Annotated in this window: 55 protein-coding genes and 1 pseudogene (2 of these 56 cut by a window edge); 6 read left to right on the forward strand and 50 right to left on the reverse strand. The window is 40.3% G+C overall.

The annotated features are described in order from the left end of the window. The 7 genes and pseudogenes from WKT03_RS11480 to WKT03_RS11510 all read right to left on the reverse strand — a co-directional run. Positions 1-596: pseudogene (locus WKT03_RS11480) on the reverse strand (phage tail tape measure protein); its annotated part reaches 112 nt to the left of the window's first position; the annotation flags it as partial. A gap of 98 nt (positions 597-694) precedes the next feature. Beyond that, positions 695-1,126: a hypothetical protein gene (locus WKT03_RS11485; RefSeq protein WP_117785760.1), complete on the reverse strand. Its 432-nt coding sequence runs from the start codon at positions 1,124-1,126 to the stop codon at positions 695-697. Positions 1,127-1,471: 345 nt separating this feature from the next. Next, positions 1,472-2,044, reverse strand: coding sequence for a CDP-alcohol phosphatidyltransferase family protein (locus tag WKT03_RS11490; RefSeq protein WP_005335451.1), 573 nt, complete (start codon positions 2,042-2,044; stop codon positions 1,472-1,474). After that, complete coding sequence (locus tag WKT03_RS11495; protein WP_117785758.1) at positions 2,034-3,098, reverse strand: FUSC family protein; 1,065 nt, start codon at positions 3,096-3,098, stop codon at positions 2,034-2,036. Before WKT03_RS11495 ends, WKT03_RS11490 begins: the two co-directional genes overlap by 11 nt. A 33-nt stretch (positions 3,099-3,131) precedes the next feature. Next, positions 3,132-4,175 (reverse strand): HAMP domain-containing sensor histidine kinase, encoded by a 1,044-nt coding sequence (locus WKT03_RS11500; protein WP_173784056.1) that lies wholly within the window; start codon positions 4,173-4,175, stop codon positions 3,132-3,134. After that, entirely contained in the window at positions 4,175-4,885 is a 711-nt protein-coding gene (locus WKT03_RS11505) for a response regulator transcription factor (RefSeq protein WP_173784057.1), read from the reverse strand. The genes WKT03_RS11500 and WKT03_RS11505 overlap by 1 nt, the downstream gene beginning before the upstream one ends. Then, a complete protein-coding gene (locus WKT03_RS11510; protein WP_173784058.1) occupies positions 4,864-6,297 on the reverse strand; it encodes a phospholipase D family protein in 1,434 nt (477 codons plus the stop codon). Before WKT03_RS11510 ends, WKT03_RS11505 begins: the two co-directional genes overlap by 22 nt. Positions 6,298-6,555: 258 nt before the next feature. Here WKT03_RS11510 and WKT03_RS11515 point away from each other — a divergent pair, with 258 nt between their 5' ends. Continuing rightward, positions 6,556-6,876: a hypothetical protein gene (locus tag WKT03_RS11515; RefSeq protein ID WP_340392157.1), complete on the forward strand. Its 321-nt coding sequence runs from the start codon at positions 6,556-6,558 to the stop codon at positions 6,874-6,876. Positions 6,877-6,900: 24 nt separating this feature from the next. Here the strand turns inward: WKT03_RS11515 and WKT03_RS11520 are convergent, their stop codons facing one another. The 6 genes from WKT03_RS11520 to WKT03_RS11545 all read right to left on the reverse strand — a co-directional run bounded on the left by WKT03_RS11520 (position 6,901) and on the right by WKT03_RS11545 (position 13,193). Continuing rightward, a complete protein-coding gene (locus WKT03_RS11520; protein ID WP_117822252.1) occupies positions 6,901-7,602 on the reverse strand; it encodes a response regulator in 702 nt (233 codons plus the stop codon). Further along, entirely contained in the window at positions 7,595-10,288 is a 2,694-nt protein-coding gene (locus WKT03_RS11525) for a sensor histidine kinase (protein ID WP_173784060.1), read from the reverse strand. Before WKT03_RS11525 ends, WKT03_RS11520 begins: the two co-directional genes overlap by 8 nt. 328 nt (positions 10,289-10,616) lie before the next feature. Then, positions 10,617-11,264 (reverse strand): potassium channel family protein, encoded by a 648-nt coding sequence (locus WKT03_RS11530; protein WP_117785753.1) that lies wholly within the window; start codon positions 11,262-11,264, stop codon positions 10,617-10,619. A 10-nt stretch (positions 11,265-11,274) separates the two neighbouring features. After that, entirely contained in the window at positions 11,275-12,606 is a 1,332-nt protein-coding gene (locus tag WKT03_RS11535; protein WP_173784061.1) for a TrkH family potassium uptake protein, read from the reverse strand. Positions 12,607-12,718: 112 nt separating this feature from the next. Beyond that, positions 12,719-12,931, reverse strand: a complete 213-nt coding sequence (locus WKT03_RS11540) for a CBS domain-containing protein (protein WP_173784062.1) — start codon at positions 12,929-12,931, stop codon at positions 12,719-12,721. 16 nt (positions 12,932-12,947) lie between these two features. Next, complete coding sequence (locus WKT03_RS11545) at positions 12,948-13,193, reverse strand: hypothetical protein (protein WP_044998373.1); 246 nt, start codon at positions 13,191-13,193, stop codon at positions 12,948-12,950. A gap of 137 nt (positions 13,194-13,330) precedes the next feature. On the opposite strand from WKT03_RS11545, the gene WKT03_RS11550 reads away from it, so the two are divergent. Both WKT03_RS11550 and WKT03_RS11555 read left to right on the forward strand, forming a co-directional pair. Further along, positions 13,331-14,068 carry a hypothetical protein gene (locus WKT03_RS11550; RefSeq protein WP_226801108.1) on the forward strand — a complete coding sequence of 246 codons (738 nt, stop codon included), beginning with the start codon at positions 13,331-13,333 and terminating at the stop codon, positions 14,066-14,068. Between the two features lie 25 nt (positions 14,069-14,093). Further along, positions 14,094-15,368: a recombinase family protein gene (locus tag WKT03_RS11555; protein ID WP_173784063.1), complete on the forward strand. Its 1,275-nt coding sequence runs from the start codon at positions 14,094-14,096 to the stop codon at positions 15,366-15,368. 61 nt (positions 15,369-15,429) lie between these two features. Here WKT03_RS11555 and WKT03_RS11560 read toward each other — a convergent pair whose 3' ends face one another. From WKT03_RS11560 to eno, 10 genes are all read right to left on the reverse strand, one after another. Next, complete coding sequence (locus WKT03_RS11560) at positions 15,430-17,028, reverse strand: hypothetical protein (protein ID WP_173784064.1); 1,599 nt, start codon at positions 17,026-17,028, stop codon at positions 15,430-15,432. Positions 17,029-17,307: 279 nt separating this feature from the next. After that, positions 17,308-18,681, reverse strand: a complete 1,374-nt coding sequence (rlmD, locus tag WKT03_RS11565; protein ID WP_173784065.1) for a 23S rRNA (uracil(1939)-C(5))-methyltransferase RlmD — start codon at positions 18,679-18,681, stop codon at positions 17,308-17,310. 30 nt (positions 18,682-18,711) lie between these two features. Further along, positions 18,712-19,245, reverse strand: a complete 534-nt coding sequence (locus tag WKT03_RS11570) for a metallophosphoesterase family protein (protein WP_340392168.1) — start codon at positions 19,243-19,245, stop codon at positions 18,712-18,714. Further along, positions 19,226-19,825 (reverse strand): XTP/dITP diphosphatase, encoded by a 600-nt coding sequence (locus WKT03_RS11575; RefSeq protein ID WP_173784066.1) that lies wholly within the window; start codon positions 19,823-19,825, stop codon positions 19,226-19,228. The genes WKT03_RS11570 and WKT03_RS11575 overlap by 20 nt, the downstream gene beginning before the upstream one ends. 16 nt (positions 19,826-19,841) lie before the next feature. Beyond that, complete coding sequence (locus WKT03_RS11580; protein ID WP_340392171.1) at positions 19,842-21,545, reverse strand: lectin like domain-containing protein; 1,704 nt, start codon at positions 21,543-21,545, stop codon at positions 19,842-19,844. Between the two features lie 7 nt (positions 21,546-21,552). After that, positions 21,553-22,698 carry a THUMP domain-containing class I SAM-dependent RNA methyltransferase gene (locus tag WKT03_RS11585; RefSeq protein WP_118615342.1) on the reverse strand — a complete coding sequence of 382 codons (1,146 nt, stop codon included), beginning with the start codon at positions 22,696-22,698 and terminating at the stop codon, positions 21,553-21,555. Positions 22,699-22,784: 86 nt separating this feature from the next. Beyond that, positions 22,785-24,383 (reverse strand): hypothetical protein, encoded by a 1,599-nt coding sequence (locus WKT03_RS11590; RefSeq protein ID WP_340392174.1) that lies wholly within the window; start codon positions 24,381-24,383, stop codon positions 22,785-22,787. Between the two features lie 240 nt (positions 24,384-24,623). After that, complete coding sequence (locus WKT03_RS11595) at positions 24,624-24,932, reverse strand: rhodanese-like domain-containing protein (protein WP_021943660.1); 309 nt, start codon at positions 24,930-24,932, stop codon at positions 24,624-24,626. 110 nt (positions 24,933-25,042) lie between these two features. Further along, the gene (locus tag WKT03_RS11600; protein WP_340392175.1) at positions 25,043-26,173 is read right to left on the reverse strand and encodes a PrsW family glutamic-type intramembrane protease; all 1,131 of its coding nucleotides are present in this window, start codon (positions 26,171-26,173) and stop codon (positions 25,043-25,045) included. Positions 26,174-26,378: 205 nt separating this feature from the next. Next, entirely contained in the window at positions 26,379-27,674 is a 1,296-nt protein-coding gene (gene eno / locus WKT03_RS11605; RefSeq protein WP_117808345.1) for a phosphopyruvate hydratase, read from the reverse strand. 439 nt (positions 27,675-28,113) lie between these two features. Between eno and WKT03_RS11610 the strand changes: the two genes are divergently transcribed. Both WKT03_RS11610 and WKT03_RS11615 read left to right on the forward strand, forming a co-directional pair. Next, on the forward strand, positions 28,114-28,665 hold the full coding sequence (locus WKT03_RS11610) for a DUF3793 family protein (protein ID WP_340392177.1): 552 nt from the start codon (positions 28,114-28,116) through the stop codon (positions 28,663-28,665). Positions 28,666-28,814: 149 nt separating this feature from the next. Next, positions 28,815-29,237 (forward strand): flavodoxin, encoded by a 423-nt coding sequence (locus WKT03_RS11615; protein ID WP_021943657.1) that lies wholly within the window; start codon positions 28,815-28,817, stop codon positions 29,235-29,237. 214 nt (positions 29,238-29,451) lie between these two features. On the opposite strand, the gene WKT03_RS11620 is transcribed toward WKT03_RS11615, so the two are convergent. From WKT03_RS11620 to WKT03_RS11740, 25 genes are all read right to left on the reverse strand, one after another. Beyond that, positions 29,452-30,423: a hypothetical protein gene (locus tag WKT03_RS11620; RefSeq protein ID WP_340392180.1), complete on the reverse strand. Its 972-nt coding sequence runs from the start codon at positions 30,421-30,423 to the stop codon at positions 29,452-29,454. Between the two features lie 179 nt (positions 30,424-30,602). After that, positions 30,603-32,378 carry an oleate hydratase gene (locus WKT03_RS11625; RefSeq protein WP_118615352.1) on the reverse strand — a complete coding sequence of 592 codons (1,776 nt, stop codon included), beginning with the start codon at positions 32,376-32,378 and terminating at the stop codon, positions 30,603-30,605. 222 nt (positions 32,379-32,600) lie between these two features. Further along, a complete protein-coding gene (locus WKT03_RS11630; RefSeq protein ID WP_161117189.1) occupies positions 32,601-33,182 on the reverse strand; it encodes a TetR-like C-terminal domain-containing protein in 582 nt (193 codons plus the stop codon). Positions 33,183-33,493: 311 nt separating this feature from the next. Then, a complete protein-coding gene (locus WKT03_RS11635; protein ID WP_340392183.1) occupies positions 33,494-33,769 on the reverse strand; it encodes a hypothetical protein in 276 nt (91 codons plus the stop codon). A 171-nt stretch (positions 33,770-33,940) separates the two neighbouring features. Continuing rightward, positions 33,941-34,441 (reverse strand): DNA-deoxyinosine glycosylase, encoded by a 501-nt coding sequence (locus tag WKT03_RS11640; RefSeq protein ID WP_340392184.1) that lies wholly within the window; start codon positions 34,439-34,441, stop codon positions 33,941-33,943. Positions 34,442-34,622: 181 nt separating this feature from the next. Continuing rightward, the gene (locus WKT03_RS11645; protein WP_008402063.1) at positions 34,623-35,267 is read right to left on the reverse strand and encodes a methylated-DNA--[protein]-cysteine S-methyltransferase; all 645 of its coding nucleotides are present in this window, start codon (positions 35,265-35,267) and stop codon (positions 34,623-34,625) included. Further along, positions 35,268-35,840, reverse strand: a complete 573-nt coding sequence (locus tag WKT03_RS11650) for a cytidylate kinase-like family protein (RefSeq protein WP_340392185.1) — start codon at positions 35,838-35,840, stop codon at positions 35,268-35,270. 38 nt (positions 35,841-35,878) lie between these two features. Beyond that, on the reverse strand, positions 35,879-36,562 hold the full coding sequence (locus tag WKT03_RS11655) for a FadR/GntR family transcriptional regulator (RefSeq protein ID WP_340392186.1): 684 nt from the start codon (positions 36,560-36,562) through the stop codon (positions 35,879-35,881). Between the two features lie 159 nt (positions 36,563-36,721). Continuing rightward, a complete protein-coding gene (locus WKT03_RS11660) occupies positions 36,722-37,414 on the reverse strand; it encodes an LrgB family protein (RefSeq protein WP_008402059.1) in 693 nt (230 codons plus the stop codon). Further along, entirely contained in the window at positions 37,407-37,778 is a 372-nt protein-coding gene (locus WKT03_RS11665) for a CidA/LrgA family protein (RefSeq protein WP_008402058.1), read from the reverse strand. The genes WKT03_RS11660 and WKT03_RS11665 overlap by 8 nt, the downstream gene beginning before the upstream one ends. 301 nt (positions 37,779-38,079) lie before the next feature. Further along, positions 38,080-38,910, reverse strand: coding sequence for a TrmH family RNA methyltransferase (locus tag WKT03_RS11670; RefSeq protein WP_340392188.1), 831 nt, complete (start codon positions 38,908-38,910; stop codon positions 38,080-38,082). Positions 38,911-38,962: 52 nt separating this feature from the next. Next, the gene (locus tag WKT03_RS11675) at positions 38,963-39,865 is read right to left on the reverse strand and encodes an NAD-dependent epimerase/dehydratase family protein (RefSeq protein WP_340392189.1); all 903 of its coding nucleotides are present in this window, start codon (positions 39,863-39,865) and stop codon (positions 38,963-38,965) included. 494 nt (positions 39,866-40,359) lie between these two features. After that, positions 40,360-41,442, reverse strand: a complete 1,083-nt coding sequence (locus WKT03_RS11680; RefSeq protein WP_340392190.1) for a PDDEXK nuclease domain-containing protein — start codon at positions 41,440-41,442, stop codon at positions 40,360-40,362. Positions 41,443-41,671: 229 nt separating this feature from the next. Further along, on the reverse strand, positions 41,672-41,980 hold the full coding sequence (locus tag WKT03_RS11685; protein ID WP_340392192.1) for a hypothetical protein: 309 nt from the start codon (positions 41,978-41,980) through the stop codon (positions 41,672-41,674). An 87-nt stretch (positions 41,981-42,067) separates the two neighbouring features. Beyond that, positions 42,068-43,066, reverse strand: coding sequence for a hypothetical protein (locus tag WKT03_RS11690; RefSeq protein WP_340392194.1), 999 nt, complete (start codon positions 43,064-43,066; stop codon positions 42,068-42,070). A 32-nt stretch (positions 43,067-43,098) separates the two neighbouring features. Further along, positions 43,099-43,566 carry a hypothetical protein gene (locus WKT03_RS11695; RefSeq protein ID WP_340392195.1) on the reverse strand — a complete coding sequence of 156 codons (468 nt, stop codon included), beginning with the start codon at positions 43,564-43,566 and terminating at the stop codon, positions 43,099-43,101. Positions 43,567-43,585: 19 nt separating this feature from the next. Then, the gene (locus tag WKT03_RS11700) at positions 43,586-44,194 is read right to left on the reverse strand and encodes a hypothetical protein (protein WP_340392197.1); all 609 of its coding nucleotides are present in this window, start codon (positions 44,192-44,194) and stop codon (positions 43,586-43,588) included. A 46-nt stretch (positions 44,195-44,240) separates the two neighbouring features. Then, positions 44,241-44,972 (reverse strand): M48 family metallopeptidase, encoded by a 732-nt coding sequence (locus WKT03_RS11705; protein WP_340392199.1) that lies wholly within the window; start codon positions 44,970-44,972, stop codon positions 44,241-44,243. Further along, the gene (locus tag WKT03_RS11710) at positions 44,972-48,184 is read right to left on the reverse strand and encodes a type I restriction endonuclease subunit R (protein WP_340392200.1); all 3,213 of its coding nucleotides are present in this window, start codon (positions 48,182-48,184) and stop codon (positions 44,972-44,974) included. The genes WKT03_RS11705 and WKT03_RS11710 overlap by 1 nt, the downstream gene beginning before the upstream one ends. Beyond that, complete coding sequence (locus WKT03_RS11715; protein ID WP_340392201.1) at positions 48,177-49,460, reverse strand: restriction endonuclease subunit S; 1,284 nt, start codon at positions 49,458-49,460, stop codon at positions 48,177-48,179. The genes WKT03_RS11710 and WKT03_RS11715 overlap by 8 nt, the downstream gene beginning before the upstream one ends. Before the next feature lie 15 nt (positions 49,461-49,475). Continuing rightward, positions 49,476-50,225 (reverse strand): DUF6414 family protein, encoded by a 750-nt coding sequence (locus WKT03_RS11720; RefSeq protein ID WP_340392202.1) that lies wholly within the window; start codon positions 50,223-50,225, stop codon positions 49,476-49,478. A 27-nt stretch (positions 50,226-50,252) separates the two neighbouring features. Further along, the gene (locus tag WKT03_RS11725; protein WP_340392203.1) at positions 50,253-51,782 is read right to left on the reverse strand and encodes a type I restriction-modification system subunit M; all 1,530 of its coding nucleotides are present in this window, start codon (positions 51,780-51,782) and stop codon (positions 50,253-50,255) included. Continuing rightward, positions 51,782-52,369, reverse strand: coding sequence for a hypothetical protein (locus WKT03_RS11730; RefSeq protein ID WP_340392204.1), 588 nt, complete (start codon positions 52,367-52,369; stop codon positions 51,782-51,784). Before WKT03_RS11730 ends, WKT03_RS11725 begins: the two co-directional genes overlap by 1 nt. A gap of 79 nt (positions 52,370-52,448) precedes the next feature. Further along, positions 52,449-53,069, reverse strand: a complete 621-nt coding sequence (locus WKT03_RS11735; RefSeq protein WP_340392205.1) for a hypothetical protein — start codon at positions 53,067-53,069, stop codon at positions 52,449-52,451. A 64-nt stretch (positions 53,070-53,133) separates the two neighbouring features. After that, positions 53,134-53,271, reverse strand: coding sequence for a hypothetical protein (locus tag WKT03_RS11740; RefSeq protein ID WP_340392207.1), 138 nt, complete (start codon positions 53,269-53,271; stop codon positions 53,134-53,136). Positions 53,272-53,949: 678 nt separating this feature from the next. Here WKT03_RS11740 and WKT03_RS12660 point away from each other — a divergent pair. After that, on the forward strand, positions 53,950-54,273 hold the full coding sequence (locus WKT03_RS12660; protein ID WP_445293054.1) for a helix-turn-helix domain-containing protein: 324 nt from the start codon (positions 53,950-53,952) through the stop codon (positions 54,271-54,273). Positions 54,274-54,556: 283 nt separating this feature from the next. Here the strand turns inward: WKT03_RS12660 and tuf are convergent, their stop codons facing one another. Then, the gene (gene tuf, locus WKT03_RS11745) at positions 54,557-55,744 is read right to left on the reverse strand and encodes an elongation factor Tu (protein ID WP_008402040.1); all 1,188 of its coding nucleotides are present in this window, start codon (positions 55,742-55,744) and stop codon (positions 54,557-54,559) included. Positions 55,745-55,953: 209 nt separating this feature from the next. Further along, a protein-coding gene (fusA, locus tag WKT03_RS11750) for an elongation factor G (RefSeq protein WP_084770701.1) crosses the window boundary here: on the reverse strand, positions 55,954-57,671 show its 3' portion. It continues 400 nt past the right edge of the window; only the last 1,718 of its 2,118 coding nucleotides appear in the window; its start codon lies off the right edge, out of view — the gene reads right to left on this strand; the stop codon is at positions 55,954-55,956.

Consider the following 57,671-nt stretch of genomic DNA (forward strand, 5'->3'; position numbering starts at 1 on the left):
TCCATTGTATTCACTGACTGACCGTTTACCTTTGGCATAGAATCTTTTGTGATTCCCATTGTTGCCTGTACCTGTGACATGGAAGATTCAAAATTGGCAGCCGTAGTAACCGATGCTGTTCCAAGAGCAGTCACCCCTGCTGTAACGGGTAATAGTTTCTGTCCGGCAGAGGAAATGTTATCTCCTGTGGTCTTTAACTTTTCTCCGGCTGTGGCTATCTTCTGGACTGCCGTAGCTGACTGATTTGCCTGTGTTTCAAGGTTCTTCAAATCCTGCTCCGTCTCTACGATTTCCCTTTGAAGGGCATCATACTGTTCCTGTGAGATTTCTCCATTGGCAAGTGCTGTATTTGCCTGTTCTGCTGCCGTCTTTAAGGTTGCCAGTTTTTCTTTCGTTTCACCAACGGCCTCTGCAAGCAGTTTATGTTTTTGTGCCAGAAGTTCCGTATTGCCCGGATCCAGTTTCAGCAGTTTGTTAACATCCTTCAGCTTCGACTGGGTGAACTTGATCTGTCCATTCACACCTTTAAGGGCATTCTGTAATTTGGTTGTATCACCACCAATTTCTACGATAATTCCTTGTATACGGCTTGCCATGAATTCTCACCTCCTCTCTCCTAAATTTTGACATAAAAATGCTCGGATTTCTCCGAGCAAGAAAAAGCACCAACCCACTTAAGGATTGATGCTCTCAACTAAATATCAATATTCTTTTCCTTCAAACTTGATCTTACTTTATCTGCATTTGCATAGCCAAAAAACTGATTCGCATAATCTAGTAACAATGAATTCAAAAAGATAACATCTCTTTTTACTAACTGTTTAATTTTATATTGATACACCATCGCACCAGATTTTAAAAATTTATTTGTAGGTGGTTCTATCGTATCTTCACTCCCAAATCCCAAACACGCAGATAAAGTTGGGGCATGTGGCGGATATATTATCCTTGTACCTGAACCCTTTAAGTGCTGTTTATATGCAGGACTCATTGTAATTATTGCCATATTTCTTGATAAAGGAAATATACCATAATCTTGCGGTGATACCATTTGAAGCAACATAGCATCTTCAATCCGACCACTTTGCATTAGTGCGTTCATCTTTCTTACACCAATAGGCCCCATATATGCAGCCCATCCTCTATCAGTAATAATTAAATCCTCTTTACTATTGTTTGTTCTTACAAATCGACAGCATATCAAGATCTGCCATCGATAAGCCTAACTGCACACATCGAAGCAGAAACAATGGGGTTGTCATTTCACGCTCAGTTGGGCGAACTTTTTTTAGATTCAACATCCGTTTTTACATTCAGTCCCCAGAGTTCAATCAGCTGTGGAAGAACCTGGTAAATAGAGAATCTAAAATTTTATTAAACCGACTAAAGACTCCATAGTTTGTGTGTTTGACTTATTGTTTATATCTATCTTCTCCTAAATATTTTTCTAGTCATTGCAATATAAAATTGCTTATACAGTCTCTCCCTTAAGAGTCCTGGTATTCTGGATAATATACAGAGCGACCGATATGACCATCATTATAGCGCACAAACCAATCAATAGATCTGATACCATCGGTGTAATGTGGAACCATATAATATGCACCGCTGCAGTTCCATATAATAAAAAGGTTACTATCTTTCCATGCCAGTCTGCACCATGTACTTTTCCTGTCTTTCGTATCACAAGACATCCACTGACTACCATATACAACTCTTTACCTGCCATTATTACGATTAAAAGAAGCACATGCGGAAAACGAGTAAACAGACAGATTAACATCGCTGCCTGTGTCAGCTTATCAGCCACCGGATCAAGTATTTTTCCTAAATTACTAATCCTATGGAATCTTCTTGCGATATATCCATCAGCAAGATCCGTAAGACCAGACAGCAATAAGATTTCACCAGCTAACAGAGGATTTTTCTTTACACAATAACTCCATATAATTACCGGAATCAGACAAAGCCGAAAAAAAGAAAGAAGATTAGGAACCGTAATAATTCTATTCAAATTTTCTTCCTGATTCACTTCACTCTGCATGTACGGTCACCTCACTTTCCTTTTTTTTAGACATAAACCAATAAAATATAACACAAAATGCTAAAGCAAACACAACACCAAAAACATTTTGAATCACTCTAAGACTAACCGCTCCTTGTAGTCCATAAGTCTCTGCAGCAATGGCTAAAGCACCAAATGTGTTAAATACTGCCTGCCAGCCATATTGTGCTGAAAATCCTACACCGATTCCACCAAGAATTCCTATATATGCATAGATTGACGAAGGAAGCAGAAAATATAATACTGTAAAACATATAACACCTGCAATATTTCCGACAATCCTTTTACGGACTCTATAGTGCATATCTTCCATAAACGGCAAAATCACGGACATGGCCGCAATACCAGCCCACATTGCACGTGGCATATTACAAAGTTCTGCAATGCAAAGGACAATCGGTACGCATAAAATCTGACATATCTGCCATTTTGTTCTGGAAGAAGTGATATCAAATTCTTGTATCAGATCTTTCAGATTTCTTTTATAAGTTCTGTTTTTATGATTTCGATAAAATACGAAGCAGGTAAGTGCTGCACCTAAAGCCATTCCGACTAATCGCATCTGATAACTTTTTCCCGTAACATCATAACCATATAGCAGCAGATACCCAAGAACCAATGTAGATTGATTAAACATGAGTGGATTATGGCATCCGAACAGAATCAACACAGCCAGTGCCGCAATATTTAACAGCATTCCCAATACCGGTGAAAACTGATTTGCTAAATGCGGACATACAGTCATAATTACAAAGAACAAAGCCAAAAGCATCGTAGATTGTCCGGTGTGGATCCCCAAATCCGCATTTCTAAACACCATGAGACATAATAAGACTACTACACCTACAATGCTGTTCTCATTTCCAAATAGGGTGCTGAAAATACTAACAAAGAAAAAACAAAATGCCATTGTAACAGCTATCTTCACCAGATATACCCACATATGATATAATTTTTCTTTTAGTGTTTCACTCTTTTTCAACAGTTTTTTAGAACCTGCCTGATTTAACTGCAACTCCTGATAAAATGTCATATAAATCCTCCTATCTTCTAATTTATCTTAAAACTATATAATCTCATCTTTCTGCTTTGGCAGCTCTATAACAAATCTGCATCCACCATATTCACGATTTTCTGCTTTGATTGTTCCTCCGGCACTATCTACAATCCGTTTTACAAGTGCGAGACCTAGGCCATTTCCTTCTGCTTTATGAGATCCATCTACCTGATAGAACTTGTCAAATATTCTGGATTTTACATCATCCTCTATTCCTGGTCCTTCATCTTCCAGAATGAACTTAACAGAATCCTGTTCTTGTTTCAGAAACATCGTAATTGTCCCCTTTGAAGGGCTGAACTTAATCGCATTATCTAAAAGATTTATCCAGATATGCATAAAAAGTCCTTCATTCCCAATATATTTAACTTCCTCCAATTCTACCTGAAAACCAATTTCTTTTTCTGTCCATTTTGTTTCCAATGTAAGAAATGCCTGGCGGATCTGTTCATCCAGACGATATTCTGTTTTTTTCATTGGTATATTCTGATTCTCTAACTTGGATAACAGCAAAATATTACCAACCAATCCGGAAAGCCTTTGGGTGTTAAATAAGATTTTTTCTACATATTCCTCTTGATCCGGAGACAGTTCTTCTCCCTGAAGCAGCATTGTATATCCTTCAATGGCATTAATCGGGGTCTTAAACTCATGAGAAACATTAGATACAAAATCCATCTGCAGCACCTCTGTTGCACGAAGTTCTTTTGTCATAACGTTAAAACTTTGATAAGATTCTCCAACTTCTGCTATACGGCTGTTCGTTTCCAAATGCTGTTCAAAATCTCCCTGAGAAACTTCCTTCATTGCCTTACTAAGTCTGGTAATTGGTTCCAGTAACTTTGCATTGATAAAGGAAGTGATCAGCCCTGCAATCAATGTATTGAAAATCAAAAGCCAGCCAAGCACAGGTATGCTGCCCGGCAGATTAAAAAAATGATTCAAAAAAGCAAATAATAAAGCAGATATGACTGTTGAAAATACAAGTGCCAGCCAGATTGCACCAGTCAGACAGGATCGGATCCGCAATCCTTTTTTTTTCTTTTGTTCCATTATTTTTTCACCACCTTGTATCCAATTCCACGCATTGTTACGATTTCAAAATCCGGGTTATCTTTAAAACGCTCTCTGAGTCTTCCTATATGTACCTCTATTGTATGTGGGTCTGCCTCCGTCTCGTACCCCCATACTTCATCCATCAACTGTTGTTTTGTAAATGTTCTGCCTGGCGAAGCTGCAAGCTTATATAAAAGCAGGAATTGTTTTTTAGGTAAAACAAGACTCACCTTATCAGTTGTAACCGTCATTGCATCATAATCAAACTCTGTTGAACCGATCACAATTTTGTGTTCATTCAATATCTGTGCACGGCGAAGCAGTGCTCCGACTCTTAAAACCATTTCATTCACATTTACCGGTTTTACCATATAATCATCACTTCCCGAAAAAAATCCCTGACGCATATCATCAAAGGAACCTTTCGCAGTGATCATAAGCACTGGTATCTGATATCCTGCTGAACGAAGTTCTGACACCAGTTCATAGCCATCCATAACCGGCATCATAATATCAGAAATGATCAGATCAATATATTCCTTATCCAATACTTCTAATGCCTGTGCTCCATCCGATGCACTTTTGACTTGATATCCATTCTTCTCAAGCACTTTTTGGAATAGCTGGCTTAATTCTTTATCATCTTCTACAATCAATATTTGAAACACGTTTTCCTTCCTCCTTATTAAAACAGATACCTTGCCCATCCAAGCAGATGCTGTACCAAAAATATTTTTCTCTGACGTTTCTTTGTTAATTCGATTGGCTCTACATGATATGGATCATTATAAGTTCCGCCTTCTAATATCTGGCGGGACACTTTTTCATATTCCATCATGCCCTCTTCCAACTGTTTATTAATATCTTTACTGCGTATTACAAGCATCAGTTCCGTATCCAGATATACACTTCTCATGTCCATATTAAAGGAACCGATTACAGACAGATCATCGTCAATCAGAATACTTTTTCCGTGGTATGAATAACCGCCTTCATATTCCCAGATATTAATTCCTGTACTTAAGATTCTATTTCTGTTTTTCGCATAATCGGCAGACCCAAATGGATTCCTATTATTCGCAACTGAATTTGTCATGATAGAAAAATCTGAAACGTTCTCTGCAATCTCCTCCCATGTATTATACATCATATCATTACAGATAATATATGGCGTGTGGATCTTCACACGATTTTTTGCATTTTTCATCAATTCTCCCAACTGATACCACACTACCGGTTCTTTGGAACCTGTGTGAATAGGATTTGACACTAATGTAATCTTTTCTGTCTCAAAAGTTTCGTCCGTATAATCGGTCTCGCAGATTCTTTCCTTATTCTCCTCAAAATATTTCTGATAACTGTTCTGCAGCTCTAAAACTGCGTTCTTTACAGATTTTCTATTTGCCAGTTTTTTATTGTTATGAAAATAACCACTGTCTTCCTGATTCCATATGGTTTCAAAATACTCTGACAACTGGTTAACTGAATTTTCTTTCTCAGGTTCATCGCAAACCACTAACACGTCTCTGTCATAGTTCTTATGTCCCGGAAAATCACCCAGGAAATAATTGTGTATATTTCTTCCCCCAAGAATATATCTCTTTCCATCTGCAATCAAATATTTATCATGCATTCTACCCATCATTTTCCACGGTTTCAACGGATTGGCCTTATTATACAGTTTAATTTCAACATTCTCATGGGAAGATAATCCATAGAAATACGGATTTCCTTCCATATCAATCCAGCTCTCCATTCCATCTACTAACAGACGAATATGTACACCTCTGTCTGCCGCATCATGCAGTGCTCCTAAAATCAATTTTCCACTTTCATCGGATTGAAATGCAAAAGTAGAAAGAATAATTTCCTTTTTTGCATTTTTGATCAAACGCACTCTTTGTAAAAGCGCTTCTGGATTCTTTTCTATGATTACTGCCCGTTCTGTATTTTCACTGCATTCGTTCCATGACCCATTTTTTGTTTCTTTTTTGGTTATATTGGACACTTCCGGCTGCTTTTTATATGCAACGCAGATTCCGAGCAATTCATAAAAAGCCACACATAAAAAAATTGCCAGTATAACAAGAAGGATTTTACATATTTTATGCTTTATCATTGTACATCACCTGATTCCTTTTTATTTCATACTTATACAATACAAAGTCAATCTCAATTTAACCTCAACAAAATTTATTTTTCATCTGTTATGATTAGATATGGAGTCATAAACCAACAATATTTTTCAGCTTTATTTATCATACTGATATAAACTTCTTCTCCTACTTGTATAAACATCAGGATAAAGTTCCCGAAGGTTAATTTTCTTCATTATGTACCTCCATTTCGATTCACGGGTGATTGACGGGTGAATCGAATGGAGGCGGAGACCGACACCGGCAGGCAACCGGGTCACCTCCGAAAAAATGGCAACAAAAAACGCCAGATTTCCGTGAGGGAAAACTGGCGCGCCAAGAACAGCCATTATTATACTGAAATACATGGAACGATAATGCCGATGCAATGTTATACTTGCCCGGAGGAGGAGGGCGGCAGAAATGTTTGGTTTCAACCGCCGCGACATCTCAAGCGCAAATCATCGCTGTTAAATAGCAACGGTTTTGTGTTTGGAGTGCTTATTCCTAAAAATCAAAAAATGATTAGGGCAATCCGAAACTCAATCGTCTATTTTTCATAGAGAACACTGGCCGTCCTCATAGCGTTATTCTATTTTCATCATGCGATAGCCCACACCAATATGTGTTTGAATATATTGTGGAGACTCCTCTGTTGGCTCCAGTTTTTTTCGCAATGTTGCCATAAATACCCGCAGCGAAGCCACATCGTTATCCCAACTGCGGCCCCAGATATTTTGTGTGATAAAGGTATGGGTCAGTACCTTGCCGACATTCTTGGACAGCAGGCACAACAGCTTATACTCAATGGGTGTCAGGTGAAGTTCGTTTTCATCCAGATAAGCGCATCCACCGGCATAATCCACTTTCAACTTACCATTCACAAATACAGAACTGGCAGTAAACATCTCTGCCGTCATCAGAGAGAGTCTTCGCTGCGTCACCCGAAGTCGTGCCAGCAGTTCTTCTACCGAAAAGGGCTTTGTCAAATAATCGTCCGCTCCGGCATCCAGCGCCTTGATTTTATCGTTATCCTCGCTTCGGGCGCTGATTACAATAATCGGAACATTGGACCAAGAGCGAACCGTTTGAATGACTTGAACGCCATCCATATCCGGCAAGCCCAAATCCAGTAAGATGATTTCAGGATTGTGCGATGTGGTCTCCATAATGGCTGCCGAGCCATTAGGTGCTACCACATAACGATAATCATTTGTTTTTAAAGTGGTCGTAATGAGATTTCGTACAGACGGGTCATCCTCAACCACTAATATCAAAGGTTTATTCATGAAGTTCTACCTCCTCTGCAGGTAATGTAAATTTAAAAGCAGTGCCATTTGGCTGATTGTCTGATACGGAAATCGTGCCGCCGTGGGCGGTCACAATGGACTTACAGAGGGACAGCCCCAATCCAAGGCTTCTGCGGCTGTCGACCACTTTATTGGCCCCACTATAAAACATATCGAAAATACGGGGTTTCTGCTCATCGGGAATCCCAGGGCCGTTGTCGGAAACGGAAACCGTGACCCATTGCTCTTTTTGATCGGTGTGTATTTCAATTACTGAACCGACAGGGGTATATTTGATGGCGTTGTCAACCAAATTGATAATCACCTGAACGATCAGCTTCGCGTCAATGTGGGCAAGGATAAAGTCTTTACCGCTGGTCACACGAATGGTGTGTTCTTTACTTTTTCTGTTGATGTGCTTCAACGCTTCAGAAACGACCTCATCCATGAGTTCGATACTCCAAGTTAGATTGACCTGTCCGCCCTCAATTCGTGTGACTGCTAACAAATTTTCAACCAGATTGATTAGCCACATGGAATCGTCATAAATATCAGTAAAGGTCTGCTCCCGTAGTGCATCGTCCATTTTTTTATAATTTGCAAGCAAATTGTCTGCGCTGCCGGAAATCGCTGTCAAAGGCGTCCGAAGATCATGGGAGATTGCCCGCAGCAGGTTGGCACGAAGTTGTTCATTTTGTGCCAGGACAGCCGCTTCCTCCTTCTCCTTGGCATTTTTGATGTTTTCCAGCGCCAACGCGCACTCGCCAAGAATGGAAAGAAGCACGCTATTTTCAAAAGAGTCCAATGGAGTACCGTTCACAGCAATACCAGCTACTCCATATACATTCTGGTTAACCCGAATCGCAAGGTATAAACACTTTGCACTGGATAATGTATCTGTTGTGGCACCGGCGTGTTTATTGTTTCGGAAGGCCCAATCGGCGACTGCTTTCTCGTTCTCAGAAATTAAATCTTCCTGAATGCTATTAACAGCACGAAAAACGTTAGGGGTGGCAAGTTCTTTACCATCAGACAGGTAGACGACAATATCTTTTTTCAGCAGCTTCATGAGCTGCCCTGCCGTAGCGGTGATTACCGCATTCTCATCCTGCTCTTTTTGCAGAAGCTGGTTGGTTTCAAAAAGAATCTTTGTACGGTAAGCTGTATGGGCAGATTGTTTCGCATTTTCTTTCAGCCGGGTAGCGAGAGATCCGGAAAGCAGTGTTACTATAAACATAATGGTAAAGGTAACAATATAGTTCGGATCGTCAAAATGGAATGTCAGTCTCGGAGTGGTAAAAAAAAAATTGAAAACCAGCACACTGACAACCGAGGTCAGAATCCCGCACAGTCGGTTGGTTGTGATTACAGCGGTCACAAGTACGCCTAATATATAAACTGCGATAATATTACTCTCCGTGAACCCAAGAGCGTCAAAGCCACAGCCAATCAGTGTAGCTACCAGCAATACGACTATACTCTTCAGAACATCACGCAGGGGCATCGCATCTACCTGCGCCTTACTCTTTTTTTCCTGATAGCTGGTTCCCGTGCTGGCATCCGGTATCACATGAATATCCAGATTAGGTACGCTGGAAATCAGGCGTTCCGTCAAGGTGGGCTTGCTGAAAATATTCTTTCGTGCAATGGTACTTCGTCCAATTACGATTTTTGAGATGCCTGAAAGACGGGCAAATTCCGCAATCTGATAAGGCACGTCATCGCCATAACTTGTCTCAATCGCAGCGCCAAGTTGCTGGGCCAGACGCTTATTATCCTGCAAACGCTTTTTATCATCGTCACTCATCGCCGCTGTATTTGACGTTTCCACATAAAGAGCGGTAAATGTTCCCCGAAAGGCTCTTGCCATCCTTGCAGCAGTCCGAATGATTTTTGCGTTGGATGGCGACGAGGAAAGACATGCCAGAATGCGCTCGTCTGTATGGTAATCGCCTCGGCTCTGTACTCTGGCGCTTTCCGTCAGCAAGTTCACCCGGTCAGCGCACCGACGGAGGGCGATTTCCCGCAATGCGGTGAGATTTTCCAGCGTGAAAAAATTAACTGTTGCCCGCTGCGCCTGATCTTCCCGGTACACATTTCCACTTGCCAGTCGTTCCAGCAACTCCGCAGGCTCAATATCCACCAGTTCTACCTGATCTGCTTGATCAAAGGTGGAATCCGGAATGCGCTCCCGCACAAGAATTCCGGTGATAGAGGCTACTGTATCGTTGAGACTCTCAATATGTTGGACATTTACAGTCGTATAGACATCAATTCCAGTATTTAGCAGTTCCTGAACATCCTGATACCGCTTCGTGTGCCGACTGCTTTCGGCGTTGGTATGGGCCAACTCATCCACCAGTATGAGCTGGGGATTTCGCTTGAGCGCAGCATCAATATCAAATTCACGAAGGGTCATTCCTTCGTAAGCAACTTGTTTCACCGGAAGCTGCTCCAAGCCGTCCAGAAGTGTCATCGTCTGGGGTCGGGCATGGGGTTCTATGTATCCAGCAACCACATCGATGCCACGCTCCTTAGTCTGATGAGCCGCCTGAAGCATGGCATAGGTCTTTCCGACACCTGCGGCATAACCGAAAAAGATTTTGAGTTTTCCGCTTTTCTTAGTGGATGCATCGTTACGGATCGCACGAAGAAGCTGATCCGGATCTTGTCTTGGCAGTTCCATTTTAACCCTCCTATCTGTCACTCAAGTAAAAGCGATTTCCTTTTTCAATATTATAACACACAACGTCAAAACCTACATCTGCGACTGATCCACGGCAAATTTGTTCAGGCATCCAATGAAAAAATCGACGACAGGTGATTTTTGGGAATCCCTCCATAGTGCTATTTGTGTGATTTGATTCTGGGTAATCGGCTCAAAATTGTTTTCCAGAAAAACATCCAGTTTATTCATCAGAAAATACCCAAAAATAAATATGGCTGATGTACTTACAAGTAAAATAACATCCTGCATGGATTCACCCCCCCAATTTCTTTAATTTTTCTTAAAATCAAGTATGAAAGCACTTTTGCAAATTTCTGTTACTTCCCAACGCCAACATGGTATCTCCTGCTTTCAGCACTGTGTCTGAAGAAATAGATAACTCCAGCTTGCCGCTTTTCTTGATTCCCATAATGTTAATATTGAATTTTTTACGAATATCCAGCTCTCCAATCGAATGGTCCGCCCAATCTTTGGGAATGGGGATCTCAAACATGGCATGATTTTCATCCAGTTCTATGTAATCGAGAATGTGATCCGCACTGTAACGGATTGCTGTCCACTTTGCGAGCTGTTTTTCCGGGTAGACTACTTCATTTGCACCGTTACGCAGCAAAAATTTTTCCTGAACATCAGTTGCAGCTCTGGAAACTACAAACCTCGCTCCCAATTCACTGAGCAGAGAAGTTGTTTCCAATGAACTTTGAAAGTTGTTGCCGATGGCCACAATGCATACATCATAGTTGCGAACACCGAGAGATTCCAAGAAATCGGCATTCGTACTGTCTCCAATCTGTGCATTGGTAACAAGGGGCAGAACAGCCTCTACACGTTCCTCCGAAGTATCTACCGCCATCACTTGATGACCCAAATGATTTAAGTGCAGGGCAATATGCTTTCCAAATCGCCCCAGACCAATTAGAAGAATTGATTTCATAATGTCTCCTTTATCCTACTGTTATTTTTTCCTTTGGTAGTTTTGAAACTTTCTTTTGTGCACTGGACAAGGCCGCAAAAATTAATGTAAGGCCACCGACTCGTCCAAAAAACATCAGCAGAATCAAAACACTCCGTGAGAGCAGATTCAGTTCCGGCGTAATTCCCAGGGACAGGCCGACTGTGCCAACAGCTGAGGCAGTTTCAAAAAGGCAGGTAAGCATGGGAAGTCCTTCGGAAACGCTGATGATAAGGCCACCGGTACAACATAGCGTGATATACATAAGCGAAATTGTCGCTGCATTTTTTACGACATCATCATCAATGCGACGTCCAAAGAGGTTGGCATTTTCTCTGCGCCGAAAGGTAGAAATCGCAGTAGTAAGCAAAACAGCAATGGTTGTTGTTTTCAAACCGCCTGCGGTAGACCCGGGACTACCGCCAATCAGCATCAGCGCAATGGTGATAAATTGTCCCGCCTCACTCAAATCAGTTAAATCCACCGTATTAAAACCCGCCGTTCGTGGTGTCACAGTTTGAAAAAGAGAAGACAAAAGCCGTTCCTTTCGCGTGAGATCAGCAAATTCAAAAAAATAAAAGTACATTGCCGGAACGATCAATAAAACCGCTGTAGTACAAAGAATCACCTTACTCTGCATCCGATATTTGTGCAAATGCAATCGATTTGTCCGAATATCATCCCAAGTCAGAAAGCCAATGCCTCCAAACACAATTAAGAACATAATAGTAAAGTTTATGACTGGATTTGCTGCATAGCTGGTCAGGGAGGAAAAGGGAGTGCGCACACCCAATAGATCAAAGCCTGCGTTACAAAAAGCGGACACGGAATGAAACAGTGCCATCCAAAGTCCCTTTTTCCCGAAATCACGGCAAAACACCGGCGCCATCACGGCTGCACACAGCAGTTCCATCACCAGTGTCACCCTGACGATAAAGCCAGTCAAGCGAACGATTCCCCCTACCTTTGGCGCTGAAATCGCCTCCTGCATGGTACAGCGCTGCATCAAAGAAATCTTCCGACCGGAAATCATTGCAAAGGATGCGGCTATGGTAATAACCCCCATGCCTCCAATCTGAATCAGCAGTAAAATGACAAACTGGCCGAAGGCCGACCAGTATGTTGCCGTATCATGTATAATGAGTCCGGTTACACAAACTGCTGAGGTAGAAGTAAACAATGCATCCGAGAAAGGCGTTGCCAGTCCGCTTCGGCTGGAAAACGGCAACATTAAAAGGAAGGTGCCGAAAAGGATCACACCGGAAAACCCGAGGATGATAATTTGAAACGAAGTCAACTTCCTTTTTAACAACACTACTCCCATAACTGCAATCCTCCTTTATACCCCTTTATGTGCCCTTAATTATAAATCAAAGGGAGTAAAGAAGGTAAAAGAGAATGCGTATCTGTATTAAGACCGTCTAAAGATGCAGGACTTATTCTTTTTTATCACGAGCTTGTGCCAGAAATTCAATCAGCCGTTTCCTTGTCAGAATCCCGCATAGAGCATTCCGGCCATCAACGATGGGGACAAAATTCTGATTCAGCATTGAAGTTACAACCTGCTCGGAATCTGCATCTATTTGTAACGCAGGGAAAAAATCTCTGCGAACAATGCTGCCAAGTCGATATCCCTCCTGTACTTTCAAGTCTGTACCTCCATTTCTATCGAATCACCATGCCACTTCCTACATAGTGGCATTTTTCTTCTACCTGCATAACGTTACTTGGTTTCTTACCAGAATCCTTTTTCTTTCTTGATACTTCTGCATACACACGTTTATATTTATCTGTTCCAACATTATCGAAAAAAGTCGAAACATTATTCACTTCAAATCGTTTATCTCTCTGAAGTAAACGTACAAACCAACGTATGTCATTTTTTGTCCCTTGAAGCCTTATCTTTAACATATAGGCACCTCCTTGAATAGAAAAATAAAAGGCAGGGATATGATAAGAAGACCTTCGTACTTGACTTCGTAAATACATATGAAGATATTAAAGCGGCGTTTGATCCGTACTATACGACCACATTGCTGGCAAACTCGGTGACGCCAAATGCAATTTACGATTTGGAAGCTACTATTGATGCCTATGCATTGTTTGATCCGGCAGATATTAAGGCTGCAAATGATATTCTCTATTCACAGAAAGTGACCGGAAAACAGAAGCAAAGATTGACATTCTTCCTTCAGAAAAGCAAGAAGTTGTTGGAACATTATGAATATGAAACGCAGCGTCAGGCGGTAGCAGATATGCGTGGATTTGTACGCTACTATGAGTTCCTTCTTCAGGTTTCCAGCTTCGAGGATACTGAATTACATAAGAAGTATAACTTCATTACTTACCTGTTAGCTTATATCAATATTAAGCATCCGGGCAGTGGATTCAATCTGGATGGTAAGATTAAAGCGTCTCAGTTTGTTCAGAAAAAAGGCGAAGAACATGTTTCATCTGACCTGGTTGCAAAGCCGGTAATGAAACTGCCAACGGCGGAGCACTTTGGTTTGAGTGAGGATAAAGAAAAGAGACTGTCTGAAATAATCGATGAGATTAACAGCAAGACTGGCAAGAACTATGATAACGATGTTGTTGTAAAGGCTATGCTGCAGATCAGAGATATTCTGATGAAGTCAGATAAACTCAAAACCAGTGCTAAAAATAATACACAACAAGACTTTGAGTTCTCTTATTTTGATGATATTGATGATGCACTTATCGAAGGATTATCGCAGAATCAAGATTTCTTCTCAATGTTGTTGTCAAATGATGCAATGAAACATTGATGACTGCAAAGCCGGTAACATCGATATGATTATCACCAAGTCCATCAGCCGATTTGCCAGAAACACATTGGACTGCCTAAAATACATAAGGCAGCTCAAGGATATGAACATACCGGTTCTGTTTGAAAAGGAATCCATCAACACAATGGACGCCAAGGGTGAAGTTTTTATCACCATTATGGCTTCTCTGGCCCAGCAGGAATCGCAGTCCTTAAGTCAGAATGTCAAGCTGGGCTTACAATACCGCTACCAGCAAGGCAAAGTACAAATCAATCACAATCGTTTTCTTGGCTACACGAAGGATGCAGATGGAAATTTGGTCATTGATCCAGAACAGGCTGAAACGGTAAAACGTATTTATCGCGAATATTTAGAAGGTCTCAGTATGGACAAGATTGCTGCCGGTCTGGAGCGTGACGGTATCCTTACCGGTGCCGGAGGGAAAAGGTGGCACACAAGCACCATCAACAAAATTCTCCGTAACGAGAAGTATATCGGTGATGCCCTGCTTCAAAAGACCTACACTACCGACTTTCTTAACAAAACCAGAGTGAAAAATAACGGTCTTGTTCCTCAATACTATGTAGAAGGCGACCACGAAGCCATTATTCCGAAAGACATTTACCTGCAGGTACAGGAAGAACTTGTCCGCAGGCGAGTAGGTAAAACCAGCGCCAACGGTAAGAAACGAAACTACAGCTGCAACCACTGCTTCTCCCAAATCGTCATCTGCGGTGAATGCGGTGAAATGTTCCGAAGGCTCCACTGGAACAACCGAGGCGTTAAATCCATTGTCTGGCGCTGCATCAGCAGGCTGGAGTCCACCGGTTTAGAATGTCACGCTCGTACCATTAACGAACTGGTCCTTCAAGGCGCCGTTGTCAAAGCTATCAATCAAATACTCGGCGACAAAAGCAACTATCAGGCACAGCTCCAGCTTAACATTGCCGCAGTCATCCGAGCTTCACAGGCAACAGCCATTGACAACATTGACGAGAAGCTGATGGCTCTACAACAAGAGTTGATCCAGAAAGCCAACAGCAAAGAGGACTACGACGAAATAGCGGATAAGATCTTCAGCCTCCGAGAACTCCGTCAGAAAACAACCGTCGATACCGCCGCAAGGGACGAACAGATAAAGCGAATCAATGACCTGCAGGATTACATATCGCAACAGACCACCCTCCTTACTGAATTTGATGAAGCGCTGGTGCGACGCTGGATCAAGCTGATCACAATCTGGGATGACCATATCACCGTCGAACTGAAATCCGGTGTCAGCATTGATGTGGATGCATAACTTCATAGACGCACGAAGGCTCCTCACCACTGGATAATCTCCGGTGATGAGGAGCCTGTTTTCATTTTTTCATTGAGCCAAAAGCAATTGCTGGAATTTTGAAAGTGAATCCTCCATAAGTTACAGTCTGGTACGTTATTAATGCATCTTCAGGGAGGCTTTCTTCATACTCATGATTTCGAATAATATAAAATACTGAACATGGTGATTTACAACTGAACAGTTCCTTTAATTTCTTTAGATCAATTACCGGAACATACTTATTCTGTGTTCTAATATTGTGTCTCGCAACTACGCAGCAAAATAAATCTACGTCATCACAAGCATCCACTTCAAACACTTTCTTCATGAATGCTTTTTTATCCTTCATAGCATACGCCATAATTTGTGATGACTGTTCACATCCATGAGTAATATCATCTTCTCTTGCATAGACTTCTCTAGAAGAATCAGCAGCCATAAACCATTTTAATTCACATAGCAGCACTGCATTAGAATCAGGATCATAAATTCCTAAATCTATATCTGGCAATCGTCCTTCTAAATTTCTATGTTTTACGATCACAAGATTTGAATGTTTTTGCAATATCTCTTCAATTTCTTCCACCATTAAGTTTTCTAAATCATTAACTTCTTTAGAATGTTCAAAATCCGTCTTAGAACTAACTACAGATAATAAATTCCTTTCTGGCTGAGAACCCACAAATAATATTGGCGCTATAACCGCAATACTTCCGGGCATAACAACTATCGGCTGATACATAATGTCGACATTCTTTTTTTCAGGTTCGTACGTAATATACTCAAGTATATTTTTAACAATCTTTTTATCTACGTTCGTCATAGATTCAACATAACTTATGATGTTATCCATTGGTTGTATTATCGTATTATTTTTTAATCTAACCAAGGCATCACGTATTGTCAGACTACTAAAAAGATGTATGTAAGATAAAGTTGCTAATGCAATCCAAACTTTCCTGTATTCTTCTAATGAGAACAAGTCAAACTTCCATGAAGATGGAAGTGTTTTTGTTACCTCCCACTGTTTTGAAGCAATCTCAGAAAACGCATCGATTACTTCTCCTGTCAGTTCATAGCATAAATCTTCATCCTGTATCGAAATACGTTCTTTTAATTTTTCATAAGCTGATGATATTTTTACAGGATTCATGACTTCCATAAATCCCTCAATCCCCATTTGACTTGTTTCTCTCAAAATATCATTCCATGCAGACTCATTTCCACTTGCCGGAAAATCAAATGTAACATTATTTTCTACAACACTTGCTATTAATCGTTTTCTTGAATACGATATATAGCCACTGCATATAACCGAATACGGCAATGCATAATCATTTATAAGTGAGGCACAATTCTCATATCTACTTTCTTCAATTCTCGAATTTATAGGTTCTTCTGAAGAACTAAGAGAGCTATTATGCACCCAATTTAAGGCTTGATTTAGCGCATCCATATAATCTGTTATTTTTCGCAGAGAGAATGGATTCAATATACTCCCCATTATTGCCAAGGAACATAAATCTTCAAATGTTACAAGTAAATCATATACCATCTGTTGCTTTGTTCCAGTAAATGCTGGATGCTTTTCATGAAATACATCAATTATTTTTTCTATATCTCTAATATCACTCACCATGTACATCCCTCCTGTTATCTATCCCACTGCCAAGTCTACTCCTTAGTATCGAGTGGCTTAAACTGCGGTCGGCTCTGACAACAATCCTGGTGCCACAACCTCTGACATCTAATCCGCAGCCTAAACCTTACCGCTATTCTCCGGCTACTCAAATTTTCTCCGGTCAGACCGAAAAGTAGATATGTTTCCATACAAGAAAACCGAGCTTTCCACAAGGCTTCTCTGATGATACCAACCTTACAAAAAGCCCGGAAATACGCCACTTTCTGGCACTTGATTTTATTTTCTTGACATCAAGCAAACAGTCTCAACATGCCCCGTATTCACAAACTGATCCACTGCACATGCCTTTTTCACATAATATCCATGCTCCTGCAAGGTCACAAGATCTCTTGCGAGAGAAGTTGGTTTGCAGCTGATATAGACGATCTCGTCTACACCGTAGTTGATGATCTTAAGGAGAGCCTTTGGATTGATACCATCCCTCGGTGGATCGAGGATGATGAGATCCGGTTTTTCTTCGATGGTGTCGATGACCTTTAAGACATCGCCTGCGATGAATTCGCAGTTATCAAGTCCATTGCTCTTTGCATTTTCTCTTGCAGCTTCGACTGCTTCTTCCACGATCTCTACGCCGATAACCTTGGAGGCAACCGGGGATAACATCTGTGCGATCGTTCCGGTTCCGCTGTATAAGTCGAAGATCAGCTTGTCCTTGGTATCTCCGGCATATTCACGGGCTTTGCTGTACAGTCGTTCCGCGCTCTTTGTATTTGTCTGGAAAAATGAGAATGGCGAGATCTGGAAATGCAGTCCCAGCACCTCTTCCTCGATATAATCTCTTCCGTATAACAGCGTTACCTTCTCCGGCACAACAGCATCCGCCAGAGAATCATTTGCCGTATGGAGAATACCAATGATCGTTCCGTCAAGCGGAAGTGCCAGAAGCCCTTCTACATATGCATTCAGATCCAGATTCTCTAATCCGTCCGTGCTGGTTACAAGATTTACCAGAAGTCCGCCATTTGTCTTGGACTGGCGAAGCACCAGATGACGAAGCAGTCCTACATGCTGCATTTTCTTATGATAGGATAGTCCATGCGCCCTTGCGAATTCCATCGTATAAGAAACGATCCTGTTATAATCTTCGCTTACGATCACGCAGTTGCAGACAGGAACGATGTCGTACATGCTGTTCTTCTTATGAAGTCCTAGTACCAGCGGACCATCCTTATATTCGTCGCCAAATGAATACTCCATCTTATTCCGGTATGCAGTTGTAACTGGCGAGCCGATGATGCCCTCCCAATCATATGGATGTGTCTCTGAATCGATCACACCGTCTAACAGCTTCTTCACCTGTCCTGCCTTTAACTCCAACTGATGCTCATAGCTCATGGTCTGGTATGCACAGCCGCCGCAAATGCCAAACTGTGGACATGGTGGTACTGCATCTTCGATCTCGGAGCGTTCCAGCACATCCAACAGACGTGCCTCTGCCTTATCCTTCCGTACCTTGGATACCATACAGGACACCTTTTGTCCGGGCAGTGCTCCCTTCACGATCACCTTTTTTCCATCCAGTTCAAAGCTTCCCTTATTTGGGAAATCATAGTCTTTTATAACACCTTCTATAATCTCTCGTTTCTTCACAGCCGACCTCTTTCTTGTCTCTAATAATCTCTACTCTTCCCGGTCGCCCCACATATCTTCAAATATGCTGCGCATCCGACGTTTCGGTTTCAGTTCATTTTCTGCAAAAAATGGTGTTCCATGCTGGTCAAATTCCAGCAGCATGTATTTGCCATTCATGCCATCACGCGGATATGCCAGACTTCCCGGATTTACGATATAAGCTCCGCCATATCGTTCCAGATTCTGGACATGCGTGTGTCCATACATCACAATATCGTAACCATCATATTTGACCAACTCCTGTAAGCGGTCCGTTCCATAATGGACACTGTATCGGTATCCGTGCGTGATAAATACCTTATACCGTCCGATCATGAATTCCTCCTGCATCGGAAGATCGGAATCCCAGTCATTATTCCCGGCAACCATGTGGATCGGGCAGGTTACATTGTCATAAATATATTCTTCATCTCCGCAGACATCCCCCAGATGGATAAACATATCGATGTCACCCACTGTATCTAAGACATCCCGAATCGTATTGGTTCTTCCATGTGTATCACTAATTATCAGTATTCTCATTTATAACTTCCTTTATCAAACGAAGTGCGTTTCCTCTATGGCTGATCGTATTCTTTTCTTCCGGTGACAGCTCTGCTGTGGACTTGCCATACTCCGGCAGGAAGAAGATAGGATCATATCCAAATCCATTCTCGCCGCGTTCTTCATATCCAATGATTCCTTCGATCGTGCCACGTCTGGTAATGGTCTTTCCATCCGGAAATGCAGCCGCGATCGCACATACGAATCTTGCTGTACGCTTCTCATCCGGTACACCAGCAAGCTTGTCAATGATTGCTTTATTCTTGATCCGGTATGAAGTATCTTCACCCATAAATCTTGCAGAGTAGATTCCCGGTGCTTTATCGAGATAGTCTACCTCCAGACCGGAATCATCTGCCAGCACCAGACAGTTTGTCATCTTACGGATCGCCTCTGCCTTGATGATGGCATTTTCTTCAAATGTCTTTCCATCCTCTACGATATCAGCCTTGATTCCGGCTTCCTTCATCGACAGGATCTCATATCCACAATCCGCAAGGATCATGCGGATTTCTTTCATCTTATTCTCATTACCCGTAGCAAAAATCAATTTCTTCATCTTGTCTTCTCCTTTTCTATTCAATCCCCACATCCGTGAAGGCTTTCAAACAGACATTACAGTCATTCTCCTGCTCCGCACTCGACCACTTCGTGCCATACAGGCTGATATAGCCTTCGCCATCCGTGATATCGAAGTTTGCCGTTTTCTCATCATTATTATATTCGATTGCGATCGGCATCGTGGAATCCTGTGTGTTCGCATGCACAACCACCGCAAATTTCCGATCATCCGGAAGCGGTACTGCCTCTTTTAGATTGATCGTATAATAACCCTCGTACTGCATTTCACCGGATGCCACCTTTGTCCGCTGTTGCAAGTCGGATACATCGGTAAAATCCGTCACAACATACACATCATATGTCGTTTTCGGGCCTGTCGCATAAAAAGAAACTGCCTTTAATGTCTCGTTCTTCCCAGCCGTATAGACATTTGCAAAATAGGCCTCCGGCCTGTCGTCAAATCCCATCGTTCCGACCTCGCCCATCAGATCTGACTGATAGATCTTGTCGTAGTTGTCACTATTTCCAAGCTTCGTATATACTACGCTGTTCATACCGATATTGGTATCATAATAAGAGATATAAAAGAATCCCTCGTCACCAAAATCCTGCCCCCAGCTATTCTTGCAGATAAATGCGCCGTCTCCCGCCGGTTCTGTATTAAAATATTCCTTCGGATAGTTGTCATCCCAGCCAACGATCACCACGTCATGATTCGGCGTCTGATCTCCATCATAATAATAGGAACTGCGGTTTCTGTTATAGTAATAAGAACTACTCGTTGCATTCTTCATATCACAGTAAATAACCGTTTCCACACCGCCATATTTGTATACGGATGATTTGATCGCCTCGTAATTCTTGTCCTTCAGGATGATGGCTTCTTCCAGATGCTTTACCGCCGACAATCCATTTACCGTCTGGTTATCACCATACGGATCATCTTCCTCAAGCACCGGTCCCTGCCATGCCGCAAGATAGGCTATACTCATATAATATTCGCCACCGTCAAATGGGCTGACATTAAAGCTGTTATTCATTGCCATATGATCAACAGAAAATACCAAATTTTCAGCCGGACGAATCGTACTTTCCAGTGCCGCAAGTGATGCAAATGCCCAGCAGGTTCCATAGATACCCTGATCTCTTACAAGAGATACACGATCATGTTCTCTCATATCATATGCTGCCGGAAGCTTTTCTTCCTCGGCAATCTTTTTTAACACCGCAGCATTTGTCTCCAGATTGATATTACAGCTGTAGTTTAATGCCTCGCAGATCTCATTCACCGGCACATAGATGATATCATCCTTTTTCTCCGGCTTGTCGATTGCCTGTATTGCATTTCCATTGATATTTACCACATCCGAATCACCATAAACTTTAACAAGGCTGTCACCTTTTGCCAGTGTGATCGTTCCGTTTTCATATACATTTACCAGACAATCCAGTTTATCGGTAAATGCTGCGATTGGGATCATCAACTGTAACCGATCACTGAAATATGCCTGATATTCCGCCTCTGTGATCTTATTGTCATTGATATATAACGTAACACCCTTTTCATTTGCACTTGTTACGATCTCTTTCATCATTGCCTCGGCCGCAGCCTCCGAACCGTCGGTCTTTTCCACGCTCACATCCGGATGCCGGAAGAAGCCCAGATAGAGCAATACACTCAAGATTGCAACTGCTACCGCTATCAAAAACTTTTTCAATTTGGTCTCACTTTCTCTTTGGCGGCTTCGGTCCCATGAACTGATAGAAATATGATTTGATCATACCATTGTAGATCTTACGGTTCTTATCCGCCTTTCTTCCTATATATTTCTCCGCCTCACTGTATGACGTGATCAGGAACATCGACCAGTCATCCAGCCGTCTGAAACTTTCCCCGATCGTCTTATATAATTCCGGAAGGTCCTCCCGATCCTCGAGACGTTCACCATATGGCGGATTTGTAATGATAAAGCCATATTTTTTCGGATGCCTGAGATCCTTTACATCTCTCTGTTGGAAATGGATATGTTCATCCACTCCCGCTGCTCTGGCATTCTCCATCGCACACTTCACCATTTCATTATCCAGATCGTAGCCCTGAATATTCATCTTCACATCATGGTCGATCATGTCATTTGCTTCATCGATCGCATTGTACCACATCTTCTTATCTCCGACCTTCGCCCACTCGGAAGCCAGGAAATCCCTGTCGATGCCCGGTGCGATCCTTGCTCCGATCATAGCAGCCTCGATTGGAAATGTTCCGCTTCCACAGAATGGGTCGACCAGTACACGATCCTTGTTCCACGGTGTCAGCATGATCAGTGCCGATGCCAGGGTTTCTGATATCGGGGCCTTACCAACCAGCTTTCTGTAGCCACGTTTATGAAGAGATACTCCTGATGTATCTAACCCTATTGTAACAATATCCTTAAATATAAATACACGAACCGGATATTCTGCTCCATCTTCCGTGAACCATGATACATGGTAGGTCTGTTTCAAACGTTCTACCATAGCTTTCTTCACGATGGACTGGATATCAGATGGGCTGAACAGTGCGCTCTTATTTGATGTAGCCTTGGATACCCAGAATTTTGCATCACGGGTCAGATACCGCTCCCATGGAATACTCTTGGTTCCTTCAAATAATTCATCAAATGTTACAGCCTTAAAGCTTCCGCACTTGATCATGATACGTTCAGCTGTACGAATAAACATATTTGCTCTTGCAACCGCATCCTCTTCTCCTGCAAATGTAATTCTTCCGTCTTCTACCTGAACGATCTCATATCCAAGATCCAGGATTTCTTTTTTCAATACTGACTCCAATCCAAAATGACATGGAGCGATCAATTCGATTCTGCTCATATACTTCCTTTCAATCACAAGTGCCAGATTCAGACATTTCTGTCCAAATCCAGCACTCCTTTTCTCTTATATCTTTGTTTCTGATTTTATTTTCTGCGTTTATTTATAACAACGATTCCGGCAAGCCCCAGTGAAATGATCATACCTGCAACTGCTGTCTTCATAGCAAAATCATCTCCTGTCTTTACTCCGGTGTTCTTCTGGTCATCCGGCTTATCGGCATCTGTTTTCTCTGTTGTTTGGTCCTCCGTTGATACAACTTCTTCGGATTCTGTTGTCACATCTTCCGTTTCATCCTGAGTATCATCCGTTGACTCTGTCGTTACATCTTCCGTTGTATCATCGGTACGATCTTCTGTCGTAGTTGTAGCTTCCGTTGTATCCTCTGTCGTTGCATCTGTAGAAGCTTCCGTTGTCACGTCTTCTGTTGTTCCACCATCCGGAACAGACATTTTAACCGTTACTTTTGTTGCTCCCGATGCATAATAATTTGCTGTTTCCTTATATCTGACGTAATAATCACCGGCAGAAATGCCTGTGATCGTATTTGCTGTGATCGGCTTCCATACATTCTGGTCAACGGAATATTCCATGGATACATCAACATTTTTAATGGAACCGTCCTTTTTCCCTTTTGCACTTTCATTTTCTGTCGTAAGACCGGTTGGTGCTGTCTGTGGTGCTTTATCGATCGTATAATTCTTTACGGTTTCTCCGTGATAAGTCTTACCCTTTGCTGTTATTTTTACGCTTGCTGTTCCTGCATTGATATTATCTGTAAATGTACAGGTATAATCCGTTCCTTCTGTCAGATCTCTTCCATCGTATGTGACAGTCACTGTTGGCTCTTTTGCTTTTCCATCATATACATAAGAAGTCGGGGCAATGGATACAGAAACTGTCGCATCTGTCAGCCGGCGGTAACGAAGCTCTACGCTTCTCGCCTTTGTGCCTGTTTCATCTAATATCGTATTATAGGAATTCGGCTGTCCATCCAATGTGTATCCGGCCGGAAGAAATTCCTCAATACCGCCCACAGCTTCATCTAATGAAAGCAACCCATAATTGCTTAGTCCGCTTGGCGAATTTGTAATCTTATAAACAGATGTCTGATCCATCTGCAGCTTTTCAAGCCACCATTCTGTAAATGCTGCACCATCATGTTGCTGTTCTATATTGCTGTTTACCAGTTTAATGCCACCCTTTGCATACCATCCAAGCTGCGTAAGATCTGCTCTCACATTTTCAAATGTTAATGTATGTTCATTCCCTGTCGCTGCATTCCTGATATAGCCACTATATTCTCCATTTTCTATCACAAGCGAGCCCATGATATCGAAATGAACAGCCTTTAACTCCTTCTTATTCAGATCAATCGTAAGATTCTTATTCCCAGCATCAATATATGTTGATGTACTCTCACAATTATATAGAAGCTTCAGTATATCACCGTTTCCGGCAGCCGCCGCTGCATCTTCTAGTTTAGAATAAGTGCCCTTTGCTGTTCCACTTGCATCCTCTACCTCGATGCATTCTACCGGATCATTACAATCCACACAGGCTCCATCCTTCACCTGTGAATGTTCACATGCCGCCTGTGTCTCTGCCAGTCCATTTGCCCCTGCAAATGCTGCTACTGCAAAAAAAACTGCCGCAATGATCGTTCCTAAAATTCTTTTTCTCATTTACCCTATATCCTTTCTTTTCTAAAAAAATAAGTACCTCCGGAATATCCTGGGATACCCGCCAATTACCCTGTCCATATTATACATACTTCCCCCTGCCACCACAAGTAAATTAAACAAAAAAATCCCGGTCATGCACTTCCTTAACAGGTTCTGTCATGTCCGGGATCGATCTATTCTGTTATTCTCATTTTCAAACCACATTTTCTTCTCTTTCATAATGGCTAGTTACACCCTCTGTCAGCGGTTTTTCGTCAATGCTCCTTTATACTGTACGATTCCCCCAACGGTATTGATCACCTTATATCCTGCCTGCGACAGCAGTCTCGCTGCCAGTGCACTGCCGCCTCCATACTGACAATATGTGAGCAGCACTTTATTTTTAGGAAGATTATAATTACCATACTGTATATCCGACAATGGTACATTGACTGCCATCGGTATGTGTCCTCTCAGAAATTCTTCTTCTGTACGAACGTCCACGATCACCCCGCCATATCGGACTGCTTCCTGCATGATATCGCGGACCGGTATGTTGTGAAATCTCATCATTTCACCCCCTGGCAAATGTTCCTGCTATATGGATTCCTATATATTCATCATATGTCTCTTCCATCAAAACGTGCGGCATATTCAGCGTTTCTGCCACAATTCCTGTCTTATTTCCGTCCTTGTCCGTTGTACCCTGTCATGCCATAATCCGTACCAATGCCATTCGACGTATAACTCTGTGAATAATTCTGTGATCCGGGATTCTCCTGCTGCCGATATGGATTCACTCCAGTTTGCGGATATGGATTCACTCCAGTTTGCGGATATTGATTCATCCCTTGCGCATAGCCATTACCCGGATACTGGTTCATCTCCTGCGCATAGCCATTACCCGGATACTGATTCATCCCCTGTGTATAACCACCATTGTATGGGTTGTAATTTGTATTCTGCATATATCCTCCGGCCTGACCATATGCATCACCACCCGGATAGCCCGGATAACCCGCCCGGTAATCCGGTTGATCTGGATAATAATATCCTCTGCCCGGTCTGCGAAAATCCATCCGGTACATCCCATAATCTGCAGTCTCCGGTCTGCCGTCAATTCTGCGGTCATGCGCTGAACAGTAAAAGATCAGAAAAATTGAAAGTACATACATCACTCCAAGGATCAGGAATACCCATGCCTCCGAAATATATCCATACGATGCCGCCATCACAAGATAGTCATATAAGCCATGAATAAATACCGGCACGATATATGCCCATGCCATAAATCCGATCATACCCGCACGGTCACCTGCATATGCCGCTTCTCTGCCCTTCGCATAAAGTGCACCCATGATAACACCTACCGTACAATGAAGTGGAATAGCGGTAAATGCCCGGAGGATGCCCGTTCCGATTCCGCCTGAAGCAACATATAAGATATTTTCCAATATAGCAAAGCCAAGCGATGCACAGACCATATAAATAACTCCATCATAGCTGTGCTGAAATTCTCTGTTTTTCCATGTAGTGCAGACCGTTACCAGATATTTTCCAAGCTCCTCCACAATTCCGATCACCAGAAAGCAGAGCACCAGCAGCATCGTCTGATGATCCGTATCTGTCTGTGCAACGATTAACTGCCCGATAAATTCTGCGATCGCTGCCGGAATGATCGTACCTGCACCAAGTGCCAGAAGCAATACCATTAATTTGACCGGCGGCTTCTCTTTCCGGTCTCTCATATATATAAAACCCAGCAGGATCAATGCCGGTAAGACTGCTATTATGATCAGTATTCGACTCATATGCCCTCCCATTATCCTGATCCGATGTCTGTAATCACAACCATCGAATCTTTTCAACATAATATGACTTGTTTAAAATTATACCACCCGGCAGTGAAAAACTCTACTTACAGGTCTTATTTTACATATAAAATATGGGAGGCGTATTGCTTACGTCTCCCATACCATTTATTCATATTTTTTTGAGGAAAATATATGACAATAATTATTTTACATTGAATGCTTTCATACCCGGATATACGGCTGAAGCACCAAGCTCTTCTTCAATTCTTAAGAGCTGGTTGTACTTAGCTACACGCTCGGATCTGGATGGTGCGCCGGTCTTGATCTGGCAGGTATTTAAAGCAACTGCAAGATCTGCGATCGTTGTATCTGCCGTCTCACCGGATCTGTGCGATGAGATAGCTGTGTATCCGGCCTTGTGAGCCATCTTGATTGCTTCCAATGTCTCTGATACAGAACCGATCTGGTTTAACTTGATCAGGATACTGTTACCACAGCCAAGCTCGATACCCTTTGCAAGTCTCTCTGTATTTGTAACGAAAAGGTCATCACCAACTAACTGTACCTTGTCGCCAAGCTCTGCTGTAAGCTTCTTCCAGCCTTCCCAGTCTTCTTCGTCCAGACCATCTTCGATGGAGATGATCGGGTACTTCTCAACCAGTCTCTTCCAGTGAGCGATCAACTCCTCTGATGTATATACTGTACCGGCCTTTGGCAGCTTGTACTCGCCAACCGTGCCTGTCTTCCACTCGGATGAAGCTGCATCCATAGCGATCTTGAAGTCCTTACCCGGTTCATATCCGGCTTTCTTAACTGCTTCGAGAATTGTCTCGATTGCTTCTTCATCAGATGCAAGTGCAGGTGCAAATCCACCCTCATCACCAACTGATGTAGCAAGTCCTCTTTCCTTTAAGATTGCCTGAAGTGCATGGAATACTTCTGCACACCATCTGAGACACTCTTTGAATGAAGGAGCGCCAACCGGCATGATCATAAATTCCTGAACATCCAGACCGGATGATAATGCATGGCATCCACCATTGATAATATTCATCATAGGAACCGGAAGTCTGTTTCCGCTTACACCGCCTAAGAAACGATATAAAGGTACATCCAGTGAAATAGCTGCTGCTCTTGCTGCTGCAATTGATACAGCAAGGATTGCATTTGCACCAAGATTTGACTTGTCCTTTGTTCCGTCTGCCTTGATCATTGCCTGGTCAACAGCATATGTATCTGATGCATCCATTCCAACTAACATATCATTGATCGTTGTATTGATATTCTCTACTGCCTTTTGGACGCCCTTGCCGCCAAAACGGTTCTTGTCGCCATCACGAAGCTCCAATGCTTCAAACTCACCTGTTGATGCACCACTTGGAGCTGCGCCACGTCCAACTGTACCATCTGCAAGAATAACTTCTGCTTCTACTGTAGGATTTCCTCTGGAGTCGATAATTTCTCTTCCGATTACTTTTTCGATTTCTAAATAATTCATCATGCTTTGATCCTTCTTTCTGGTGACAGCTTCTGTCCCGGATCCGTCATTGCATCCGGGTGCATACCCTGTTTTCAGCAGTCAGGGATGCATATAGAATGGAGTCACACGATTTATTCACAAGATTTTTGGTTAGTTTCTGCTAACTATTTATAAAAATACCATGCAGAAGCCTTTTCCGTCAACAAAAAACGGTCGAATTTATTGAGAATTTCTATCACATTTTTCGCTTGATTTTTACAGGATCAGACCGTATAATGCACCCATGAGTTAGATATGTCTAACCAGTAGATTGAATGATTTACAGAGTTATGGTGCATACTAAAATTTGATATGCAACGCTGCTTTGATGCGAGCGTACCAGCACTGCATATAGCTTTAGGATTTTTGAATATTGCAGAATATTTGTCGGAATCGATGCAAAAAGGAGATTGTGATTATGTTTGAAGAATATCTGATCACGCATTGTTCGCCTACCTTGGCTTCCTTAAAACCAGCCAGCCTGTTTCTTTATCGTTTTTCTTCCGAAGAAGAATTATACGAAAGTGTGGCTGTCTGGGATGCACAATTTCAGAAAAAAGGGATCCGGATCACGATCCTCCGGGAAAATGCTGAAACTGCCCTGATCTATGTCTACAGACCAGATGCTATGGGGCGCGAATTATCAAGGCCGGAGATCCTCTCTTTTCTTGTAAGCACAGGATATCAGGCAGGAACGATCGACCAAATGCTTGAACAGCTTCGTACACGTCTTCATGGTTCGGAAGAATTTCCGCATGAGATCGGTGTCTTCCTTGGCTACCCGTTAAATGATGTTCTCGGATTTATCAAATACCACGGGAGCAACTGCAAGGGCATGGGCGACTGGAAGGTATACGGAGATCTGGGTGAGGCCCAGAAAACATTTGCCAAATTTAAAAAATGCCGTGAGATCTATGCAAATCTCTGGCATCAGGGACGAACCATCTGGCAGTTGACGGTTGCTGCATAAATATTTATGAAAACAGCATCAGCATAACGAAATAAGTATTTATGCACATGGCGTCCACATAACAAAATGAATATAGGAGATTTCTGCATATATTTCCAATGCAGAGATCTCTAAATATAAAATACATGAATTATAAGGAGGAACCTACTATGAGTAAGGTTGCAGTTGTATATTGGAGTGGCACAGGTAATACAGCATTAATGGCACAGGCTGTTGCAGAAGGTGCCAAAGCAAAAGGTGCAGAATGTGATCTTTTAACATCCGCAGAATTTACTGCAGATATGGTAGATAACTATGATGCGATCGCATTTGGCTGCCCTGCTATGGGTGCTGAAGTCTTAGAAGAAAGCGAGTTTGAGCCAATGTTCGCTGAATGTGAACCGGCATTAAACGGTAAGAAGATCGCCATCTTCGGTTCATATGGCTGGGGAAGCGGCGAATGGATGGATACATGGGAAGCTCAGTGCCAGGCTGACGGTGCTGTATTTGCAGCAGCTCCACTGATCTGCCATGAAACACCGGATGAAGCAGGTCTTGCTGATTGTACTGCACTTGGCGAAGCACTTGTTTAATAAATAATAATACACATCTCTAAACACAACCAAAACACAGGAATCTGCCATGTGGCAGTCCTTCCAGCTACGAGGATTCTTTTCTGGATTCTCTGACAAATGTGACAACAGTCAGCTTTCTTCACACAAATGTTTATACTGACCGTTGGTCACAAAAATGCTCTGGCAACCCACACCTCTGCCAGAGCATTTTATTATTTTACATATTTTATATTTATTTCTGACTCTTTTTTAATGTTGCAAGGACTTTTCCCTTCTCATTTATGATCTTTACAGTTCCATTTTCATATGATGCATCCTTATTACTTTCTGCGATCATAATATATCCCGGACACGCAGCCAACACACGCAGCTTCTTTTGGGATGACTGATAAATCTTTTTATTTCGTTTTCCTGTACTTTTTCCATAATAAGAATCTGCATATTTATAAATGGAATTTGAGCTTTTTCCATTTTTAATCAAGGTCCCATACTGATATCCTCTCACAGTCAGGCTCTCGTTATACTGCATATCATCAAAGGCTCTGACAAATGCAGCGTTCACCTTGTCATTTCCGGGCTTATATTTCTTTTTATGTTTAAATTTTGAATCAACTGAGTACGACTCAGTTAAATACGGAAATACGCTGTAATAATAATTGCCTTTATAATAGAACACCATTCCATTTGCATTATCCTTTACTCTCATATGGCACTTCTTATCTGTTCCGTCCAGCTTCATGGAACATAAACCGGAATGTCCATAATAAAGACGATTGTTCCGGATAAAGCCTAAATTTCCATCTTTACATAACCGCTTTTGTTTGGAACTTCCGGTTGTTTTTATTTTGTAAATGCCCCAGTCAGCTTTTTTATTCACATTGTAATACAGATAACCCTTGTTTACCAAAAAACTGCCTATACCTTCACCCTTTACCACATAGCGGGCAGTATGCTTTTTTAGATTATAAGCAAGTATTCCTTTCGATGATTTAAAATAAATAAAATCACCTGAATGATACATTCCCCTTGCAGCAACGTGTCTGACACCTGATGCCGCTCCTGTCAGCTCTGCATTTTCTCCTGTTTCCTGTGCTGATTCAGCATCCGTCGCCGCCAGACTCACACTGGAGCCTGTCACATATAACATTCCACACAACAGGATCGCAGTAATTGCTAACAATGTTTTTTTGAATAGATTTTTCATTCGCCTTCCTCCTTTTATTTTCCTTACATATGCAAGTGTTATGAATATTAATATTATATCACTATATATAAATAAAAGCATCCACCCATCATGAATTTCTATCATCCATGCTCTGGCAGATGCTTTTTGCTATTTTTTCATTCTATTCTCGTAATACTTTCTTTGCGCAGGTCTTGTTCCTATATCGCTCCATGCTCCCGCAGCAGTTTCTCGACATCGGTTCCTTCTACCGCCTTTAAAAGCTCTTTCATCGCGATCTTTTCTTTCAGACCAAGCTTCATATCTGTAATCTTTCTTCCATCCCGGATCGCTACTGTCGCATTTAACAGGTCGCGGACATCATAGACACTGCCCCAGACCTCCGGCACACCACGATCGATATTCAACAAAGTATATACTGCTTCCATACCTGTCCGGATCGAATACTCGGTTGTAAATATCGTATCTCTTGCTGTCTCGGCAAACTGTCCAAGGAATGCAAAATTGACCGCTCCCTCCGGTACGACATCCGGACGGTCGCCCTTCTCACGCGGCATGAAAAATGCTGTGATATATGGCATCATAACCGGCACCGTATTTGCGCTGTGTTCGGCAAGCTCCGGTATTTCCTCCTCCGGTACCCCGATATGATAGAGCCATTCCTCGCAGATCTCCTTACCGGTGCATTCCCGCATGGTCTTCTTTACATAATCACCCGGTTTATTCGAGAATAAGCCATATACCCATACAAGCACCTGTCCCTTTGGCTGATTACGGAACTGCGGCTGACGGTTGATCGTCCAGGAAAGCAGCCATTCGGAATCTCTCGCAGTCACAATACCACCTGTAACTACCTTGCCTGAGAGCGGATCTCTCTTACAGATCTTCTTAATATACGGGAGAATCTTTTCATCTAATGTCGTCACCGTTGCGCTCATCCAGTTTGACTGCTCCGGATCGTAGCAGAATTTGTCCGGATGTCCAAAGGATGGATCCTGTGCTGCGATCTTCCTCCACATATCCCATCCGCCACCCTCACGGATCTCGGTCTTGAATTCAGCCGGTTTGTTCTGACTTCCGTATGAAGAATTCTCCACGCAGCCGCCATTTGTGATAAATACCAGATCATTCTCGGTCAGATCGATCGCATCTGCTTCACCGTCACGGATAATATCAATCTTCTTTGCCAGCTTTCTTCCTGCTTCGATCTCGAATTCCACATTTATAACCTTGGTATTATAATGGAACACCACACCGAATGATTCCAGATATTTTACCATCGGAAGAATCATGGACTCATACTGGTTATATTTGGTAAAACGAAGTGCCGTGAAATCCGGCAGTCCTCCGACATGATGGATAAAACGCTTAATATAGAGCTTCATCTCAAGTGCAGAATGCCAGTTCTCAAATGCAAACATCGTCCGCCAGTACATCCAGAAATTAGAATTAAGCACTTCTTCATCAAAATACTCATCGATCCGTTTATTATATAATTCTTCATCCGGGGTAAAGAACAGCTTCATGATCTCCATTGCACCCTTATCGGACAATCCGAACTTCTTATCGGTATGTGCATCCTGCCCCCGATTCTCAGTTGCCCGACACAAAGAATAGTTTGGATCTGCCTTATTCAGCCAGTAATACTCATCCAGTACACTGACACCCTCTGTCTCGATGGACGGAATCGAACGGAACAGATCCCACATACACTCAAAATGGTTATCCATCTCACGTCCGCCACGCATAACATAGCCGATATCGCTGTACTGATAACCATCACATGCACCGCCCGGAATCGGGTCTTTCTCCAGAATGTGCACATGCGAGCCTTTCATCTGTCCATCTCTTACCAGAAAACAGGCTGCCGCCAATGCACCAAGTCCCGAACCTATAATATATGCCGATTTCTGATCCACACCCGCCGGCTTCTTCGGTCTGGCAAACGCTTCATAATTTCCACTTGCGTAATACATACGAATTACCTCCAATCTATACAGCCTGCCCGCAAACAGACCGGTTATCTCAAAAACTGTCTTTATTATAAGATTCCCCGTTTTTGCCCTCAATAAACAAAAAAAGTACCGTGATAAAAATATATTCACGGTACTTGTTCTGTCTAAAATTTTATCATTTCCCCTGTTTTGATGGGATAACCGGTCTGAAAAATAAGACACATTGTTTTTTCAATGTATCTGTCAGCTCTCTGTTTTTTTGTGAAAGGCATCCGTCCGAAACGCTTCCAGTGCTCTGGTAATATTATCATGCATCACCAGTCCCATCTTATCCACGATCACATGCGGATCCCGCTTCATGCCATTCTCAATCCATTCAAGCAACACACCGACAAAGGAGCATTTGTAAAAATCAGCAATGAACTTCTTATCTTCATCCCGCACCTGCATATTCTTCGCCTTATCTTCGATGACCTTGATCATCAGATCATACGTCAGACTGTACAGATATTTTTCTACCTGATCTCTGCTGATCGAATGATATGCATTCATCATAAATGTCTTATTCTCGCTCACCGCTTCAAAGATACGAAGGAAGCCTTCCTGCCAGGTATCATAGGTTTTATTCTCACCCAGTATCCTCGTTGCATCCTCCACACACACCCACTCTACCAGATCATAGATATCTTTAAAATGGTAGTAAAATGTCATCCGGTTAATACCACAATCTTCTGTAATATCGGTTATTGTGATCTTGTCAAGCGGTTTCTTTGTAAGAAGCTTCTTCAGTGATGCTTCCAACGCACGTTTCGTTATCTGAGACATTTCCTTGTAACCTCCGCGTCTATTGTTCATCAGAAAAAAAGTTATCCTTACTATACCATACCCACCAGAATTTTGTAAAATTAAAAATAAGCTAATGGCATGAGAAAAATAAACTAATGGCATGAGAAAATTCTATACCTTTATTACGCAAGACGTTCTCACTCTACCCTCATGTAGCGGTTCTAAGCTCACTGCTTTCAGCAGTTCACTAAGTACCGACATTCGGGCAGGCTTGCTTCATAAAGTATAGAACATTTCTCATGCCATCATCTTATATTTTACACGCAAAATTCTGATCTGGATGCAGTATATCATACAAAAAAACGGCCGGCCAACTGTAACATACAGAGACCGGTCAAGCGAAAAAACAATCTATATAATTCAGGGTATGAGAAAAGCCCTGCAGAAGGAACTGTTTCATATTGAAGCTTCTCTGTAAACTTCTGTTGACTTTCTTCGGATCGATTACTCATAATTGTTGATTTAAGACTAAACAACATTTCTGTCGTAAAACCTGCCAGACGATTCAATTCTTTGGATACCATATACATAGCTACAACCGGCTGTTCGATCACATTTTCATTCATTTTCTTTCTCTCTTTCGTTCATCATTACTTTTTATGACATAAGTTTATCAATTAGAAAAAACGCCCACTATCATACGCAGGTAAAATCATCTGATGAGTCTGTAAAGTTGTGTATAATTAATGTAAAATACTGTTCTTTTTATATGTCAGCGTCACTATTGTAAAATACTTTTACAAATATTTACCAATCTCCGATTTCCATATTTCTTCCAGTTGTTCCAACGAGAACGCTGCATTTGCCGGACTTGTCGATGGCAGCTCGATCATCGGAAGAGCGATATGTTCTGCCTGATATTTTTTGTATAATCTGCCGGCAGTCTTACCATTTGTAAAAACTGCCCTGATCGGCGTATGTGCTACAATGTTTTCAATATCTGCAGGAACCACATTTCGGATACTGTTGTCACTGGAACCGATGATCTCACAAGCCCGGATCACATCATAGACCGCCACATGACCGGCAAGCAGCATCCTTTTTTTCTCTTCTATCGTCAAGGGTTCCGGTACACCAAGTACAGCTGCCACAACCTTCCAAAAACGGTTTCTCGGATGTCCGTAGTAGAAGCCCTGCTCTCTGGATTTCACCGAAGGCAGGCTGCCAAGAACCAGCACCTGCGATTCTGCATTATATACCGGAGCAAATTCATGCTCTACATACTGATATTCTGACATTTTTATTTCCTTTCAAATAAAGAATTGCCTACAAATCTTACACATTCGAACAGAATTACAAAATAATTAACTTCCATTCCGTAAAATATGCATCCGCAAAAATGACTTGTTTTCTGTTTTAAATCACCTTTGTATTCAAGCGGTCATTTCCTGCATATAAATCATTTTTCACTTTATATTTTTATATGATTTCTCCATCTAAGATCTTTATTCCAAATCTCTCCATATCCACCCGTCCATCGACAACTGTAACTCCATCTGCCGTCAATCGATCTGCCTGTACATTCTTTCCGCCAAATGCAAATGCTCCGGATAATTCACCCTTTGCATTTACCACACGAAAGCAGGGAATGTGCTCCGGATCCGGATTCTTATGAAGCGCGTTTCCCACTGCACGCGCCATCTTCTTATCCCCGGCAAGCTCCGCGATCTGACCATAGGTTGCAACCTTTCCGGCAGGAATCTTTTTCACCGCCTCATAGATTCTCTTTGATGGACTGGTTGTCACCAGATCATAACTCTCTGCGATCATCCGTTTCACATCCTGATCCGGAATACTTCCATCCAGAATGATCGTATTCCAGTGCTCCTTATTCTGATGCCAGCCCGGTATCACCGCGTCAAATGCACTCCGCCAGAAATCCCGCCATTCCGGATCGACCTTTACATTCAGATTAATATATCCGTCTCTCTCATATGTCCACAGGAATACCTTCTTGCTTCCTTTCACACGCACCAGTTGCCAGTTCGGATCATGAAATGGCGCCTGCTGATATGTATCAGGAAAAGACAGTCCATATGCCAGCGCTTCTTCTCTCGTTGTCATTTATCTTCCTCCGACATGCTTTACATAGTCTGCGATCAATTCCGCCGTCTTATCAACACCCAGTCGTACCGCGTCTATACACAGATCATAATTCTCTGCATAGCCCCATTCTTCTCCGGTATAATATCTGTGATAACCACGCCGTTTCTCATCTGTCTTTTCAACAAGCGCTATAGCCTTTCGCTCCGAGATTTTATGCTTTCCTGCGATATGATACGCCCGCTGCTTCTTATCTCCGCACAGAAACACCCGGACAGCATCCTTATCATCCCGGTAGGCATAATTCGAAGCACGTCCTATAATAATAAAACTCTGTCCGCCAAACATTGCTGACAATGCCCGTTTCGGTGTATCATACTGATTCTTCGGACAGAAATCATCGGCGACAGAACTGATCATCGCATTTACCGGCTGTTCCCCAAAATACATCGGATATTTCTCATAAATCTTTTTTTCTTTTGCAAGTGCGATCAGTTCAGGCTTTGTATAAAACGGAATCCCTAACAGCTCTGATAATTTTCTTCCGATCTCATCTCCCGCACATCCACACTGTCTTCCAAGTGTTACGATCATACGCTCTTACCTCCTTCTTATATATTATCTCTACTCATCTACAATGCAAGCATCTGGCTGATCAGATGATAATGCCCGTCTACCGCCGCTTTCATGGCTACTTCATCACGTTCCAATACACTATTATAGATCTGCTTGTGATAATTAAGCAAGTTTGCCTTTTCTTTTATATTCACACGACGCAGCACCAGATCGATCCATTCCCGGTAAACGATCATAACCGCCTCCATGATCATTGAAAACAGTTCATTCTCTGTCGCCCGGATCAGCAGTTCATGAAATTCCTTATCCACGCTAACCAGTTCGGAACCATCCGCCTGCTCCATCCTTGCCAGATTATCCTCTAGAAGCACCTGACACTCAAATGGTATTCCTTTCTCGATCAGCATACTGCATACAGACTTTTCCATTGTACAACGGAACTCACAGACCTCGGATTTCGTGATACTGCCAAGTGCCAGCATCATCATAAGCATCTGACGGATCGACTCTCCGGCATTTTTTGATATATAATTTCCCGATCCCTGTACGCGTTCGATCATTCCCATGCCATGCAGGATACTGAGTGCCTCCCTGGTCGAATTTCTTCCGATTCCCAACGTCTCCGCTATCGTACGTTCGGTCGGAAGCTTGCTTCCGATCTGCAAGGTTCCGTCCTGCATCAGGCTGTAAATATATTGAATTGCTTTTTCATATTCTGATGTAGCATGTTGTTTTTCCATACCCGTCTCCCTAACTATCAATAAATTTCGTTATTTCTATATTTTGATATCTGCTACCAGCGGATACCCGCCTATGAGACTATCAACTAACTTCATTATTTCTATATCCGGTCTGTAAATTCGAAATAAATCCTTGCATTTTATAAGCAGCATATATATTTACATAAAATGCGCAAATAACGACGAAAGCACAACCGTAAGAATACCGGAAACCGCAATAGCCAGACTGCTCATTGCACCTTCCACTTCACCGATCTCGATCGCCTTTGCCGTTCCGATCGCATGAGATGCAGATCCAAATGCCAGACCCTTTGATATCGGTTCGGTGATTCGAAAAATCTTGCACACTAATTCACCAAATATATTTCCAAGAACACCCGTTACGATAATAACCGCAACCGTAATCGTTACATATCCACCCAGTTCTTCTGAAACACCCATACCGATCGCTGTCGTGATAGACTTCGGAAGCATCGTTACATAATCCTCATGTGTAAGTCCCATGATCTTTGACAATACAAACACCGTACAAAGACTTGTCACCACACCGGCAACAAGACCTGCCATAACCGCCTTACAGTTATGCTTCAGCAGTTCCCACTGTTCATAGAGCGGGATCGCCAGACATACGGTTGCAGGGGTCAACAGCCAGCTTAAATATTGGGCGCCTTCATTATAAGTATCATAATCTACCTTGCTCACAACCAGTACCAGGATGGTAACTACAATCGAGATCAGCAACGGATTAAATATTCCCAGTTTGAATTTCTTCTTTAATATCGACCCGATCAAATATGAGATCAGGCTAAGTGTAACTCCCGCAAATAAGGAGTTTTCAAAAAAATCATGCATCCTCTTGTTCCTCTTTCTTCCTGTCTTTTCTGATGATCCACTGTGACAGTCTGCCTGTCATCGCCATAACCGTAATGATCGTAACGACCGTGATCACACATACCGGAATCAGCACCGGCTTCAGTGTTCCCCAGCTAACCATCAGACCAACACCGGCAGGAATGAACATCAATGGCATGATCTCAATTAAGAATTTTCCTGTCTCCTTCACCGCTTCTAACTTAATCCAACCCGTCATCAGGCATACAAATAAAATCGCCATTCCATAGATGCTTGCAGGAATCGGCAACGGTAATACATATTTGAGCAGTTCCCCGATAAATGAAATTGCAAGAATGATTAAAAATTGTCTAATATACTTCATTCAAATATCCTCTTTACATTTTTTATCCTTTTTCGTTTGAACTATATTTTTTCATATAAAAGAAATTGGTAGCACCAATTCAGTGCTACCAATCATTATACTGCCATCTTATTATTTGTCAATTTATTATTTTACCAAATCGGCATCAATATATTCCCAGCATGTTTTCTTGCGGGCTGCTACTTTCTGCGACTGATGCTATAATTTTCCAGATGAATACTATTTATTCCTGTCAGCGGTATCTCAACTGCCAGAAGACCACCCTTTCCTGCCGTCGACGCACAATCTTTACAAACGGATACTACTCCTGCCGCTGATGTCCCAGCTGCCAGAAAGCTGCCGCTCCTGCCGCCGCTACGTTAAGTGAATCTACGCCATGTGCCATCGGAATCATAACCGTATAATCGCAGTCAGCTATCGTATCTCCGGCCAGCCCATCGCCCTCTGTACCGAGCACAATTGCCAGCTTTTCCTCACTATTTAACTGCGGATCATCAATTCCTACACTATCTTCTCGAAGTGCCATTGCCGCCGTCTTAAAGCCCATTTCTTTCAATGTCTTCATTGCCTGCTCCGGCCAGACACCATCCTTCTTTGACAACATTGTCCACGGAATCTGGAATACTGTTCCCATACTCACACGACTTGCACGTCTGTAAAGAGGATCACTGCAGCCACCGGTCAATATCACTGTATCCATACCAAGTGCTGCGGCACAGCGGAACAATGCCCCCACATTTGTCGGATTGACCACTTCTTCCAAAATAGCGATCCGCTTCGCTCCCTGACATACCTCCTCTATAGTTGGCAATGTTCTGCGGCGCATCGCACACCAGAGTCCTCTTGTCAGATGATAACCGGTAAGCTTCGTCAATATCTCATCCGGTGCAACATAGATTGGGACATCCTCCATCCGATCCAGAATCTCCTCAGCCTCTGCAAGCTGTCCCTTTTCTGCCAGAAAAGACACCGGTTCATATCCACCATCTAACGCCCGCTCAATCACCTTCGGACTCTCGGTAATAAACAATCCTTCCTTCGGTTCATAGATTGTTGCAAGCTGCCGTTCCGAAAGCTCCGCATAAACCGCCAGTTCCGGACGGTTCAGATCCGTTACTTCTATTATTTCCATCGTAATTCCCTTCCCGATACACACGCTTGTCATCTTATTATGCCAATTACCTTTATACCAAATTGGTATCAATATACTCCCAATATGGCTTCTTGTTTACCTCATCTTCATGCTCTATATACCAATTTGCAGCCTCCTGTAACCCGGCATCCATTGACACTGTCTCCGGATATATCTTCTTCTGCCGGGTCACATCAAGACAGTATTCATAATTATAAAAGCTGAAATAATTTCTCTGCTCTACTGTTTCCGGTACAGATACGAATTCCGGCACTTTATCAAAGCAGGCATAACATTGATTAACCCAGTCTCTTATCGATATTGCATTTTCATTTCCGACATTTAAGATATGATCCGTTGGGCGCTTTGTAATTAATACTTCCATCAGCCTGCACAAATCTTCTACATGGAAAAACTGCAATTTCATCTCACCGGCTTCCGGCAAATAAAATTTTCTGTTTGCCATTGCACAGTCAAATACAAACGCCTCCCGATAGACGTTGTCCATAGAACCATATAAATATGGCGGTCTTAAAATATAAGCATCCGGGACTCTCTCCAACAGTGCATTTTCTGCTTCGATCTTATCTGTTCCATATTTTCCCCAGAATTTATTTACTGCTCTTTCAGAATCCTCAGGAAATGGCTGTACACCATACTCCGGATATACCGCACTGGAACTGATCATTATATATTGATCAAAAGAGTCCAGCGAATTATGTAAATCAATTATGTCTTGTGCATCATAAGCGGTTATGTCGGCAACAACATCAAAATGCAGATTCTTCAGCTTATCCCCTAAATTATGCCTGTCGCTTTCAATCAGCGTCACGCCCTTAACCTGCGGTTTTGAATTACGGTTCACTACATAGACATCATATCCATGCTCTACAAAATACTTTGCTGCATACTTACTGACAAATGTGGTTCCACCGGTAATCAAGATTTTCTTCATTGATATCTCCTTTTCTACTGCACAGGGCTTGCTTATAAGCCCACCCAATTGTTTGCATCTACAAAATAACATACCGGTAATTCGACTGTCAACATTGATGCAAATATTCGAACTACACTTTCAAATAGTCAAGTTGGTGGAAGGCGCCGCTTATAGATAAACAAAAAAATACCCGGAAGAGTGTAAACGCTCTCCGGATATTTTTTATTTATCTAATCTTCTCGTTACTTACGCGTAGATTACTCGATGATTGTAGCAATACGTCCTGGACCTACAGTACGTCCACCCTCACGGATTTGGTTATACCGTTTTCTTGGTCTTTAACAGTGTTTTATGTGTAATATATGGCTTAATTTGCATGATATGGTATGTCATTTTTGTGGTTGGCGGGATTTTTGTTGCCAAAATGTTGCCACAGGCATTTTCGACATATAATCGGATTTTCTCTCTGCAAATACTCCTGTGTTACCTGAAAAGATATCTAAATTGTAGTTTCATACCCCATCAGTCCCCTTTTCGTCTGACATTTGCTCTTCCAATAATTTTTGCAGTGCTTCTTTGCTTGGCAATACAGTTTCATACTTACTTGCAAAAATCTGTGAATTGTCCTCTGGCAATGTCATTTCTACCACAGCATTATTCTTGTCCTTGCAGAGAACAATTCCAATTGTTGGATTTTCATCTGGTAATTTCATCTTTCTGTCATAATAATTCACATACATTTGCATCTGCCCTATATCCTGATGCTTTAATTCTCCGATTTTAAGGTCAAACAGGACAAAGCAACGTAACAGGCGATTATAAAATACCAAATCAACCATAAAATGTTCTTCATCAAAGGTAAAACGTACCTGCCTGCCAACAAATGCAAATCCTCTGCCGAGTTCCAGCAAAAATTGCTGTAAGTTATCTATAATACGGCTTTCCAATTCACTCTCTGAATATTCTGGCAATTCTTTCAAGCCAAGAAATTCCAACACATACGGATCTTTGATTACATCCTGTGGTTTCTCAAACTTCTGTCCTTCCAGTGCTAAACGGTAAACCTTGTCTTTATCTGTACTAAGTGCGATTCGCTCATATAACGAACTGTCATACTGACGTTTTAATTCCGTTAAACTCCAATCATTTTTCACTGATTCAATTTCATAAAAATGGCGCTCATCTATATTGGTAATGCGCATAAGTTTTAAATAATGAGACCAACTCAGAAAAAACTTTCTTCCGGTACTTACTGCTGGCAAATTTTTGAATTGGTCAGACAGTGTCTGACTAATTTGATCTGTCGCATAAACAAGATAAAATTGACGCATTTGCTTTAAGTTCGTAACAGAAAATCCTTTGCTATATTTTTCACTCAAATATTCCGAAAGTTCCTTTAACAGATATTTTCCATACATAGCCCGATTCTCACCATGTTGCTCTTCTTCAACAATCATTCTCCCCACTTCATAATAGGCATATACCATCGAAAGATTAACCGCAGTTTTAGCATTTTTTCTTGCATTTGCCAGAACATTAGATATATTTTCAAAAAAACTCTTATCTGTGGTAACTACATCGTTATCCTTTTCCATCATCGCACCTCCTAAATCACTTTGATACTTGTATCAGGTGCAAGCAGCTTAAATATTTCTACAACATTTATTTGAGCCCGACTATCTGCAAAGCTACTAACACGAAATATCACTCGCAGCGGCTGATTTCTTGCTATCTATTCGTTCATGTGTACCTGACACCTCAGATATCCTCAGAATTCTTCTTCTGTTTCAAAAACTACCAGATTCAGCATTTTGTCACCTCCATTTATGTACGACTCGCAGATACTTTTGGCATCGAATCTATTATTATCAACTCCGGAACCTTCTTACCCTGTCCTATATTCTCTTTATGCAGTTCTTTTAATCTTTTTACCTTCAACGGATTCCCTACATCCACCAAAACATATACTAATTTATCCGTCTTTTCAGCTTTTCCATACTCTTCAACTTGCACTTCATATCCATGCAAATACTGTGAATTAGAAGATAGTTTTACTTCAATTAAAGTTTTTTCTTGACCTCTGCTTACTTTAAAGTCCACAGGCCCTCTACCTTCGTCAGGTTCACAACTCATATCAAAATTATTCTTTTCAATGTAACATAATCCTGATAAATGAATAATTCTCTGGAGTATTTTTTCTCTATTACGGCTACTTGCATCCTAAATTACTTCCCATCCTTTATTGTTTTCAACCCATTGTTTAAAATATGCCATTATTTCCAATGCGGCCGACTTACTATCAATAATCTCCTCTTGTAATTTTGTTTTCCATGACATATCTAATTTTAAAATTCTCTGCCAAATCTTTTCTAACAGATATTCAATTCTATCTTCCGGATTATATAAGTCTAATTCTTCTTTCTTATATTCGTCTACAACATATTGACATGTTTTACTATCAGTAAATACTTTTTCACGCAGATACTGTTTTTTCAAAGGAGACGAGTATTTGGACCATTCCTCTGCAACCTGCTGATTCATTACCGAACGAATAATATTGTTTTCTGTCACAACCGAATCAATTTCTTCCCATGATTTCGCTATTGGAAGTTTGTGTATGATTTCTATGGGAAGCAATAATATTTCATGCCCCCTATAATGGTTAAGCATATATGTGCCCACAAATTCCTTGTCTGGATATTTTACCGCATTTATTTCACATTCCGCATATATCCTTTTAATATAAGCTTCTATATCTGGAAGAATAATTGTTGCAATCATATCGGACAATCTATCCGGTCCTACGTCATTTTGAAATAGTGGCAACAATTGAAAAAATTCAGGATCTGTAATTCCAGCTTTAACAATATCATACGCTGTCTCAATTACTCTTTTTGACAATAATGGTCCAAATCCCGAACCCGGGGCTTTTTCTGAGAATCCAAGCCCTATACCGTTTACTTCAGAGAAATCAAATAATGTTAATGCTTGTCGGAAAAATATATCTGATACGTCCTTTTTCTCTGCACGATCAAGTAACTTGATTATTTTTCTAAACAAATCATTAATTCTTTGATACGATGCTTGGAACTCCGGTGTTTTTGCTGTTTTCAGTCTTAAAATATTTATAAAAAAACCGTTATCATTATCTAACACAGGATCAAACACACCATTATCCTCAAAGTAATTTCCCACATCAATATAATCCGATAAAAGCATTAATCATTCACCTCTCTTTCACAAACTAATTCTTACTCAACTTTTTCGCGAATTGACAACTTCCCATTTTCCTTAAAACCAAACTTCATCCAAAATGATTTACCATCTTCTACAGGTTCCAACATATATGTTTCATCACTACTCAAAATTTTATTAACGACTTTTGTGCCTATGCCTTTGTGTCTTTGTGGCACCGACATTCTCATATCATTAATAAAAATTCCACTATATTTTTTCGGCACCCCAAACAAACTCAGCATCCTCTTTTCTTTATTGCTTAGCTGTCCGCAATCTATCATCGAAATAAACCCAATATTGTTACTTATTATCCCTAAAAAACGCTTGTAAATTAGAATCACCTTAATTCCCTGATTCCATATTTCTTTAATTGCAAAATAATTTGCTTCTTGAGATCGTTCGCACACTTGGGTGAATGCTTCAATATCCTCATACTCGAACACTTGCAGAAATATCTTTTTATCAATTTCAATATACTCCATTTTTCACCTTCTTAACTGTCTATTCTCTGATGTACTTAACCTCTGTTATTGTTTCTTTGATTGTCGGAAATACAACCTCAGCTTCTTGACCTCTAACTACACCAAAGGCCTCTAAATCTATTCCGTAATATGGTTCATCTACTTTACAAGTCAGCAAAGTCATTGTGCCATATAATTTATTTTCAATGTAGTGGTTTTGAGGTTGTTTGCTCCATGAAACATAAATATTGTTATATTGTGGTTCTACTCTTTTATTAGCATTCTCTTCCACTGATCCATGTCCTAAAAATCTATATAGTAAACCGCGATACAAAACTTTATCTGAAAAAGAATTAAGCAAAGGATTCCCAAGTTCTCTGCAAGTAAAAAGGAAATCATACAGTGCTTCAAAAAAAGCTTGATATGCATTCTGAACATTTTTCTTCTTCTGATGCCCAATATATGTATGTCCAGTCCAATACAGCAATGTTTCATAAATATTATTCAAAAACACTGAAAAATCCTCATTAGAAATATCATTAGTCTTCATTCTTACACCTACACTTTGAATCTGACTTCTTACTCGATAAATCTCTGTAATCGCTTTTTCAACCTCATCATCCCAGAAAGGGAAATTAACTTTATTCACAAAAAATTACTCCAATCTCACTAAATTCAATTGACTTAATTGTCTCTTAAATATATATCCTTTTTTCCAGTTCTTCCTTACGTTCCTTCCAATCCGGCATCATCATTGCAACGGAATCCCAAAACTGTCTTGAATGATTGGGATGTATAAGGTGTACAAGTTCATGCAAAATCACGTATTCAATACAGTTCCTCGGTGCCTCAATTAATTTACTATTCAAAGTAATGATCCCCTTTTTCGGTTGGCATGATCCCCATCGAGATGTCATATATCTGATTTTCAATGTAGGATATGCCACACCATATTTTTCAAACAGTAAATATTTTTCTTGCAGCAACTCTTCAAATACCATCGTCTGATATTGTTTAAACCATTTTGACATCATGATTTCTTTGTGGCGAAAATCATCTTTGTCTTTCACCCTTAGAAAAATGTACACCCCATCAGTATATACAGTTTCATCCTTATTCGCTTCAACCTTTAAACGTAAACTCTTACCAAGCAAATCATAACTTTCGCCACTCACATATCTTTTAGGAATAGATTGAATCAACTTTTTCTTTTCCTCATATCTTGATAATACCGAAAAAATGTATCGCTGTTTTTTCTCAATAAAAGCATCTATAAATTCTAACGGTACACTATCATTTGCAGATACAAGGACTTTCCCTTCCGGTTTTATTCTCAAATTAACATTTTTGACTGACTTTCTTGTGAGTAAATACAGAATATCACCATTCTCACAATGCACTACTCTTTGTTCCGGATCTAATCTCATTACCCTTTAAATCTCCTTAATGCTGTTGTTTTTACATTTTCAATAACTTTATCGATTACCTCAAACGAGAATTTACACTTTCCGGCACATTCATATTCATAGAACATATCATCAATATCTTGTGCTATTTTATCGTGTATGCTTTTATTATTAGTCCAATCGACTCGGCTGTGTCTTTCTACAATATCAGTTATTTTTATCGAAATATCCGCAATCATGTCTTGCCTTACTTGTGCTTCTGATACTGTATATGAAGTGCTATCATCGCGTAACAGCAGTGCTGTTTGTGTGGGAATTGGCTTACCACCATATTCTACCGACTTGTCTGCAACACAATTTACATCCGATGTCTGTTCCCACTCGTTTTCTAAAATCGCACTAACAACACCATAAAACGCCTGTGCATGTACATTTCCCTTCAACTTCTCTGGGTATTTTACAGTAGATACTCCGGCTGCATAATCCTGCATAATGGAACGCATTTTTGCAAGATATTCAGCATCTGTTATAACTCTATCCTTATATTCCTGAAGAGCATCTTTAATTCGCTTTGAAAAGCTATCATAATACGCTGGATTCTCGTCTCTTTTAACGCTTATACTTTTGGTAAGTTTTGCTTGAATTGCATCTGCCTTAGAGCGTAAAGAACCTAATTGTTCAAGTTCCTTTTCCAAATCAGATTGATTGAGAATATCAACTGGTTCTGTTATTTGCTTTAACCCAACGGCAGACATATGTGTATCAAGAAGATTTTGCATTAATGGTTCATATTCTTTATTATCAATTGCATCATTATAACGAATTTTCACCGAACGCCTTACTCTTGAGTAGAACGCAAATGCGTTTTGATATTTAAGTCGCTCTTCTTTAGGAACATTTTCATATGCACTTTCTGAATTAAGTACAATTGCTAATTCCTTACCAAACTGACATAATAGCTCATAGAATTCGTTTCTAATTTTTTCATCTGCAAGAAATACTTCTATCTCTTCCACATCATTCTTATTTTTAATTGATACAAATAAATCCTCTAATCTAGTATAAGATTGACGCAGATTCCCTACTGCACTGATGATATCTACAATTGCCCCTTTCAAATCTCCTGCCTCGAAATTTTCAAGTCCAGCACCACTATACATATTCATTGCATCATCCAGCTTTTGGATTAAACCACGATAATCTACAATAAGGCCATAATCTTTTCCATCATACAAACGATTCGTTCTTGCTATCGCCTGAAGCAAACCATGTTCCTTCAGCTCCTTATCAATATACAAAACTTGACATCGAGGTGCATCAAAACCAGTAAGCAATTTGCTACAAACAATTAAGATATCAATTTCACCATCTACAAACCGATTTTTTACAGAATCTTCATACGCATCTGCATCACCATACTTTTTCATCATTCTAGACCAGTATGCAATAACTCTATTGTCTGTTCCTTCATCAATATCATCAACACCTTCTCGCATATCTGGTGGAGAAATGCACACCTCACAATTCAAATCACCAAACTGCTCGAAACATGCCAGATATGATACTGCATCCCGTTTTCGATTGGTTGCAAGCATAGCTTTAAATCCGGTATCTTTATATCCTTCAACATAATGATTATTAATATCTAACGCAATTCTCTTTATTCTTGCTTCCGTAGAAGCAAGACGTTTCATACTACTCCATTTTCGCTTTAAATCATCTCTCTGTGACTCTGTAAGCCTCTTCGTTGTCTGCTCAAACCACAAATCAATATTTGCCTCATCTACAGTCTGTTCAACGAATCTACCTTCATAAATTAATGGTACAATTGCTCTATCATCTACCCCATCTTTGATTGTGTATTTATGAATGAGTTTCCCGAACTTAGTCATAGTATTTTTTTCACTTTTCATAAGTGGTGTACCTGTAAAACCAATATAACAAGCATTCGGAAATACAACTCTCATTTTAGTAGACAATTCACCATAATTTGACCGGTGACTTTCATCAACAAGTACAAATACATCTCTGCTTAAATTTTTCAATCCGCTGCTCTCAACTGTATTAAACTTATTGATAATCGTTGTAATAATATCTACTTTTCCTTCGTTGATTAAATCAATAAGATTCTTACCACTTGTAGCTCTTGCAGGCTTACATCTGGTATGTGTGAACGTTTTTGCAATTTGCTTATCTAATTCTTTTCGATCCGTAACAATGACTACCTTGGGTTCAAATCTTGCCATTTCTAAAAGAATATATTTTGCAAGCATAACCATTGTTAAAGATTTTCCAGAGCCTTGTGTATGCCAAATAACACCACTCTGTCTGTTTCCTTCAACATCATTGGTATTAATTGTTTTTATAATTTCTTTAATAGCGAAATACTGCTGATAACGACATATTTTCTTTACATTGGCATCATAAATAACAAAATACTTTGTCAATTCTTTCAGCCTATCAATCGAAAGCAAGGATATAATATTTTCATCCTGTACGGTAGCCACTCTGTCTTCAACATACTTTGCTTTAGCTGTTTCTAAATAATCTAAATCTTCTTCTTTCCAAATGCTCCAATATTTCTTCCCAGTACCCGTAGTTGCATATTTTACAGAGTTCTTATTTGTAGCCATCACAATTTGAATATATTTAAATAGTTGCGGAATATATTCACCCTGCTGATTACGTATCATCTGTTCTATCCCTTGTTCAACAGAGATATGAGGTGCCTTACATTCAATTACAGCAAAAGGAATACCATTCACAAACAAAACAATATCCGGTCTAACTGTATGTTCTCCATCGTGACTTGTGACAATGTATTCTTCCGTAACATGAAATACATTATTCTCAAAGTTATCCCAATCAATATACTTCAAATCAAAGCTTAAAACTTTACCAGCACCAACTGTTTCCTGATAGCTTCTACCAAGCATAAGGGCTTCATATATTTTTTCGCTTGTCTTTATTAAACCATCTGTTAATGGCTCGTCTAAATCTTCAATTGCTCTTTCAATATTTGCGGATGAAAATTCCTGCTCAATGCCACCAAACTCAAAACGGTTTATTTTTCTAAGTTGATTACGCAAAATCCCCTTAAGTAAGACTTGATATTTACCGCCACGCTGCAATGTACATTCTTCTGGTGTAAGATATGTATATCCCATATTCTGTAATAAATCCAAAGCTGGCTTCTTGCTTATATTATCTTCTAAATAAAGATTACTATCCATATAATTCATCTCCATATATCTCATTCATACGTACAGTTCCGGATAATAGTAGCTTCATCATAGCTTTTTTTTCTTGTTGCACATATTGCATTTTTTCTTCCAGTAACTTTATCTCTTTCTCCACAGCCATTAAAATTTCTGCAATTTTTCGCTGTTCATAAACTGTAGGGATTGAAACCACATTATTCAATAATCCCTTCAAATCTAAATTTCTTCTTACAACACTAGCGCCTTGCTCTGAATTAATTTTGTATCTCCATATCATATGCTTAGATTTCATATAATACTTGCCAAATTCGTTCAACATAATATTGCTATTGAATTTGAATACTTTATATGCTGGTGAAACCATCCCTATATCGTAGCTATTCAACACATCTAAACTTCCCATCCACAAATTCATTGTACTAAAGACTAAGTTTCCTTTTTTCACAATTTTATATCCTATATTATCATTGCTTGCTATCTGCTTGTTAAATTGGTCTTTTTGTAAACAAATTCCATTTTTAGTGACAGATAATATTTCATATTGGTTATTATGTGTTGTTTTTTCATTTATTTCATCAATAAATTGCCCAATTTTAACCTTTTTCCATTTATCAGTACTATTTGAGATTCGAATTTTACCATTCAATAATTGCTCAGCCAACCATTCAAAATACTTAACTTTTTGTTTTATTAACTTTTGCAATAATTCACAGTAGTCTTCATAAGTCTTCAATGTTTTTACAATTCCACTTTGTTCTCTTAAGGACGGTACATTAATTTTAAATGAATTAATCTCATTTTGATTTACCTTTGGCATTTTTGTTCTCATAGAACATGCAATTGCTTGTTTCAAAAAATATTCAGACAAAATGAACCAATATAGATATTCTTTATTAATATTTTCTTTCACTTGCATTACATAGCAATCCGCACTACAAATACCATCAAACTCAGGTATGCAAACCTTATTAAGTTTCGGTCTTACCTTACTATAAATAATACTATTTTCATCAAATGCAAATTTCCCGGAAATCAGACCTTGATCTTTAGCCCTTACAACATTCACAATTCTTCCTGTATCTTTTTCTATGTTCTCTGGACCTATATGCTTCATATCGCTATATGGTTGTTTCTTTGGATCTACTAATCCACTCTGTATTGTTGCACATTCGCAAAAATCCATTTCTTTCCAGTCATTAGGAATTATACTCGCAATACATTTCTTATATCCGTCGGGAACCTTCCCAACAGAGCAAATTTCAATACGTTCCTTTATATCTTCACGCATACTTTTACCATCTTCCTACTTGTATATTGCTATCACTTCAACTTTCAATACCGGACCATCAACTAAGATAGTTTCCATACCCTGAGTGTCAGAATCCATCCCCCTTCTTACTGCTCTTGGAAGCTTTATAAAATCCTTAAGTGGATTGAAGATTTCAACTTTGTCTTTTTGCATTATTCCTACTACTTTGCAAAGCATATAAACTTCTTGCTCATTATATTCTTCCAACTCTGCATATTCCTCTTCAAGATTACCCATACTCAGCTTACTTGCAATTGTGAGTTCATCATCCTCCATAACAATTGGAATATCCGCAGAAGCTTTTCCCAAAAACGTTTCCATCAATTCTCTCTCATTATCACTTGTTGTTTCTATTTGACTGGTTATTAAAGGCATGAATTTCTGTGCCATGCTAAACATATCAAATTCTTCAGGTATTTCAAAACCTCCGTTGACTCTTATGATACTCATTCTTGGAACAGTATTTATATCATAGTCATCTAATGCTAAATCAAAATACTCACTTCCAGACAATTCCTCCAATTTCTTTTCAAATCGGTCATAATCTTTTATTACATCTTTTGTAACTTCTCGCTTTTCTTCTATTTCAGTTCCTGCATTCAATCCAAGGAAGTCCATTCCCAACGAACCACCTCTAGTTTTTTTCTTGCTAAATTCCACAGGTTGATTAGCATAATCCGCATCTATTTGTCTAAGATAAGAATACATTTTTTCTTGATCTAAGTAGATAAAACTTCTAAACATACGCCACCTTCTCTCCTATAATTAGGACTATAATCCCAACTCTTTTAAATACCTATCCATCTGTTCCTGAACTACCTTAAGCTTCTCTTCAATACTTGCAATATTAGCACGCACTTCATCAATATCTATAAGTTCTTCCTCTTCAAAGGTATCAACATAACGCGGTATGTTGAGATTATATTCATTCTCTCGGATTTCTTCTCTTGATGCCTTATAAGCATATTTATCTACATTCTCGTATGCCTTATAAGCATCAATTATCTTTTTAATATCTTCATCTCTCAAGATATTTTGATTTTTTCCCTTTTCAAAATTTCCATCTCCACTAGCATCAATAAACAACACATCACTACGTTTACGATTTTTCTTAAACACCAAAATACATGCAGGAATTGAAGTTCCATAGAAAAGGTTAGCCGGCAATCCTATAACAGCATCTAGTAAATTAAGTTCAACAAGTTGTTCCCTGATTCTTCCCTCTGATGCCCCTCTGAACAATACTCCATGAGGCAATACAACTGCCATACGTCCATTATCCGTATCCAAACTATGAAGCATATGAAGCACAAACGCGTAATCTCCCTTACTTGAAGGCGGTACACCCCAATCAAATCTATGGTATATATCTAAATCTGCTGTCATTCTAGGCTTCTTATTTTCATCAGTAACTTCCGGAAGGAAACCGCTATCCCACTTATCCAACGAAAATGGTGGATTTGCTACTACACACTGGAATTTCATCAATTTATCATCTTCCAAATTCTGAGGATTGGACAAAGTATCTCCCTGCCAAATCTTTGCATCATCAATTCCATGCAAAAACATATTCATACTACACAATGCCCATGTTTGCATATTCTTTTCCTGTCCATAAATAGCAACTTTGTTTGTATTTGCTTGCGCATATGCTTTTAATAACAATCCTCCACTGCCACAAGTAGGATCATAAATTCTGTCATTTTCCTTTGGTTCTACCAACATAGCAACCAGCTTTGAAACCTGACTAGGTGTAAAGAATTCGCCACCTTTTTTTCCGGCATCAGAAGCAAAGTTTGCAATCATATATTCATAGGCATCACCAATAATATCATTACTCTCTAATACAGAAGGTCTCAAATCTAAATCATGAAAATCATTTAATAAATTCTTTAATGTTGCATTTTTTTCTTTTTTCTCACCAAAGTCAACTTGAGAATTAAAATCAATCGCACGAAATACATTTCTAAGTTTACCACTGTTATGTTCTTCAATATTGTTTAAAGCTATATTAATTTTCTGACCTATTTCTGCATCATTTCTATTTTCATAAAGATACTCAAATGTAGATTCTTCATCCAATACAAAAGGTTCTCTACTCATAGCTCTCTCAACTCTTCGTATATCCCCTGCGTACTGCTGCGTATATTTCTCTTTTGTTTCTGTACATACATCACTCAAATATTTTACAAACAACATAGATAAAATGTAATCTTTATATCTAGAACTATCAATTTTTCCTCTGAAACTATCACATGCTTTCCATAAAACCTTTTCGATATCACTCTTTGTTGTCTTCATTATTTTTTCCTCATTTCTTTCTGTATTCTATTAATGGCCTCTTTATAATACAATTCTTTTTGTCCCATAATCTGGTCTAATAAATATAATTCTTTTTTTGCCAGCATATATATTTCGCCAATTTGAGCTTGTTCTTGTAAAGTAATCTGTTCTATATCCAATTCAGCATAAGACATTGGTTTAACCGTTCCTATTGTAGTGCTATTGATATTTTGTTGTAATTCTTGCTTTACTTTCTCAGTATTCAGCAACCAATATAGATACTCCGGCAATAGTCTTTCCTTATCAGGTCGGATAACCACAAAATGAGAAGGAATAATCATATTTTCATGCGCTTCGTCTATAAGCACCGCCGTAAACGGATATGTCAATCGAACAACGATATCTCTCACTTTCGTTAAATAAACCGGCTTAATTCTCTCATTTGCCTCAAACTCTTCAACTAAATTGTCTTCAATATATCCTTTTTCATTAATCACTTTTAAATTCAAAGTTCGATATTTTATTATTTCTTGATCTGTTACTTTGGCTTGCTTCCTTGCAGTAACAAGACCTGTATTGATATTGGCTAATTCAGTTAGTCTCACACTTTACCTCCTACCTATCAAATTATTTATTGTATGGTCCATTCTAAATTTAATCAGAATGGACCATATACCACTTCGACTATTTTACCCTATCCTCTGCAGTATCAACTCTATAACAATGTTCTGTGTTACGCTTACACTCTAAAACCGGAACTCTTTTTGTAACTTCACGCTTCACTTTACCATCAATATAATGATCAATCCATTCTACCGGTTTATTATAGTATCTCATTTCTCCCCCACAACGCGGACACTTGGAAATATGTATTTTCTCAATAACGATTCTTTTTCCGAATCCGCTAATTGCCAAATTACAGAATAATGGATATCTTACTTGCTTTTTTGCAATGCCTCTTAATGTAATGAAGATAACCAAAAGTATCATTGCTATAAGAAATAACCATATCCATAATTGGAGTTCTTCTGTTGTTTTTCTTTGAAAAGAATCATTGAAAAGAGCAAGTGCACTTCCTATAATATTACCGATTGGAACAATTCCAAGTACTCCTATAATCACACTAACCCACGACAACACCGCCAGTGTAAATGGGCTTCTCCATAAAGGTTCGGGTTGATATGTTGCAGGTTCTTCAACCAAATCCTCGTGTGGCGAGTTAATTACTACAGAGCCAATCATTTGTGTTGGTCCATTAAATGTACTACCAACATTGATATTCTTATTTGTATTATTTTGTTTCATATTCTTTACCTTTTCCTTCTAAGAATCAAGTAAAGGTGGAATCGCAGCACCTTAATTCATGTTGTTATTTATTCACTTTCGGAATTCTAAATGCTTTTATTCCATATTGACTGGCATACACCTTAGTGCCATCCTTCTTGGTGATGTATGTAGTATAGATATACTCTACATCGTCTTTTTTCTCTTCTTTTTCCTGTGCCAAGTTTTTCTCCTTTCTCATAACAATTGAAATCTCTGGCACTCTATGCTATAATAATTTCATTCAGAGTCGTTGCAATTCCATATAACGCCACGATTTCATAAAGACTATGAGGTTGCCGCCTTGTAGTCTTTTTTGTTATGGTTGTTTTGAACTTTAATTTCTTTTAAAATAAAGCTGAATTTATTCAGCTTGTAGTTATTTTATCATCCATTTTATTGTTTGTCAAGTTTTTTGTTATGGTTGTTTTGAACTATTAATAGTGAATTTTATTTTTCATTTTTACTGAGAAGATATCTCTTCTCGCCCAGTCCTTCGCCAGATACGCGCTCTGTGCCCACATCCCCATTCGTGCATCAAGGCATGGGATTCTCCTCTGAAACCCTGTATATTTTCTAGGTGCTCCACTTTTTTGAGTCATTTTTACAAAAGTGCTCCATTTATTGGCGTTATTTTCTAAAAGGTGCTCCAAAAAGTGGAGTACCTATGCTGTATCCAAAGGGTTTTAGGGATTTTTCCCTAACCGATACAGCATTTTGCCCCGGATATCCAAAATGCGTATCTGGCAGAAGACACTTCTAAATTCACCTGTGTCATTTTACGGTATAGAAATACCATTTCGGCACGCAGAAAAACCGACTGGATTTCTCCAGCCGGTTCTACTGCTCTATTGGCGAACGAATAAAACGAATCAGAAATTTCCGCAAACTGACGCAGGCACATCTCGGCAGGTCTGTAGGCTTATCCGACGTGCGAATCCGGCAGTATGAAATAAGCAACCGCCCACCCAAGGAGGATATGATACAGGAGCTGGCAAAAGCCTTAGACTGTAATTACCGCTCCATCTACGAACCTTCCCTATACGCAGCGGAAGATGTGATGTACGCTCTCTTTGAACTGGATAACACTACGCCAGGAATTTGTACGAGGTTGCAAATCCCACCGATCCAACTGAAAAGCACGTCGCAGTCGGTTTTGATTATTCTTTGTTGGATGATTTCCTGAATACCTGAAAAAAAAGAGGACTTAGCCTCTGGTAAAATTACCAAAGAATAGTATTTTGAATGGAAGATAACTGGCCTCATAAGGATGAATAAATCCGCATAGTGTGTGCAACAGATAAAAACTGTCTTTTTCTATGTGTATCACGAACCCATTTTGAGTAAAAAACTTGAAATGGGTTTCTTTTGCGTTCGCTAATCTTCTTTAGACGAAAAAAGAACCGCAACTCCTCATAAAATGAGGAATTGCGGCTTGTATTTAAGTTTCTATGATACTAAATCAACGATTACTCGATGATAGTTGCAACTCTTCCTGAACCTACAGTTCTACCACCCTCACGAATAGCGAAAGTAAGACCCTGGCTCATAGCGATTGGGTGAATCAGTTCGATTGTCATTTCTACGTTATCACCAGGCATGCACATCTCTGTACCTGCTGGAAGGTTACAAACACCTGTTACGTCAGTTGTTCTGAAGTAGAACTGTGGACGGTAGTTGTTGAAGAATGGTGTATGACGACCACCCTCGTCCTTAGTAAGAACGTAAACCTGAGCTGTGAACTTTGTATGACATGTGATTGAACCTGGCTTACAAAGAACCTGACCTCTTACGATATCTTCTCTCTTGATACCACGAAGAAGAGCACCGATGTTATCACCAGCCTGTCCTTCATCAAGGAGCTTTCTGAACATCTCGATACCTGTTACAGTTGTCTTCTGGATTTCTGGCTTAATACCAACGATTTCAACTTCATCATTTAAGTGGATAACACCAGCTTCTACTCTACCGGTAGCAACTGTACCACGACCTGTGATTGTGAATACATCCTCTACAGGCATGATGAATGGCTTATCTGTATCTCTCTGAGGATCTGGAATGTATGAATCTATTGTATCCATAAGTTCCATGATCTTATCTCCCCAAGGTCCCATTGGATCTTCAAGAGCCTTAAGAGCTGAACCCTTAACGATTGGGCAATCATTGAATCCGTACTCTTCAAGCTGTTCTGTAACTTCCATCTCTACAAGTTCGATAAGCTCATCATCATCAACCATATCGCACTTATTTAAGAATACAACGATGTAAGGTACACCAACCTGACGTGAAAGTAAGATGTGCTCCTTTGTCTGAGCCATAACACCATCAGTAGCAGCAACAACAAGGATAGCACCATCCATCTGAGCTGCACCAGTGATCATGTTCTTAACGTAGTCAGCATGTCCTGGACAGTCAACGTGAGCATAATGTCTCTTCTCTGTCTCGTACTCAACGTGAGCTGTAGAGATAGTGATACCTCTTTCTCTCTCTTCTGGAGCCTTATCAATGTTAGCGAAATCAACAGCTGCGTTACCAGCTACTCTCTCTGAAAGAACTTTTGTGATAGCTGCTGTTAATGTTGTTTTACCATGGTCAACGTGACCGATTGTACCAATGTTACAATGTGGCTTACTTCTATTAAACTTTTCCTTTGCCATTTTTTAATATCCTCCTTAAATTTCGTACCCCTAAGGGCTATGCTTGGCTAAAACTCATTATATAGAATATATAAAAGATTTTCAACCTTTTTTTATCTCTTTATACCAGCAGGCATAAGGATTTTCAACCTTTTTACCTGCTGATATGATTTATTTTACTCTTTTAAGTCGAAAGGCACGGCAAAATGCCTTTCTGAGTTGTCAAACTATTATTTTGACTTTTCAGCGATAACCTTCTCCTGAACGCTCTTTGGACACTGAGCGTATCTCTCAAAGAACATTGAGTAGTTACCACGTCCCTGTGTAGATGAACGAAGCTCTGTTGAGTAACCGAACATCTCTGCAAGTGGAACGAATGCTCTGACGATCTTACCACCGCCGATATCATCCATACCTTCGATCTGACCTCTCTTAGCATTTAAGCTTCCGATTACATCACCTAAGTATTCCTCAGGCATTGTAACTTCAACCTTCATGATAGGCTCCAGAAGAACTGGATTTGCCTTAGCCATAGCATCCTTGAAAGCCATAGAACCGGCGATATGGAATGCCATTTCTGATGAATCGACTTCATGGTATGAACCATCGTATACATTTGCATGAACACCAAGTACCGGGTATCCACCAAGAATACCAGCCTTAGCAGCTTCTTCGATACCTTCACCGACTGCTGGGATATATTCCTTAGGAATAGCACCACCAACAACTGTGGATTCGAACTTGAATGTCTCTTCGCCGTTTGGATCCATTGGCTCGAACTTAACTTTACAGTGACCATACTGACCACGACCACCTGACTGCTTAGCATATTTGCTATCAACGTCAACAGCCTTGGTAAATGTCTCTTTGTAAGCAACCTGAGGTGCACCTACGTTAGCCTCAACCTTGAACTCACGAAGCAGACGGTCAACAATAACCTCAAGGTGAAGCTCACCCATACCAGCGATGATTGTCTGTCCTGTTTCTTTATCTGTATGTGCTCTGAATGTAGGATCTTCTTCAGCAAGCTTTGCAAGAGCTTCGCCCATCTTACCCTGATCGTTCTTTGTCTTAGGCTCGATAGCAAGCTCGATAACTGGCTCTGGGAATTCCATTGACTCAAGGATAACCGGATGCTGCTCATCACAGATTGTATCACCGGTTGTTGTTACTTTGAAACCAACAGCAGCTGCGATATCACCAGCGTAAACCTTATCAATTTCCTTACGAGCATTTGCATGCATCTGTACGATACGTCCTACACGCTCTTTCTTGTCTTTTGTTGCATTTAATACATATGAACCTGAGTTCAATGTACCTGAATATACTCTGAAGAATGCTAACTTACCAACGAATGGGTCTGTCATGATCTTGAATGCCAATGCAGCAAATGGTTCTTCATCTGATGAATGACGAACTACATCATTTCCCTCAGGATCTACACCTGTGATATCAGGGATATCTGTAGGAGCTGGCATATATTCAATAACACCATCAAGCATCTTCTGAACACCCTTATTCTTGTATGCGGAACCAAGGAATACCGGAACTGCTTCACAAGCAATAGTTGCTCTACGAAGAACTTTCTTCATTTCGTCGATTGAAGGCTCTTCACCCTCAAGGTACATCATCATTAAGTCATCATCTAACTCGCAGATCTTCTCCACAAGGTTCTCATGCCATTTGTCAGCAAGCTCTTTTAAGTCATCAGGGATCGTTGTGATCTCGATGTCTTCACCCTTATCATCTTTATAATAGTATGCATCCATCTCAAATAAGTCGATCAGACCGATGAAATCGGATTCTTTACCGATAGGAATCTGAACTGGAATTGCATTCTTGCCCAGACGATCAATAATTGTCTGAACTGAGTAGAAAAAGTCAGCACCCATTTTATCCATCTTGTTGATGAATGCCATACGTGGAACGTTGTATGTGTCAGCCTGAC

The sequence above is a fragment of the Coprococcus sp. HCN-4056 genome, assembly GCF_037892645.1.
Lineage (GTDB): Bacteria > Bacillota > Clostridia > Lachnospirales > Lachnospiraceae > Coprococcus > Coprococcus ammoniilyticus.

Bases quoted from the DNA above. Each gene is read 5' to 3' on its own strand.
- WKT03_RS11520 (WP_117822252.1), bottom strand. From the start codon at position 7,602: ATGAATAAACCTTTGATATTAGTGGTTGAGGATGACCCGTCTGTACGA.
- WKT03_RS11645 (WP_008402063.1), bottom strand. From the start codon at position 35,267: ATGACAACGAGAGAAGAAGCGCTGGCATATGGACTGTCTTTTCCTGAT.
- WKT03_RS11635 (WP_340392183.1), bottom strand. From the start codon at position 33,769: ATGAATGAAAATGTGATCGAACAGCCGGTTGTAGCTATGTATATGGTA.
- WKT03_RS11590 (WP_340392174.1), bottom strand. From the start codon at position 24,383: ATGAGAAAAAGAATTTTAGGAACGATCATTGCGGCAGTTTTTTTTGCA.
- WKT03_RS11525 (WP_173784060.1), bottom strand. From the start codon at position 10,288: ATGGAACTGCCAAGACAAGATCCGGATCAGCTTCTTCGTGCGATCCGT.
- WKT03_RS11595 (WP_021943660.1), bottom strand. From the start codon at position 24,932: ATGAGATTTCACAACATACCGGTCCGCGATATCATGCAGGAAGCAGTC.
- WKT03_RS11650 (WP_340392185.1), bottom strand. From the start codon at position 35,840: ATGATCGTAACACTTGGAAGACAGTGTGGATGTGCGGGAGATGAGATC.
- WKT03_RS11535 (WP_173784061.1), bottom strand. From the start codon at position 12,606: ATGGGAGTAGTGTTGTTAAAAAGGAAGTTGACTTCGTTTCAAATTATC.
- WKT03_RS11640 (WP_340392184.1), bottom strand. From the start codon at position 34,441: ATGTCAGAATATCAGTATGTAGAGCATGAATTTGCTCCGGTATATAAT.
- WKT03_RS11680 (WP_340392190.1), bottom strand. From the start codon at position 41,442: ATGGAAAAGGATAACGATGTAGTTACCACAGATAAGAGTTTTTTTGAA.
- WKT03_RS11655 (WP_340392186.1), bottom strand. From the start codon at position 36,562: ATGGAAAAACAACATGCTACATCAGAATATGAAAAAGCAATTCAATAT.
- WKT03_RS11555 (WP_173784063.1), top strand. From the start codon at position 14,094: ATGATTATCACCAAGTCCATCAGCCGATTTGCCAGAAACACATTGGAC.
- WKT03_RS11570 (WP_340392168.1), bottom strand. From the start codon at position 19,245: ATGAGAATACTGATAATTAGTGATACACATGGAAGAACCAATACGATT.
- WKT03_RS11665 (WP_008402058.1), bottom strand. From the start codon at position 37,778: ATGAAGTATATTAGACAATTTTTAATCATTCTTGCAATTTCATTTATC.
- WKT03_RS11715 (WP_340392201.1), bottom strand. From the start codon at position 49,460: ATGCGTGAAGATATAAAGGAACGTATTGAAATTTGCTCTGTTGGGAAG.
- WKT03_RS11500 (WP_173784056.1), bottom strand. From the start codon at position 4,175: ATGGAACAAAAGAAAAAAAAAGGATTGCGGATCCGATCCTGTCTGACT.
- WKT03_RS11610 (WP_340392177.1), top strand. From the start codon at position 28,114: ATGTTTGAAGAATATCTGATCACGCATTGTTCGCCTACCTTGGCTTCC.
- tuf (WP_008402040.1), bottom strand. From the start codon at position 55,744: ATGGCAAAGGAAAAGTTTAATAGAAGTAAGCCACATTGTAACATTGGT.
- WKT03_RS11620 (WP_340392180.1), bottom strand. From the start codon at position 30,423: ATGAAAAATCTATTCAAAAAAACATTGTTAGCAATTACTGCGATCCTG.
- WKT03_RS11600 (WP_340392175.1), bottom strand. From the start codon at position 26,173: ATGAGTCGAATACTGATCATAATAGCAGTCTTACCGGCATTGATCCTG.
- WKT03_RS11675 (WP_340392189.1), bottom strand. From the start codon at position 39,865: ATGAAGAAAATCTTGATTACCGGTGGAACCACATTTGTCAGTAAGTAT.
- WKT03_RS11585 (WP_118615342.1), bottom strand. From the start codon at position 22,698: ATGAGCAGAATCGAATTGATCGCTCCATGTCATTTTGGATTGGAGTCA.
- WKT03_RS11630 (WP_161117189.1), bottom strand. From the start codon at position 33,182: ATGTCTCAGATAACGAAACGTGCGTTGGAAGCATCACTGAAGAAGCTT.
- WKT03_RS11735 (WP_340392205.1), bottom strand. From the start codon at position 53,069: ATGAAACAAAATAATACAAATAAGAATATCAATGTTGGTAGTACATTT.
- WKT03_RS11685 (WP_340392192.1), bottom strand. From the start codon at position 41,980: ATGAGTTGTGAACCTGACGAAGGTAGAGGGCCTGTGGACTTTAAAGTA.
- WKT03_RS11545 (WP_044998373.1), bottom strand. From the start codon at position 13,193: ATGTTAAAGATAAGGCTTCAAGGGACAAAAAATGACATACGTTGGTTT.
- WKT03_RS11505 (WP_173784057.1), bottom strand. From the start codon at position 4,885: ATGGGCAAGGTATCTGTTTTAATAAGGAGGAAGGAAAACGTGTTTCAA.
- WKT03_RS11705 (WP_340392199.1), bottom strand. From the start codon at position 44,972: ATGAGATTAGATCCGGAACAAAGAGTAGTGCATTGTGAGAATGGTGAT.
- WKT03_RS11720 (WP_340392202.1), bottom strand. From the start codon at position 50,225: ATGTTTAGAAGTTTTATCTACTTAGATCAAGAAAAAATGTATTCTTAT.
- WKT03_RS11690 (WP_340392194.1), bottom strand. From the start codon at position 43,066: ATGCTTTTATCGGATTATATTGATGTGGGAAATTACTTTGAGGATAAT.
- eno (WP_117808345.1), bottom strand. From the start codon at position 27,674: ATGAATTATTTAGAAATCGAAAAAGTAATCGGAAGAGAAATTATCGAC.
- WKT03_RS11710 (WP_340392200.1), bottom strand. From the start codon at position 48,184: ATGGATAGTAATCTTTATTTAGAAGATAATATAAGCAAGAAGCCAGCT.
- WKT03_RS11515 (WP_340392157.1), top strand. From the start codon at position 6,556: ATGGAGGCGGAGACCGACACCGGCAGGCAACCGGGTCACCTCCGAAAA.
- WKT03_RS11485 (WP_117785760.1), bottom strand. From the start codon at position 1,126: ATGGGGCCTATTGGTGTAAGAAAGATGAACGCACTAATGCAAAGTGGT.
- WKT03_RS11495 (WP_117785758.1), bottom strand. From the start codon at position 3,098: ATGACATTTTATCAGGAGTTGCAGTTAAATCAGGCAGGTTCTAAAAAA.
- WKT03_RS11695 (WP_340392195.1), bottom strand. From the start codon at position 43,566: ATGGAGTATATTGAAATTGATAAAAAGATATTTCTGCAAGTGTTCGAG.
- WKT03_RS11625 (WP_118615352.1), bottom strand. From the start codon at position 32,378: ATGTATTACGCAAGTGGAAATTATGAAGCGTTTGCCAGACCGAAGAAG.
- WKT03_RS11575 (WP_173784066.1), bottom strand. From the start codon at position 19,825: ATGAAGAAATTGATTTTTGCTACGGGTAATGAGAATAAGATGAAAGAA.
- WKT03_RS11615 (WP_021943657.1), top strand. From the start codon at position 28,815: ATGAGTAAGGTTGCAGTTGTATATTGGAGTGGCACAGGTAATACAGCA.
- WKT03_RS11560 (WP_173784064.1), bottom strand. From the start codon at position 17,028: ATGGTGAGTGATATTAGAGATATAGAAAAAATAATTGATGTATTTCAT.
- WKT03_RS11725 (WP_340392203.1), bottom strand. From the start codon at position 51,782: ATGAAGACAACAAAGAGTGATATCGAAAAGGTTTTATGGAAAGCATGT.
- WKT03_RS11530 (WP_117785753.1), bottom strand. From the start codon at position 11,264: ATGAAATCAATTCTTCTAATTGGTCTGGGGCGATTTGGAAAGCATATT.
- WKT03_RS11670 (WP_340392188.1), bottom strand. From the start codon at position 38,910: ATGGAAATAATAGAAGTAACGGATCTGAACCGTCCGGAACTGGCGGTT.
- WKT03_RS11510 (WP_173784058.1), bottom strand. From the start codon at position 6,297: ATGATAAAGCATAAAATATGTAAAATCCTTCTTGTTATACTGGCAATT.
- WKT03_RS11660 (WP_008402059.1), bottom strand. From the start codon at position 37,414: ATGCATGATTTTTTTGAAAACTCCTTATTTGCGGGAGTTACACTTAGC.
- WKT03_RS11490 (WP_005335451.1), bottom strand. From the start codon at position 2,044: ATGCAGAGTGAAGTGAATCAGGAAGAAAATTTGAATAGAATTATTACG.